This is a genomic window from Streptomyces spiroverticillatus (assembly GCA_014650415.1).
Taxonomy (GTDB): Bacteria; Actinomycetota; Actinomycetes; order Streptomycetales; family Streptomycetaceae; genus Streptomyces; species Streptomyces spiroverticillatus.
Genome location: BMUX01000022.1, coordinates 1 through 57,250 on the forward strand (window position 1 = coordinate 1; position 57,250 = coordinate 57,250).

48 protein-coding genes (1 of these 48 cut by a window edge) are annotated in these 57,250 nt (G+C 71.3%); 20 read left to right on the top strand and 28 right to left on the bottom strand.

Annotated elements, in window-relative coordinates:
* Positions 1-579: 579 nt before the first annotated feature.
* Entirely contained in the window at positions 580-1,584 is a 1,005-nt protein-coding gene (locus IE269_RS37000; RefSeq protein WP_189827701.1) for a stage II sporulation protein M, read from the bottom strand.
* 125 nt (positions 1,585-1,709) lie between these two features.
* Between IE269_RS37000 and IE269_RS37005 the strand changes: the two genes are divergently transcribed.
* Positions 1,710-2,684 carry an RDD family protein gene (locus IE269_RS37005; protein ID WP_189827702.1) on the top strand — a complete coding sequence of 325 codons (975 nt, stop codon included), beginning with the start codon at positions 1,710-1,712 and terminating at the stop codon, positions 2,682-2,684.
* Here the strand turns inward: IE269_RS37005 and IE269_RS37010 are convergent.
* The 8 genes from IE269_RS37010 to IE269_RS37045 form a co-directional block, all read right to left on the bottom strand.
* A complete protein-coding gene (locus IE269_RS37010; protein WP_189827703.1) occupies positions 2,681-3,328 on the bottom strand; it encodes a hypothetical protein in 648 nt (215 codons plus the stop codon). The two genes, IE269_RS37005 and IE269_RS37010, sit on opposite strands and share 4 nt — an antisense overlap.
* A 648-nt stretch (positions 3,329-3,976) precedes the next feature.
* Positions 3,977-5,434, bottom strand: a complete 1,458-nt coding sequence (gene ahcY / locus IE269_RS37015; RefSeq protein ID WP_189827704.1) for an adenosylhomocysteinase — start codon at positions 5,432-5,434, stop codon at positions 3,977-3,979.
* 411 nt (positions 5,435-5,845) lie between these two features.
* The gene (locus tag IE269_RS37020; protein WP_189827705.1) at positions 5,846-6,823 is read right to left on the bottom strand and encodes a cation diffusion facilitator family transporter; all 978 of its coding nucleotides are present in this window, start codon (positions 6,821-6,823) and stop codon (positions 5,846-5,848) included.
* A gap of 108 nt (positions 6,824-6,931) precedes the next feature.
* On the bottom strand, positions 6,932-8,161 hold the full coding sequence (manA, locus tag IE269_RS37025; protein ID WP_189827706.1) for a mannose-6-phosphate isomerase, class I: 1,230 nt from the start codon (positions 8,159-8,161) through the stop codon (positions 6,932-6,934).
* A gap of 174 nt (positions 8,162-8,335) precedes the next feature.
* Positions 8,336-9,475 carry an SIS domain-containing protein gene (locus IE269_RS37030; protein ID WP_189827707.1) on the bottom strand — a complete coding sequence of 380 codons (1,140 nt, stop codon included), beginning with the start codon at positions 9,473-9,475 and terminating at the stop codon, positions 8,336-8,338.
* 139 nt (positions 9,476-9,614) lie between these two features.
* Positions 9,615-9,797, bottom strand: a complete 183-nt coding sequence (locus IE269_RS37035) for a Trm112 family protein (RefSeq protein WP_189827708.1) — start codon at positions 9,795-9,797, stop codon at positions 9,615-9,617.
* 303 nt (positions 9,798-10,100) lie between these two features.
* On the bottom strand, positions 10,101-11,465 hold the full coding sequence (locus IE269_RS37040) for a phosphomannomutase/phosphoglucomutase (protein WP_189827709.1): 1,365 nt from the start codon (positions 11,463-11,465) through the stop codon (positions 10,101-10,103).
* Positions 11,466-11,562: 97 nt separating this feature from the next.
* The gene (locus IE269_RS37045; protein WP_189827782.1) at positions 11,563-12,000 is read right to left on the bottom strand and encodes a DUF3499 domain-containing protein; all 438 of its coding nucleotides are present in this window, start codon (positions 11,998-12,000) and stop codon (positions 11,563-11,565) included.
* Between the two features lie 423 nt (positions 12,001-12,423).
* Between IE269_RS37045 and IE269_RS37050 the strand changes: the two genes are divergently transcribed.
* Positions 12,424-12,810, top strand: coding sequence for a metallopeptidase family protein (locus IE269_RS37050; protein WP_438817675.1), 387 nt, complete (start codon positions 12,424-12,426; stop codon positions 12,808-12,810).
* Between the two features lie 108 nt (positions 12,811-12,918).
* On the opposite strand, the gene IE269_RS37055 is transcribed toward IE269_RS37050, so the two are convergent.
* From IE269_RS37055 to IE269_RS37065, 3 genes are all read right to left on the bottom strand, one after another.
* The gene (locus IE269_RS37055; protein WP_189827710.1) at positions 12,919-14,409 is read right to left on the bottom strand and encodes a DUF5719 family protein; all 1,491 of its coding nucleotides are present in this window, start codon (positions 14,407-14,409) and stop codon (positions 12,919-12,921) included.
* Complete coding sequence (locus tag IE269_RS37060; protein ID WP_189827711.1) at positions 14,406-18,170, bottom strand: glycosyltransferase family 2 protein; 3,765 nt, start codon at positions 18,168-18,170, stop codon at positions 14,406-14,408. The genes IE269_RS37055 and IE269_RS37060 overlap by 4 nt, the downstream gene beginning before the upstream one ends.
* A gap of 291 nt (positions 18,171-18,461) precedes the next feature.
* A complete protein-coding gene (locus IE269_RS37065; protein ID WP_030927001.1) occupies positions 18,462-18,725 on the bottom strand; it encodes a WhiB family transcriptional regulator in 264 nt (87 codons plus the stop codon).
* Between the two features lie 787 nt (positions 18,726-19,512).
* Here IE269_RS37065 and IE269_RS37070 point away from each other — a divergent pair.
* From IE269_RS37070 to IE269_RS37085, 4 genes are all read left to right on the top strand, one after another.
* A complete protein-coding gene (locus IE269_RS37070) occupies positions 19,513-20,019 on the top strand; it encodes a cysteine dioxygenase (RefSeq protein ID WP_189827712.1) in 507 nt (168 codons plus the stop codon).
* A gap of 91 nt (positions 20,020-20,110) precedes the next feature.
* A complete protein-coding gene (gene cofD / locus IE269_RS37075) occupies positions 20,111-21,067 on the top strand; it encodes a 2-phospho-L-lactate transferase (protein WP_189827713.1) in 957 nt (318 codons plus the stop codon).
* The gene (locus IE269_RS37080; protein WP_189827714.1) at positions 21,064-22,386 is read left to right on the top strand and encodes a coenzyme F420-0:L-glutamate ligase; all 1,323 of its coding nucleotides are present in this window, start codon (positions 21,064-21,066) and stop codon (positions 22,384-22,386) included. Before cofD ends, IE269_RS37080 begins: the two co-directional genes overlap by 4 nt.
* Before the next feature lie 469 nt (positions 22,387-22,855).
* Positions 22,856-23,566, top strand: a complete 711-nt coding sequence (locus tag IE269_RS37085) for a DNA-3-methyladenine glycosylase family protein (RefSeq protein ID WP_438817674.1) — start codon at positions 22,856-22,858, stop codon at positions 23,564-23,566.
* On the opposite strand, the gene manB is transcribed toward IE269_RS37085, so the two are convergent.
* Together manB and IE269_RS37095 are read right to left on the bottom strand one after the other, a co-directional pair.
* A complete protein-coding gene (gene manB / locus IE269_RS37090) occupies positions 23,567-24,649 on the bottom strand; it encodes a mannose-1-phosphate guanylyltransferase (RefSeq protein ID WP_189827716.1) in 1,083 nt (360 codons plus the stop codon).
* A gap of 119 nt (positions 24,650-24,768) precedes the next feature.
* Positions 24,769-26,025: a peptidoglycan recognition protein family protein gene (locus IE269_RS37095; RefSeq protein ID WP_189827717.1), complete on the bottom strand. Its 1,257-nt coding sequence runs from the start codon at positions 26,023-26,025 to the stop codon at positions 24,769-24,771.
* A 138-nt stretch (positions 26,026-26,163) separates the two neighbouring features.
* On the opposite strand from IE269_RS37095, the gene IE269_RS37100 reads away from it, so the two are divergent.
* The 5 genes from IE269_RS37100 to IE269_RS37120 all read left to right on the top strand — a co-directional run bounded on the left by IE269_RS37100 (position 26,164) and on the right by IE269_RS37120 (position 34,152).
* A complete protein-coding gene (locus IE269_RS37100) occupies positions 26,164-26,919 on the top strand; it encodes a TIGR03089 family protein (RefSeq protein ID WP_189827718.1) in 756 nt (251 codons plus the stop codon).
* Positions 26,920-27,107: 188 nt separating this feature from the next.
* Positions 27,108-28,709: an LCP family protein gene (locus IE269_RS37105; RefSeq protein WP_438817673.1), complete on the top strand. Its 1,602-nt coding sequence runs from the start codon at positions 27,108-27,110 to the stop codon at positions 28,707-28,709.
* Between the two features lie 228 nt (positions 28,710-28,937).
* A complete protein-coding gene (locus IE269_RS37110; protein ID WP_189827720.1) occupies positions 28,938-30,707 on the top strand; it encodes an LCP family protein in 1,770 nt (589 codons plus the stop codon).
* 94 nt (positions 30,708-30,801) lie between these two features.
* Entirely contained in the window at positions 30,802-32,487 is a 1,686-nt protein-coding gene (locus tag IE269_RS37115) for an LCP family protein (protein ID WP_189827721.1), read from the top strand.
* A 204-nt stretch (positions 32,488-32,691) separates the two neighbouring features.
* Entirely contained in the window at positions 32,692-34,152 is a 1,461-nt protein-coding gene (locus IE269_RS37120) for an LCP family protein (RefSeq protein ID WP_229898545.1), read from the top strand.
* Between the two features lie 40 nt (positions 34,153-34,192).
* On the opposite strand, the gene IE269_RS37125 is transcribed toward IE269_RS37120, so the two are convergent.
* Positions 34,193-34,741 carry an acyl-CoA thioesterase gene (locus IE269_RS37125; RefSeq protein ID WP_189827722.1) on the bottom strand — a complete coding sequence of 183 codons (549 nt, stop codon included), beginning with the start codon at positions 34,739-34,741 and terminating at the stop codon, positions 34,193-34,195.
* 107 nt (positions 34,742-34,848) lie between these two features.
* Here IE269_RS37125 and IE269_RS37130 point away from each other — a divergent pair, with 107 nt between their 5' ends.
* Together IE269_RS37130 and IE269_RS37135 are read left to right on the top strand one after the other, a co-directional pair.
* Entirely contained in the window at positions 34,849-36,144 is a 1,296-nt protein-coding gene (locus IE269_RS37130) for an LCP family protein (RefSeq protein ID WP_189827723.1), read from the top strand.
* Between the two features lie 215 nt (positions 36,145-36,359).
* The gene (locus IE269_RS37135) at positions 36,360-37,460 is read left to right on the top strand and encodes a dipeptidase (RefSeq protein ID WP_189827724.1); all 1,101 of its coding nucleotides are present in this window, start codon (positions 36,360-36,362) and stop codon (positions 37,458-37,460) included.
* A 3-nt stretch (positions 37,461-37,463) separates the two neighbouring features.
* Here the strand turns inward: IE269_RS37135 and IE269_RS37140 are convergent, their stop codons facing one another.
* The gene (locus IE269_RS37140) at positions 37,464-38,801 is read right to left on the bottom strand and encodes a UDP-glucose dehydrogenase family protein (protein ID WP_189827725.1); all 1,338 of its coding nucleotides are present in this window, start codon (positions 38,799-38,801) and stop codon (positions 37,464-37,466) included.
* 187 nt (positions 38,802-38,988) lie between these two features.
* On the opposite strand from IE269_RS37140, the gene IE269_RS37145 reads away from it, so the two are divergent.
* From IE269_RS37145 to IE269_RS37160, 4 genes are all read left to right on the top strand, one after another.
* On the top strand, positions 38,989-40,149 hold the full coding sequence (locus tag IE269_RS37145) for an acyl-CoA dehydrogenase family protein (protein WP_189827726.1): 1,161 nt from the start codon (positions 38,989-38,991) through the stop codon (positions 40,147-40,149).
* Positions 40,150-40,359: 210 nt separating this feature from the next.
* Positions 40,360-40,890: a hypothetical protein gene (locus tag IE269_RS37150; protein ID WP_189827727.1), complete on the top strand. Its 531-nt coding sequence runs from the start codon at positions 40,360-40,362 to the stop codon at positions 40,888-40,890.
* Complete coding sequence (locus tag IE269_RS37155; RefSeq protein WP_189827728.1) at positions 40,856-41,044, top strand: hypothetical protein; 189 nt, start codon at positions 40,856-40,858, stop codon at positions 41,042-41,044. The genes IE269_RS37150 and IE269_RS37155 overlap by 35 nt, the downstream gene beginning before the upstream one ends.
* A gap of 201 nt (positions 41,045-41,245) precedes the next feature.
* On the top strand, positions 41,246-41,893 hold the full coding sequence (locus IE269_RS37160) for a site-specific integrase (protein WP_189827729.1): 648 nt from the start codon (positions 41,246-41,248) through the stop codon (positions 41,891-41,893).
* A 16-nt stretch (positions 41,894-41,909) separates the two neighbouring features.
* Here the strand turns inward: IE269_RS37160 and IE269_RS37165 are convergent, their stop codons facing one another.
* The 3 genes from IE269_RS37165 to IE269_RS37175 are packed head-to-tail and all read right to left on the bottom strand — an operon-like array spanning position 41,910 to position 44,808.
* A complete protein-coding gene (locus IE269_RS37165; RefSeq protein ID WP_189827730.1) occupies positions 41,910-43,094 on the bottom strand; it encodes a dipeptidase in 1,185 nt (394 codons plus the stop codon).
* A 45-nt stretch (positions 43,095-43,139) separates the two neighbouring features.
* Positions 43,140-43,640 (bottom strand): 5-(carboxyamino)imidazole ribonucleotide mutase, encoded by a 501-nt coding sequence (purE, locus tag IE269_RS37170; RefSeq protein WP_189827785.1) that lies wholly within the window; start codon positions 43,638-43,640, stop codon positions 43,140-43,142.
* A 28-nt stretch (positions 43,641-43,668) separates the two neighbouring features.
* The gene (locus IE269_RS37175) at positions 43,669-44,808 is read right to left on the bottom strand and encodes a 5-(carboxyamino)imidazole ribonucleotide synthase (protein WP_189827731.1); all 1,140 of its coding nucleotides are present in this window, start codon (positions 44,806-44,808) and stop codon (positions 43,669-43,671) included.
* 186 nt (positions 44,809-44,994) lie between these two features.
* Between IE269_RS37175 and IE269_RS37180 the strand changes: the two genes are divergently transcribed.
* Positions 44,995-45,546 carry a GtrA family protein gene (locus tag IE269_RS37180; RefSeq protein WP_189827732.1) on the top strand — a complete coding sequence of 184 codons (552 nt, stop codon included), beginning with the start codon at positions 44,995-44,997 and terminating at the stop codon, positions 45,544-45,546.
* Here IE269_RS37180 and IE269_RS37185 read toward each other — a convergent pair.
* Both IE269_RS37185 and IE269_RS37190 read right to left on the bottom strand, forming a co-directional pair.
* Positions 45,539-46,807 (bottom strand): ATP-binding protein, encoded by a 1,269-nt coding sequence (locus tag IE269_RS37185; protein WP_189827733.1) that lies wholly within the window; start codon positions 46,805-46,807, stop codon positions 45,539-45,541. The two genes, IE269_RS37180 and IE269_RS37185, sit on opposite strands and share 8 nt — an antisense overlap.
* Positions 46,808-46,860: 53 nt before the next feature.
* Positions 46,861-47,538: a response regulator transcription factor gene (locus tag IE269_RS37190; RefSeq protein WP_189827734.1), complete on the bottom strand. Its 678-nt coding sequence runs from the start codon at positions 47,536-47,538 to the stop codon at positions 46,861-46,863.
* Positions 47,539-47,970: 432 nt separating this feature from the next.
* Here IE269_RS37190 and IE269_RS37195 point away from each other — a divergent pair, with 432 nt between their 5' ends.
* Positions 47,971-49,494: a peptide MFS transporter gene (locus IE269_RS37195; protein ID WP_189827735.1), complete on the top strand. Its 1,524-nt coding sequence runs from the start codon at positions 47,971-47,973 to the stop codon at positions 49,492-49,494.
* Positions 49,495-49,580: 86 nt separating this feature from the next.
* Here IE269_RS37195 and IE269_RS37200 read toward each other — a convergent pair whose 3' ends face one another.
* The 6 genes from IE269_RS37200 to IE269_RS37225 form a co-directional block, all read right to left on the bottom strand.
* Positions 49,581-50,963, bottom strand: a complete 1,383-nt coding sequence (locus IE269_RS37200; RefSeq protein ID WP_189827736.1) for a hypothetical protein — start codon at positions 50,961-50,963, stop codon at positions 49,581-49,583.
* Positions 50,964-50,977: 14 nt separating this feature from the next.
* Positions 50,978-52,132, bottom strand: coding sequence for a hypothetical protein (locus IE269_RS37205; RefSeq protein ID WP_189827737.1), 1,155 nt, complete (start codon positions 52,130-52,132; stop codon positions 50,978-50,980).
* Positions 52,129-53,019 (bottom strand): COG1470 family protein, encoded by an 891-nt coding sequence (locus tag IE269_RS37210; RefSeq protein ID WP_189827738.1) that lies wholly within the window; start codon positions 53,017-53,019, stop codon positions 52,129-52,131. Before IE269_RS37210 ends, IE269_RS37205 begins: the two co-directional genes overlap by 4 nt.
* Positions 53,020-53,021: 2 nt before the next feature.
* A complete protein-coding gene (locus IE269_RS37215) occupies positions 53,022-53,729 on the bottom strand; it encodes an LPXTG cell wall anchor domain-containing protein (protein ID WP_189827739.1) in 708 nt (235 codons plus the stop codon).
* A 187-nt stretch (positions 53,730-53,916) separates the two neighbouring features.
* The gene (locus IE269_RS37220; RefSeq protein WP_189827786.1) at positions 53,917-54,492 is read right to left on the bottom strand and encodes an ATP-binding protein; all 576 of its coding nucleotides are present in this window, start codon (positions 54,490-54,492) and stop codon (positions 53,917-53,919) included.
* A 485-nt stretch (positions 54,493-54,977) separates the two neighbouring features.
* Positions 54,978-55,358, bottom strand: a complete 381-nt coding sequence (locus IE269_RS37225) for an STAS domain-containing protein (RefSeq protein WP_189827740.1) — start codon at positions 55,356-55,358, stop codon at positions 54,978-54,980.
* A gap of 365 nt (positions 55,359-55,723) precedes the next feature.
* Here IE269_RS37225 and IE269_RS37230 point away from each other — a divergent pair, with 365 nt between their 5' ends.
* The gene (locus IE269_RS37230; protein ID WP_189827741.1) at positions 55,724-56,653 is read left to right on the top strand and encodes an RNA polymerase sigma factor SigF; all 930 of its coding nucleotides are present in this window, start codon (positions 55,724-55,726) and stop codon (positions 56,651-56,653) included.
* A gap of 100 nt (positions 56,654-56,753) precedes the next feature.
* Here IE269_RS37230 and hutI read toward each other — a convergent pair whose 3' ends face one another.
* Positions 56,754-57,250, bottom strand: partial view of an imidazolonepropionase gene (hutI, locus tag IE269_RS37235; protein ID WP_189827742.1) — the 3' portion only. Its footprint extends 673 nt past the window's final position; only the last 497 of its 1,170 coding nucleotides appear in the window; its start codon lies off the right edge, out of view; its stop codon occupies positions 56,754-56,756.

A 57,250-nucleotide genomic window follows, 5' to 3' on the forward strand; every position in this document is an offset into this window, starting at 1 on the left:
CAGGATCAAACTCTCCGTGAATGTTTACCCGTAATCGGGTCCACACATCGGAAGAGCGGAACAGCCACCATCGGAATAAGACGATGTGTTCCTGCGTCCTCGCTAGTGTTTGCCTGCCCGCACCCCGAAGGGCCGTGCAGGTCTTTTCAAAGGAACCTCAACTTGCCGAAGCAAGTCGGGGTATCAACATATTTGGCGTTGACTTTTGGCACGCTGTTGAGTTCTCAAGGAACGGACGCTTCCTTTGTACTCACCCTCGCGGGCTTTCCTCCGGACGTTTTNCCGATTTCCTCGGTGCTTTCCAGGTTCTTCGCTTTCGCGTTTTCCCTTTCCGGCGATTCCGACTCTATCAGAAGCGTTTTGGCCGAGCTAATCGGCTTCGTGATTCTGAAAGGGAATCGGGAGGCCCTCACTCGGAATCGATATTCCAGATTCCAGGAGAGCGAGAGAGACACTAACTGACCGCCATCGAGTTTGTCCAACTCAAGGCAACCGTTCGAATCTACCTCCCCCTTCGAACCATGTCAATGGTTTTTGGGGCGTTGAGAAGACTAGCAGGTCAGACGGGGTGCCTGCACATCACGCGGCCGTCGGGAGCTCGGCGCTGCGGTCGGCGAGTTCGACGTCGCCCTGTTCGCCGGACCGTACGGCGCGGCCTCCGCACACGTACACGTACACAAGGAAGGCCAGCTCTGCGGCGACGCCGATGGTGATGCGGGCCCAGGTGGGGAGGCCGGAGGGGGTGACGAAGCCTTCGATGAGGCCCGAGATGAAGAGGACCAGGGCCAGGCCGATCGCCATGCCCACGGCGGCACGGCCCTCTTGGGCGAGGGCGGCGCGGCGAGTGCGGGGGCCTGGGTCGATGAGGGTCCAGCCGAGACGCAGGCCGGTGCCGGCGGCGACGAAGACGGCGGTGAGTTCGAGGAGGCCGTGCGGGATGACCAGGCCAAGGAAAGTGTCGAGGCGGCCGACGGAGGACATCAGGCCGATGCCCACGCCGAGGTTGAGCATGTTGAGGAAGAGGATCCAGAGAACCGGGACGCAGAGGAAGGCGCCCAGGACGAGGCACATGGCTGCGGCTTGGGCGTTGTTCGTCCAGACCTGGGCGGCAAAGGAGGCGGCGGGGTGGCTTGAGTAGTACGTCTCGTACTGACCGCCTGGGCGTGTCATCTCGCGGAGGTCGGACGGGGCTCCGATCGAGGCCTGGACCTCGGGGTGGGCGGCGATCCACCAGCCGATGATCGCGGCTACGGCTATGGAGAGCAGTGCCGTCGGGATCCACCAGCGGCGAGAGAGGTAGACGGCGGCCGGGAAACCGTGGGTCAGGAAGCGGACCGCGTCTCGCCAGGAAGCGCGACGGGTGCCGGTGACGGTGGAGCGGGCGCGGGCCACGAGTTGGGTGAGGCGGGCGACCAGGACGGGGTCCGGTGTCGTCGACTGGAGGAGGGAGAGGTGGGTGGCCGTGCGCTGGTAGAGGGTGACGAGCTCGTCGATCTCATCGCCGGTGAGACGGCGGCGGCCCAGGAGGCGGTCGAGGCGGTCCCACTCGGCGTGGTGGGCGGTCACGAAGACGTCGAGGTCCATGATCGGCTGCTGCTCCAGGCACTGGGTCCGGGTCCGACGAGAAGGCACAGCACTGCGCGCGCTGGGTGTCAGCTTGGCAGACTGAGGATTTCAGGGGCGGGAAGGGCTGCGAGAGGTGAGCACCGGTGAGTGAGTTCGTGACGGGCGATGCGGTCGTACTGGGGGTGCGGCCCGCGCGTCTGCCGAGTCGGGCGTTGGCGCTGCTGATCGACATGCTGGTGGTGTGGGCGGCGTATCTCGGGATTTCCTTCGGGCTGGTGCTGGCCACTGCTTCGCTGGACGAGGCGGCCATGGCGGCGGTCATGGTCGGAACGTTTCTGTTGGTGCTCGTGGGGGCGCCGATCGCGGTGGAGACGCTGACGCGGGGGAAGTCGCTCGGGAAGCTGATCTGCGGGCTGCGGGTGGTCAGGGACGACGGTGGTCCGATTCGCTTCCGGCACGCGTTGGTGCGGGGGGCTGTCGGGGTCGTGGAGATCCTCATGACGTTCGGGGTGGTGGCGTGTGTCGCGTCGCTGGTTTCCGAGCGGGGGAGGCGGATCGGGGACGTGTTCGCGGGGACGCTCGTGGTGCGGGAGCGGGTGTCGGCGGGGCGGACGGATTCGGTGCCGCCTCCGCCGCCGTGGTTGGTGGGGCGGTTCGCGGGCTTGGATCTGTCGCGGGTGCCGGACGGGCTGTGGCTTGCGGTACGGCAGTACCTGACGCGTATGCGGCAGTTGGACCCGCAGGTCGGGGCTGCGATGGCGGGGCGACTGGCCGGGGATCTGGCGGGGTACACGGGCGTCGCTGTGCCTCAGGAGGTGCCGCCGGCGGCCTATCTGGCGGCGGTGGTGCACGAGAGGCAGATGCGGGATGCGCAGCGGGCGATGAGGGCTGCGGCGGGGGTTCAGGTAGAGGGGCCTGGGCCAGGTGTTCCTGGTGGAGTGGTGGGTGGTGGGAGGCCTGGTCCTGGTCCTGGTCCTGGTCCTGGTCCTGCTCCTGCTCCTGCTCCTGCTCCTGCTCCTGCTCCTGCTCCTGCTCCTGCTCCTGCTCCTGCTCCTGCTCCTGCTGAAGGATCTTCGGGGGGCAGGGCTGCCGGGACGGGGTTCGCGCCGCCTGCTTAGAAGGTGGTGGGGTTCGAGGCCTTGGGTTCGGTGGGGAAGGCCGAGGGCGGGGTTTCGAGGTGTTCCAGCTCGATGCCGGGGGCGGAGAGGACGACGTCGCCCGCGATGTGGATCTGGTGCTGTTCACCGGTGTCCAGGGCGTTGACCTGGTATTCGTCCACCATCAGGGGGCCGTTGTCAGTGGCGTGTGCTTCGCTTTTCACCAAGGACCAGGACTGGTCGAGCGTACGTGGTGCCAGGACCGGGTCTGTGAAGGCGACGAGGCGGAGGCGAGTGGCGGGGGAAGCGGGGGTGAGGCGCAGGAGTCGGGTGAGGGCGACGAGGAATGCCGGGGAAGTGCCGGTGAAGGCGTGGGCGCGGACATTGCCTTCGGTGGCGTGAACTCCGGTCGGGTCGGTACGGACCCAGGTGACGCCGTCCAGGGCGGCTCCTCGGACCTGCCAGCTCGCGGTGTGGAGTTCGAGGCGGATGGGCCGGCCGAGGTCGTCGAGGGCGAGGTCGACGGAGCCGGCGTGGTCGCCGGAAGGGGTGATGGTCTGGGAGACGTAGCGCCAGCCGGAGGGGCCGGGCGTGCAGTGGAAGTGTTCTTCGCCGAGAGGGGTGTGGTCGTGGGGATCGTGGAGCGAATAACGGCCGCGGGGCATGGGGTGCTTCGAGTCCTTCGGGTCGGTTGAGGGCCTGGCCCTGCGGGGCGTGAGGGGCGAGCCCGTGAAAGGCTCGCGGGTCGTCGGGCAGTGGGTCGTACGGGCCGCCGGTCGTACGGAACACCGTCGGCGGGACGCGTGGCTCGGGACGGGGTCTCGGGCCACGGGCCTCGTGTCTCGCACGGGGTGCCGTCCCGTCGGATCGTACGGGGAGAGGGCCGTGCGAGCTGTGGCGGCGGGGTTCCGGCGAGGCTTGAGCGAGGGGCGTCGTGGCGGGCCGGGGCTCCTGGGTGCCGCGGCCACCCCAGGCTTCTGGCACTTGGACGGCGGGCGCCATGTCCTGGGGTCCAAGTATCGACACCCGGGTGCCCTCCCGGCTCCCGGCTCCCGGCTCCCGGCTCCCGGCTCCCGGCTCCCGGCTCCCGGCTCCCGAGCATGGGGCTTCGGGGGGGCGGTCTGAGGCCCGGATGTCGGGTGGGGCAGTTGGGGGTGATCGGGGCTTCCGGGGGCGAGGCGCCGGCGGGGGCGTGGGGGTGTGGGGATTGGTGCGAGGAAGGGGGGACGGGGCAGGCCCCCGGCACTGGGTGGCGGGGGCCTGCGGGACAGCTGGGCTGTCGGCTGCTGGGGAGCGGCGTGGTGCCGGTCGGATCAGTAGCGGTAGTGGTCCGGCTTGTACGGGCCCTCGACCTGGACGCCGATGTAGTCGGCCTGCTCGGGGCGGAGGGTCGTGAGCTTGACGCCGAGGGCGTCGAGGTGGAGGCGGGCGACCTTCTCGTCGAGGTGCTTGGGGAGCACGTAGACGTCGGTCGGGTACTCCTCCGGCTTGGTGAAGAGCTCGATCTGGGCCAGGGTCTGGTCCGCGAAGGAGTTGGACATCACGAAGGAGGGGTGGCCGGTGGCGTTGCCCAGGTTCAGGAGGCGGCCCTCGGAGAGGACGATCAGGACCTTGCCGTCGGGGAAGGTCCAGGTGTGGACCTGGGGCTTGACCTCGTCCTTGACGATGCCGGGGATCTTGGCCAGGCCGGCCATGTCGATCTCGTTGTCGAAGTGGCCGATGTTTCCGACGATGGCCTGGTGCTTCATCTTGGCCATGTCGGCGGCCATGATGATGTCCTTGTTGCCGGTCGTGGTGACGAAGATGTCGGCGATACCGACGACGTCGTCGAGGGTGGCGACCTGGTAGCCGTCCATCGCGGCCTGGAGGGCGCAGATGGGGTCGATCTCGGTGACGATGACGCGGGCGCCTTGGCCGCGGAGGGACTCGGCGCAGCCCTTGCCGACGTCGCCGTAGCCGAAGACGACCGCGACCTTGCCGCCGATGAGGACGTCGGTGGCGCGGTTGATGCCGTCGATGAGGGAGTGGCGGCAGCCGTACTTGTTGTCGAACTTCGACTTGGTGACGGCGTCGTTCACGTTGATGGCCGGGAAGAGGAGAGTCTGGTCCCGGTGCATCTCGTACAGGCGGTGGACGCCGGTGGTGGTCTCCTCGGTCACGCCGCGGATCTCGGAGGCGAGCTGGGTCCACTTCTGGGGGCTCTCGCCGAGGGTGCGGTTGAGGAGGGTGAGGATGTGGGCGTACTCCTCGGAGTCCGCGGTGGACGGGTCCGGGGCGGAGCCCGCCTTCTCGAACTCGACGCCCTTGTGGACGAGGAGAGTGGCGTCGCCACCGTCGTCCAGGATCATGTTCGGGCCGCCGGTGGGGGTGTTGGGCCAGGTCAGGGCCTGCTCCGTGCACCACCAGTACTCCTCCAGGGTCTCGCCCTTCCAGGCGAAGACCGGGACGCCCTGCGGGTCCTCGGGGGTGCCGTTCGGGCCGACCGCGATGGCGGCGGCGGCGTGGTCCTGGGTGGAGAAGATGTTGCAGGAGGCCCAGCGGACGTCGGCGCCGAGGGCGACGAGGGTCTCGATGAGGACCGCGGTCTGGACGGTCATGTGGAGGGAGCCGGTGATCCGGGCGCCCGCGAGGGGCTGGGCGGCGGCGTACTCCTTGCGGATCGACATCAGGCCGGGCATCTCGTGCTCGGCGAGAGTGATCTCCTTGCGGCCGAAGGCGGCGAGGGAGAGGTCGGCGACCTTGAAGTCCTGGCCGGTGGCGACAGTCGTCATGAAGTGCTGCTCCTCGTGAGGTGGTTCGAGGTGGTTTGCGGCTGATCTGCGGCGGCGGGCACACGAATGCCCGAGCACTCGCAGCGCAGTCCGTCGGAGGCCCTCTCTCCCTCGGCCGGTCCTGCGGACCGCCCGACCGCCATCAGCAGCGACGTCTGGCTAGGGTTACGAACTTACACCGATCGGCCCAGCGGACCCCAGCCCGCCCCTGGTGTCCGGCTGGAGGGAAGTCACATTGCGGGGTTGGGCATTTCGGGATGTTCGGTGCCCTGTTGTGGGTCCGGTGCTGGTCGTGGGGGTGCCGTGGGGTCGGTGGGGTGCGGGTGGCGGGGCCGAAATCGTACGGTCGGAGAAAGACCGAAGGCCCGCGCCGGGTGCGGCGGGGCCTTCGGGGGGTGAACCGGGGTGCGGTCAGAGGGTCTTGTCGGGGGTGGGGCCGCCCGGCGTGTGGGCCGGGTTCTCCCCCGCGGCGGCCGCGGACTCGCTGTAGATGTCGGGTTCGAGGTAGATGACGCGGGCGATCGGGACGGCGGCGCGGATGCGTTCCTCGGCGGCGTTGATCGCGTTGGCGACCTCGGTGGCGGTGTCGTCGTGCTGGACGGCGATCTTGGCGGCGACGAGGAGTTCCTCGGGGCCGAGGTGGAGCGTACGCATGTGGATGACGCGGGTGACGGTGTCGCCGTCGACGATCGCGGCCTTGATCTTCTCGACCTCGTCGGTGCCGGCGGCCTCGCCGAGCAGGAGGGACTTGGTCTCGGCGGCGAGGATGATCGCGATGGCGATCAGCAGGATGCCGATGCAGAGGGTGCCGATGCCGTCCCAGACGCCGTTGCCGGTGAGGAGGGCCAGGCCGACGCCGCCGAGGGCGAGGACGAGACCGACAAGCGCGCCGAAGTCCTCCAGGAGGACGACGGGGAGTTCGGGGGCCTTGGCGCGGCGGATGAAGTTCTTCCAGGACTGGCTGCCGCGCGTGTGGTTGGACTCCTTGATGGCGGTGCGGAAGGAGAAGCCCTCGGCGATGATCGCGAAGACGAGGACGCCGACCGGCCAGTACCAGGCCTCGATCTTGTGCGGGTCGTGGATCTTCTCGTAGCCCTCGTAGATGGCGAACATGCCACCGACGGTGAACAGGACGATGGAGACGAGGAAGGCGTAGATGTAGCGCTCGCGGCCGTAGCCGAAGGGGTGTTCGGGGGTGGCCTCGCGCTTGGCCTTCTTGCCGCCGAGCAGGAGGAGGCCCTGGTTTCCGGAGTCGGCGACCGAGTGGACGCTCTCGGCGAGCATCGAGGACGAGCCGCTGAAGAGGAACGCCACGAACTTCGCTACGGCGATCGCGAGGTTGGCGGCGAGTGCCGCCACGATTGCCTTGGTGCCGCCTGACGCGCTCATGGGTGCAGGGTTCCTTCCTGGATGTCCTGGATGCTGCGGCCCGAGCGCCGCGGTGGGTGTGGCGGCACATTGTTGCAGCTTGCCGTGGCGTCCGGGGCTGCTGGTTCGTCAGATGACGACGGTGGCGCGGAATACCGTGCCCGGTCCGGACAGTTCGGTCTTTTCGCCTGCTGGTACGTAGACGGACTCGCCGGGGGTCAGGGGCAGGTCGCCCGCGCGTGGGGTGCCCGCGGTGCACAGGAGGATCTGGGGGGCGCCGTCGGGGAGGTGGGCCGGGGCGGCGTCCTGCGCGAGGACGTAGCGGGAGAGCCGGAACTCGTCGATCGGGGTGTCGTACAGCTCTTCGCCGTCGGGGGCGGCTTCGGGGCGCAGGACTCCGGGGTCGGTGGCCTCGAAGCGGACGACGCGCAGGAGTTCGGGGACGTCGACGTGTTTGGGGGTGAGGCCGCAGCGCAGGACGTTGTCGGAGTTGGCCATGATCTCCACGCCGAGGCCGTCGAGGTAGGCGTGCGGGACGCCGGCGCCGAGGAAGAGGGCTTCGCCGGGCTGGAGTCGTACGTGGTTGAGGAGGATCGCGGCGAGGACGCCCGGGTCGCCGGGGAAGTGGTGGGCGAGGTCGGCACAGGCGGCGTACGCGGCTGCTTCGGTGGGGTCGGTGGCGGGGTCGGCGGCCAGGCGGGCGGCGGCGTGGGCGGTCGCGGTGACGGTGGCGGCCAGTTCGGCGCGGTCGGCGGTGAGGATGGCCGTGAGGACTTCGCGGAGGGCGGCTTCCTCCGGGTGGGCGCGCAGCAGGTCGGCGTACGGCTTGAGGGAGCCGACGCCGAGGGCGTCGAAGAAATCGGCCGATTCGGTGGGAACTCGGAAGCCGCACAGTCCGTTGAACTCGGTGAGGGCGCAGATGAGTTCGGGTTTGTGGTTGGCGTCCTTGTAGTTGCGGTCCGAGGCGCCGATCGGGACCCGGCGGCGCTCCTCGTCGGCGTATCCCTCCTGCGCCTGGGCGAGGTCCGGATGGACCTGGAGCGAGAGCGGTGCTCCGGCGGCGAGCACCTTGAAGAGGAACGGCAGCCGCGGGCCGAACTTCTTCACCGCCGCCGTGCCGAGCTCGGTCTCGGGGTCGGCGGTGATGACGTCGGAGAGAGCCTGGGGCTCCGGGGTGCCGGCGTCCACGCTGCCCTCCGTGCCGGGGGCGGGGCGGGTGATGCGGGAGGGTGCGCCGGGGTGGGCGCCCATCCACAGTTCGGCCTGCGGTTCGCCGGTGGGCTCGGTGCCGAGGAGTTCCGGGATGGCGGTCACGGAACCCCAGGCGTAGGGGCGCACGGTGTTGGCGAGGCGATCCATGGTGGCTCTTTCCGGTCCGGGGCCGTGGGTCGGACTCGATCCTCGGGGGCGGGCGGGAAGTCCCGGCGACGAGTCCGTGGAGCAGAAGAGAAGAGAGGGGTTTCTGGCGGTACGGATGCGGGGCGACGGCGGGCTTCGGCGGTGGGGGGTGTCGGGGTCGGTCGGAGGGAGGGGTCAGTCGGAGGGAGGTGTGGAGGCGGCGAGGGCGAGGTAGGCGGTCGCGAAGTCGGTGACGGCGAGGAGTTCGGCGAGGCTTTCGAGTTCGCCGCCCTCTTCGGGTTCGAGTTCGCTGAGGGGTGTGTCGTGGCCCAGGGCGAGTTCGCGGGCGGCGGGGGCGGCGGAGAGGCCTCCGGTGGGCCGGTCGCGGAGGAGGACCGCGCGGGCGCGCAGGGCCTGCGGTTCGTCCACCCGGTCGCGGAAGAAGTCGTCCGGGTCGGCGCCTGCCGCGTACGCGCCGGTGAGGAGCATGCCGTGGGCGGGCAGGGCCTCGGGCAGTTCGGCGGCGAGCGCGGGGCGGCCCGCCAGCTCGGCGAGGACGGCGGCGAAGCGACGTCCGGCCGGGCCTGCGAGGGTGCCTTCGGTCCATACGAGCGGGAGCGCGTCGGCGAGTTCGGAGGCGAGGGTCTTGGCCGGGTTGCTGTAGGTCACGATCGCGGGGCCGCAGCGTTCGGCGGTGCGGTCGAGGCGGTCGGCGACGGCTTGGAGGGTGTTCGGCGGGGCGGAGAGCAGGCCGACGCGGTCCAGGAGGACCAGGAGCGGGGTGAGGAGGGCCCAGAGGGGGCCGGGGCCGGCGGTCGTTCCCTCGTCGTACTCCTCGTACGGAGCGGTGGCCATGGGTACGAGGAGGCCGGTCGCGCCGTTGACGGACTCGCTCAGCGGGGAGCGCTGGGGGGCGACGGCGACGACGGTGCAGCCGCGGCGGTAGGCCTGTTCGGCGAGGAGGGCGAGGCCGGGTTCGGCGCCGTCCGTGGTGACGACGAGGAGCAGGTCGACGGGTCCGGCCCAGCCGGGCAGGGTCCAGCGCAGGGCGCCCGCGGCGGGGGCGACGCCGGTGGGGCGCAGGTGCGTCACCGGGCAGGTGGCGCCCGCGAGGGCGGTCAGCAGGTCTGCCACACCGGTGGCGGCGACGCCGGGGCCCGCGATCAGTACGGCGCGGGGGCGGCCGTCGGGCTTGAGGTCGGCGAGGCCGGCCTCGGTGGCGTGCCGGGCGGCGGTGCGGACCCGGGCTCCGGCTTCGGCGGCTCCGCGCAGGAGGCCGCGGTGGTCGGCGCGGGCCAGTGCTTCCGGGCTGTCGAGGAGCGACTCGTCGAGCATGGGGTGGGGCCTCCGATCGCCTTGCGCGGGTGAGGGCTGCGGAGGGGGCTCGGGGTGCGGGTCCCCGCTCCGGGTGTGCTCCGGGTCCGGGTGGCCCGGCCGGGGCCCTCGGCGGCGGCCGGGTTCGGAACGTACCGGATCAGGCGGGGCGGCGGGCCTCGTCGACCAGGAGGACCGGGATGCCGTCGCGGACGGGGTAGGCGAGGCCGCAGTCCTTGCCGGTGCAGATCAGTTCCGGGGTGTCGGCTGCCGACTCGTCGCCGAGGGGGGAGTGGCAGGCCGGGCAGGCGAGGATCTCCAGGAGGCCGGCTTCGAGTGGCATGGGGTGGTCCCTTCGGGGGGTGCGTGTGGGTGGGGTCAGCTTATCGCTGGGGGGTGGGGGGACGAGGCGGGTCGGTACGGGGGCGGGCCGGGGCCCTGCGGTGACGCGCGTCCGGTGCGGGGGCTGGGCGGGGGCGCTCCGGGGTGGGCCCGGAGCGGAGACGGGCCGCCCCCTTGCCCGCCCGTTCCCCCCCCCCCCCCCCCCCCGGGGGCGGCCCCGCCGCCCAAGGGGACGGCGGCGGAAAGGGGCGCCGCCCAAGAGGGCTGAGGAGAAAGGGGGCAGCCGTGCGTCCGGTGGCTGGGGTCAGGCGCGGATCAGGGTGAGGACGTCGTCGCGGAGTTTGAGCATGGTGGCCTCGTCGCGGGCTTCGACGTTGAGACGGAGCAGGGGTTCCGTGTTGGAGGCGCGGAGGTTGAACCACCAGTCGGGGCTGGAGACGGTGAGCCCGTCGAGGTGGTCGAGGGTGGTGTCCGGGAGGTCGGCGTAGGCGGCCTGCACGGCGGCGGTGCTGGCGGCCTGGTCGGCGACGGTGGAGTTGATCTCGCCGGAGCCGACGTAGCGGTCGTAGGAGGCGAGGAGGGAGGAGAGGGTGCCGGGCTGGCCGCCGAGGGCGGCGAGGACGTGGAGGGCGGCGAGCATGCCGGTGTCCGCGTTCCAGAAGTCCTTGAAGTAGTAGTGCGCCGAGTGCTCGCCGCCGAAGATGGCGCCACTGATGGCCATTTCGGCCTTGATGAAGGAGTGGCCGACCCGGGTGCGCACGGGGGTGCCGCCGTGTTCGCGGACGACCTCGGGGACGGACCACGAGGTGATCAGGTTGTGGATGATCGTGCCGTGGCCGCCGTTGCGGGCGAGTTCGCGGGCCGCGACCAGGGCGGTGACGGCGGACGGGGAGACTCCCGCGCCGTTCTCGTCCACGACGAAGCAGCGGTCGGCGTCGCCGTCGAAGGCGAGGCCGAGGTCGGCGCCCTCGGCAACCACGCGGGCCTGGAGGTCGACGATGTTCTTCGGGTCGAGCGGGTTGGCCTCGTGGTTGGGGAAGGTGCCGTCGAGCTCGAAGAACATCGGGACGAGGGTGATCGGCAGCGCGGCGAACACGGAGGGCACCGTGTGCCCGCCCATGCCGTTGCCCGCGTCGACGACGACCTTCAGGGGGCGCATCGCGGAGAGGTCGACGAGGGACAGCAGGTGCGCCGCGTAGTCCTTCAACGTGTCGCGGGCGACGAGGGTTCCCGGGGTGGCCACCGGTGCCGGGGCTCCGGTTTCCGACCACTCCTCGACCAGGGCGCGGATCTCCGCGAGGCCGGTGTCCTGGCCGACCGGGGCGGCGCCCGCGCGGCACATCTTGATGCCGTTGTACTGCGCCGGGTTGTGCGAGGCGGTGAACATCGCGCCGGGGACGTCCAGGGTGCCCGAGGCGTAGTAGAGCTGGTCCGTCGAGCAGAGGCCGATCTCGGTGACGTCCGCGCCGCGGGCGGCGGCGCCGAGGGCGAAGGCGCGTGCGAGGCCGGGCGACGAGGGGCGCATGTCGTGGCCGACGGCGATCGCTGTGGCAGCTGTGACCTGCACGAAGGCGGCTCCGAAGAGTTCCGCGAGGTGCTCGTCCCACTGGTCGGGCACCACCCCACGTACGTCGTACGCCTTCACGATCTGCGACAGATCAGCAGCCACGTGCCACCCCTTGGGAAAGTCCTGTTCGGTCGCCCCAAACTACCCGTACGGGGGTTCTTTGGACCGTACGGTGACGAGCCGCAGGGGGTGCCGACGCCTACTCGGGCGAGCGCAGGACCCGCAGGTGGCCGCGGCGGGCGGCGGAGGGGGAGGCCGGGTTCGCCGTGCGCGCGCTGTTGGCGTCGGGGTCGGCGGGGCGCTCGTGCGGGCGGGCGGCTTCGCGGACGGCGTTGGCGAGGGCTTCGAGGTCGTCGCCGCTGGGGCGGGCCGGTGCGGAGCCGTCGGAAAGGCGCACGACGTCCCAGCCGCGGGGTGCGGTCAGGCGGTCGGAGTGTTCGGCGCACAGGTCGTAGCAGTGCGGCTCGGCGTAGGTGGCGAGCGGACCGAGGACGGCGGTCGAGTCCGCGTAGACGTACGTCAGTGTCGCGACGGCAGGGCGACCGCACGCAGTGCGCGAACAGCGACGTACAGGGCTCACGACGTTGGACGGTACCGCACTCTTGAACGGGCCGCGACGACTCTCCCCCGACGTCACCCCACCGTGTCGTTCCCGGGCTGGTGGCCAGGGCGTCTGCGCGAGCACCGTTCTGACCTGCGGGGAGACCAGTGCGGGCAGGGGCTGCCGGGCTGTGTCCCGTATGCCGAAGGCGGCGAAATACGTCGACTTCGACGGGACAACCAGTCGCAAGAGGTTACGAAAACGAGCCCGTGTTTGGCCGAAATGATCATTCTGTGACAGTCGCGGCACCCGGACGGGAGCCGGGCACGACGTGGACGCAGCCCTGACGGGACCTGGGCGGCGGCTGGATCGCCGTGCTCCGCGGAGGGCTACGCTGCGTCAGTGATGGACAGTTCCGGACCGCCCCGCTCCCCCGACCCGCACGCACCCGAGTCGCAGGCCGCCGAGCCGCGTCCCACGGGCCCCAGGCCGCGCAGGCGGGATCGCCACGGGCGCGGCATGCGCGGCCCCGTAGCGCCGCCGCAGGTGCCGCTCTCGGCCAGCAGGGCGGAGGTCTTCGGCGATCTCGTGCAGGACTCCGTGGAACGGCTGGAGCGGCGCTGGCCGCAGCTGGCCGAGGTCGACTTCCTGGTGCTCGACGTGCCGCGCACGGCGGCGGCCGACGGTCCCGAGGAGTGGTCGGACGAGCCGGTGCCGCTGGGCGGGGTGGTGCCCGCCGAGGAGGGCCGTCCGGCGTGCGTGGTGGTCTACCGGCGTCCGGTGGAGATCCGTACCAAGAGCCGCGACGAGCGGGCGCTGCTGGTGCACGAGGTGGTCGTGGAGCAGGTCGCGGAGCTGCTGGGGCTGGCCCCCGAGTCGGTCGACCCGCGCTACGGGCAGGACTAGGGCGAGCACCCAAGACGAGAGCGAGCACTGTGGCAACACGAGGTCCCTGTCACCAGCACCGGTGACAGGGACCTCGTGTGCAAGGGGTGTGCGGAACGTCAGTCGGCGTCAGTCGTCCAGCGCCGGGTCCAGCACCGAGAGGTCGTTCTTCGCGCGCGGCACCACGACCGTGCCCTTGTCGTCCGGCATCGACTGGACGGTGAACATCGGGACGCGGTCCTCCTCGATCGTCAGGACGCGGGCCGCGTGCACCGGGCCGCCGGACACCGATTCCACGGTAAGCGCGTAGGAGCCCTTCAGGCCGGCCGGTACGGGGGCCGCCACCGACAGGGTCGCGCCCGCCTTGACCTTGAACGTCTTGGAGACCGGCTCCCCGCCCTGGCTGCCGGCCGAGGCCGTGACCTTGACCTCGCCGGCGGCGCCGGGCGCGGTGAGCGAGAGCACCGAGCCCTGTGCCCTGTTGTCGGCGACGGTGGAGCGGGCGCCGACGGAGGCGGTCGCGGGGACGTAGGCGACCTCCTGCTTGTCCTTCACGCCCCGTACGACGCGCATCGCGGCCACCACGGGGGCGCTCTTGTTGCCCTCCGTGGGGCTGAGCACTAGGGCGCCCGCCTCTCCCCTGGCGACGTCGCCCAGGTCGAGTGAGGCCGTCATCCGGGACTTGACGTGCAGGGTCTCGGCACCGGCCGGGGTGAGGGAGCCGTTGGCGCCCGCCAGCTTCACCTTGAGGTCGGCGTCGCCCTCGCCGGTGGCGAAGACCACCAGGCGCACCGATTTGGCGTCGGCGGGGATGCCGGGGAGCACGACGTTTCCCGCCGGGTCGGCGGAGGCGGTGAGCCAGTCGCCGCCGACCTTGTCCTCCAGTGCCTGCACCGCGGCGCCGACGCGGCCGGCGCGGGTGGTGACGTGCACCGTGGCGTCGTTGATCTTGGCGGAGGACAGGGTGGACAGCAGGACGGGGACGGTGGCGTGCGGCGGGACGGTGATGCCCTCCCCCGCGTCGGACTCGATGGCGCCCTGGGGGCCGTACAGCTCGACGTCGGCGACGGCGGCGGAGTCGTCGGGGTTGGTGAGGTGGACGTAGTCCTGGCGGGTCTCGGCGGTGCTCACGCCGGGGAACCAGAACTCGGTGTCGGGTGCCGAGCAGCTCACGCCGAGCAGGCCGCGGCCCGTGCCGAGCTTGGTGGTCTGCTGGGCGGCCCAGCCGGGCGCGAGAGCGCCGTCCGCGGTGCCGACCAGGGCCGGGGCGTCCGCGCCGCTCGCGGTGGCCGTGACGGGCTTTCCGGGCTCCTTGAGGATGACGGTGGGCTTCTTGGCGGGCTTGCCCGCGACCGTCACCGGCACGAGTTCCGCCTTGCCGGACTTGGCGTCCGCCGTCGCGCCCTTGGGGGTGAAGGACGTGTACGTGGTCTCCGCGAGGTCGGAGGTGCTGGGGGCGGGGCACAGCAGGCTGGAGCGTTCGACGGGCAGCCGGGCGGCCGCCGTGCCGGTGCTCTTCGCGCCGTCCTGCCCGCCGGAGGGGGCGGCGACGGCGGCGAAGCCGGTGACTGCGGCGAGGGCGACGACGGCGCCGATCAGGGAGAGGGTGCTGCGGTTCATCGGTTGTTGCTCCCGTCGGGGCGCTGCCGGTCGTGGTGCGGGTCGTCGCCCTGGTCGTCCGCGTAGGGGTCGTACGGCTGGGGGCTGTACGCGGGCGGCTGCTGGAAGGAGGACGGTCCGCCGAAGTAGGCGCTGTCGCCGGTGCCGGTGTTCCCGTCACCGGTGCCGGTGCTCGCGTAGGGCTCGTAGGACTGCTCCTGCTGGGGGCCGCCCTGCGGCTGTTGCTGGTAGCCGTACGAGTCGTAGTCGTACCCCTGGGTGGTGTAGCCCTGTTGCTGCGGCTGCTGGTAGGGGTCCTGGGCGGTGTACTGGCCCTGCTGCTGCCCGTACTCGGCGTCGGCGCCGACGTACGCCTGGGCGTCCCATTCGCCGTACGCGCCCTGCTGGGGCACCGCGGCGTACGAGCCGTCCTCCTGCTCCGGGTACGGGGAGGCGTACGGGTCGGCGACGGGCGCCGGGGCCGGTGCCTGTTCGGCCTCCGCCTCGGCGGCGGCGCGCAGCCTGCGTGCCCTGCGGCCCTCGCCCTCGACGGGGGCGGCGGGGAAGTCCGGTGCGGCCACCGCCTCGGCGTCGGGCAGGTCGTCGTCGATCTCGCGGCGGCGGCCCGGCAGGGCGAGCACCACGAGGACGACGGCGAGCGCGCCCTGTGCCCACAGCCAGACGGTGTGGGTGAGCGGGGATGCGTACGTCAGGTCCAGGCGGCCGCCCTCGGCGGGCAGTTCGAAGCCCTGCGCCCAGCCGTCGACGGTCTTCTTGGTGAGTTCCTTGCCGTCGAGGGTGGCCTTCCAGCCGGGTGCGGCGGTGTCGGCGAGGCGCAGGACGCGGCCCGTTTCGCCGCCCTTGACGGTGGTGTGCGCCTCGATGCGCTGGGAGGCGACGGGGACGGGCTCCACGCCCTCCTTGGGGGAGACGATCGTGAGGCGGGCGACCTGGCGCTCGACGCGCCACAGGGCGCTGCCGTCGAGCTGGCTGAGCCGGCTGAGGCCGGGGGTGGAGTCCAGGACGCGGCTCATCTGCCGGGAGGCGGCGCCGTCGCGCACCAGGACGTAGCGCACGGCGTAGCCGCCGAGCTGGCCCGCCTGGTCGGCGCCGGAGCCGGCGACCAGGTTGGAGACGATCTTGTCGAGGCCGGGGGTGGTGCCTGCGGCCCGGGTGAGTTCGGCGTCGCCGAGCCGTCCGCCGGAGCCGCGCACCAGGGAGTACGTGACCTGGTCGGCGGAGCCGCCGCCGAGCACCAGGGTGCGCGGCTGGTCGCGGGTGGTGGACTCTTCGGCGACGAACGCGGGCACCTGCACCGGGTCGCGGCGGCCGAGGGGTCCGTCGGCGCCGAGGACCATCCAGCCGACGGCGGCCAGGACCGGGCCCAGGGCGGCCGCTGCGGCGATCAGGACGGCGACGGGCTGGCGCCAGCCGAAGTTCTGCGAGGCGACGCGTTCGCGGGCGCCGTCGGCGCCGAGCACGGACGCGGCGATCAGCGCGAGGCCGTAGACGAGGGTGGCCGGTCCCGCCCAGCCGTCGCGGTTGGTGACGACGGCGAGGACGAGGGCGAGGACGGCGACCACCCAGGCGCTGCGGACGGCGAACTGGCGCTCGCCGCGCAGCAGGGCGGCCAGGGCGGCCAGCACGATGCCGACGAGCAGCAGTCCGCCCGCGGTCTTGGGGCCGCCGGGGCTGATGCCCAGGAGGTCCAGCGGGGTCGCGGAGCCGGCCCCGAAGGGCAGTCCGGCCTCGCGCAGCAGGGCTGCGGGGTCGGTGAGCAGTGACAGCGACCAGGGTGCGAGCACCAGCAGCGGTGTGCCGACGGCCGCCACGAAACGCAGCGCGTAGGCGGTGATGTCGTCGCGCCGCAGCACCAGGACGCCGATGCCCAGCAGTACGGCCAGCGGCCACACGATCGGGGTGAAGGCGGTGGCGACGGTGAGCAGGAGTGCGTACGACCACACCGAGCGCCAGCTGGAACGCGCACCGGCGCTGGTGCGCGCGCCGCTCGCGGAGACGGCGCACCGGGCGATCAGCGGCAGCAGGACGGCGAGGATCGCGGTGCCGATGCGGCCGCCGGCGAGCGCACCGGTGACGGCGGGCAGGAAGGCGTACGCGACGGCTGCCCAGGCGCGCAGCAGCCGGGACTCCACCAGGGGCCGGGAGGCGAAGTAGGCGGTGAGTCCGGCCAGCGGCACCGAGCACACCAGGATCAGCGTCAGGGCGGCGTGCGTGGAGCCCAGGAGCAGGGTCGCGAGGGTGGCCAGGAGCGCCAGGTAGGGCGGGGCGGACTGGGTGCCGCCGGTGCCGGTGGGGTGCCATGAGTGGGCGTAGCGGGACCAGAGTTCGGAGGCGCCCTCGGGGGTGGGCAGCAGGGCGCCGCCGGCGAGGGAGCCGCTGCCGAACAGGCCGCGGCAGGCGACGAGGGCGACGATCAGCAGCAGGGCGAAGAGGGCCGGTCCCGGTTTGCGGGCGACCTTCTTGACCCGGGCGAACTGCTCGACCTCCAGGAAGTCGGCGTCGTCGCCGCCGGGTCCGGACTCGACGGCGCCGTGCCGGGAGCCGCCGGACTCGGCCTCGTTTGCACCGCCGAAGGAGCCGGCGACCTGTTCGACGGTGGCGCGCAGGGTGGCGCCGGGCGGCGGGAAGAGGGGGCGCAGCTCGGATGCTTCGACGTCGCCCTTGCCGCGGGCCTTGCGGGCGGCGAGGACGCGTCCGGGGCGCAGCAGGACGCTCATGAGGCCGGTGACCTCGTCGACGGCCTGTCCGGGCACCTTGCCGACGAGGTAGGCGAGGGTGCGCAGGAGGGTGCCGACGACGAGCCGCAGCAGGACGTAGGGGAGGACCGCGCCGCGGGCGTTGGCGAGCATCGTGTAGACCGCGCCGGCCTTGTCGACGCGGTGCGGGTTGGCGACGCCCCGGCCGACGCAGTCGACGGTGCGGCGTTCGCGGGCGGCGGCCTCGGCGTGCCGGACGACGGCGTCGGGGGCGACCAGGACGCTGTGTCCGGCGGCGTGCGCGCGCCAGCACAGGTCGACGTCGTCGCGCATCAGCGGCAGGTAGCGGTCGAAGCCGCCGAGCTGTTCCCAGACGTCGCGGCGGATCAGCATGCCGGCGCTGGAGACGGAGAGGACGGAGCGCACCTGGTCGTGCTGGCCCTGGTCCTGTTCGCGGCGGTCCAGGCCGGTCCAGCGGCGGCCGGAGTTGGCGATGGAGACGCCGACCTCCAGCAGCTGCTTCTTGTCGTACCAGCCGCGGAGCTTGGGGCCGACGATGGCGGCGGTGTGGTCGGAGTCGGCGACGCGCAGCAGCTCGGCGAGAGCGTCGGGGGCGGGGGCGCAGTCGTCGTGGAGGAGCCACAGCCACTGCACGGGTTCGCCGTGCGGCAGGTCCGGCAGGTCGTAGGCGTCGTCGCGCCACTGCCGGCTGACGGGGTCCCAGCCGCTGGGCTTCTTCAGGTACGGGAGTTCCTCGGGGGTGAGGACGGGTGCGGTGCGCACCGCCTCCTCCACGGCCGTGCCGAAGCCGGTGCGGCGGGCGAGGTGCAGGACGCGTTCGTCGCCGAAGGCCTCGGCGACGAGCCGGGCGGAGTCGTCGGCGCTGCCGGTGTCGGCGGCGACGGCGTCCTGCACCGGTCGTTCCTGGCCGAGGACGCCCTGCAGGACGTCGGGCAGCCAGCGCGCACCGTCGTGGGAGACGAGTACGGCGGTGACGACGTGGCGGGGGAACTCGGGCGGGGTGGCGGCGGCCGCGTACGGGGCCGTTGGTTGACTGACGGACATCGACGTACGGGCCCTCCGGCCGGGGTCCGGGGGTCGCCCCCCGGAAGGCTGGTTAAAGCTGACTGCGGTGCGCACGAGGGCCTGTGGGGCACCCGGTGCGATCGCCGGACAGCGGCCCACACTAACGGCTGCACATGCAGACGGTCCGCCGCCTGCGGGGAAGGGGCAGGCGGCGGACCGTTCGTTGTGTACTGCCTTGTGCTGTTTTGCTGGGGCGGTGCGGCCGGGGCACCGCGGGCGGTGCGGCGTTGCGTTCCGGGGTCGTTCCGGGGGCCGCCCCGCATATACCGCTCAGACCGCGGCCTTCTTCAGTCTCCGGCGTTCACGCTCGGACAATCCGCCCCAGATTCCGAAGCGTTCGTCATTCGACAGGGCATATTCAAGGCATTCCGAGCGGACTTCACAGGCGAGGCAGACCTTCTTTGCCTCACGGGTGGAACCACCCTTCTCGGGAAAGAAGGACTCGGGGTCGGTCTGGGCGCACAATGCGCGCTCCTGCCAGCCGAGTTCCTCGTCCGCGTCCTCGACCAGCAGTTGCTGGAACAGCTCGGTCATGTGCGCCCCTCGTCTGTCTTTTGCTTCCCCGTGATGTTGCCGTTACCGAATCCGGCCGAACGACACGAGTGAAATTACAAGTGTGTAGCTCCGTGGCAGTCAAGCCGGGATCTGCTATTGGGCCCGTTATTCACTCTGCGGAACCAAGGCTATGCGGAAAGTGTTCAAATCGCCAAAAACCGTGACACAAGACCTCGCCTCGACAACGGGTACCCCCGACAGGGAGGAAGACGCGGAAGAGATGGATCTTGTTGCGGTTTGCTCCGTGAAGCGACTCGGATCACAGTCGGATCACGAGACGGCAACGGCACGCAGGCGAAAACTTCGCGGAGAAGCCAGTGACGCAGTGCGCGGACCCCGTCGACCGACCGCAGTCGAACCACAGTCGGTTGCAGCGCGGTCTCTCCACGTCAGCGGCTGCACAAACCTTTCTCCGTTCGGGCTCACCGCATGAGGTGAAAGATTGCCGCCAAACCGGTCACCGAGTTGACAGCCGGCGAGGCTGCCGGTCACCTTTGTTTCCATGCCAGCGAACGCAGTGCTCCCCGTGACCCACACTCGTGTGGTCCGCAGTGCTGCCCCTGCTCGCTGTCACTGTTGCTGTCACAGCTGTTGAAGCCACCCGCGCTCCAGCTCTGAAGCCCTGCCGCCGAGGCATTTCGCGCTCCGGCTCCGGCCTGCCGCACACCCCACCCCGTGTGCGCCGCGTCCCGCTCGCACCCCACGCATCCGGTGCGGCACCCGTTCTGCGACACCCCAGCACTGACTGCCGAGGAACCCCCGCACCATGAACAGCGACAGCGACCTCCAGATCGCCGGCGATCTCCTTGAGGTTTTGCACCTCCTGGCCCCCGCCCGCGAGCACCCTGCCACCGTGGCCGAGTTCGCGGGCCTGGCCCGCTCCATCGCCGCCGACCGCTCCCAGTGGGCGCACCTGGTGCGGTACGACGCCACCACCCGCTGGTACCACCGGCTGCGCACCGGGCCCGGTTACGAGGTGTGGCTCCTGAGCTGGGTGCCCGGTCAGGGCAGCGGGGCACACGACCACGGGGCCTCCTCGGGCGTCCTCACCGTCCTGGAGGGCGAGCTCACCGAGCGCGGCGACAGGGGCACGCGGACGCTGGGCACGGGCGCGCAGTACGTGTCCGTACCCGGCCACGTCCACGAGGTCGTCAACGACTCCCTGGAACCGGCGGTCAGCCTGCACGTCTATTTCCCCGGGCTCACCGAGATGCCGATGTACGGAGCGGCTTCCGGGAAGACTTCCGCGCGGGACGCCGTGCAGCTTCCGTAACCGGCCTTCCGTATCCGGCCTTCCGTGACCGGCCGACGGGATGCCGTAACCGCCCGACGGGATGTCAGTACCGCCTGACAGACTGCTGTCCATGCGCATTGTGGTTCTTGCAGGCGGTATCGGCGGTGCTCGTTTTCTTCGCGGCCTCAAAGAGGCGGCGCCGGAGGCGGACATCACCGTCATCGGCAATACCGGTGACGACATTCATCTGTTCGGGCTGAAGGTCTGCCCCGACCTCGACACGGTGATGTACACGCTCGGCGGCGGCATCAACGAGGAACAGGGCTGGGGGCGGGCGGAGGAGACCTTCCACGTGAAGGCCGAACTCGCCGCGTACGGCGTGGGCCCCGAATGGTTCGGGCTCGGCGACCGCGACTTCGCGACGCACATCGTGCGCACCCAGATGCTGGGCGCCGGCTATCCGCTCAGCGCGGTCACCGAAGCACTGTGCGAGAGGTGGCAGCCGGGCGTACGGCTGATCCCGATGTCCGACGACCGCGTGGAGACGCACGTGGCGATCGAGGCGGACGGCGAGCGCAAGGCGGTGCACTTCCAGGAGTACTGGGTGAAGCTGCGCGCCTCCGTGGACGCGCAGGCCATCGTGCCGGTCGGCGCCGAGCAGGCCAAGCCCGCGCCCGGTGTGCTGGAGGCCATCGCCTCCGCCGACGTGATCCTCTTCCCGCCGTCCAACCCGGTGGTCAGCGTCGGCACGATCCTCGCCGTCCCCGGCATCCGCGAGGCCATCGCGGAGGCGGGCGTTCCGGTGGTCGGCCTCTCCCCCATCGTCGGCGACGCCCCGGTGCGCGGCATGGCCGACAAGGTGCTCGCGGCGGTCGGCGTGGAGTCGACGGCGGCTGCGGTGGCGCAGCACTACGGGTCGGGGCTGCTCGACGGCTGGCTCGTCGACACCGTCGACGCGCACACCGTGCAGGCCGTCGAGGACGCGGGCATCCGCTGCCGTGCCGTACCGCTGATGATGACCGACCTCGCCGCGACCGCCGCGATGGCGAGCGCCGCGCTGGAGCTGGCCGAGGAGGTACGGGCATGAGCGACGCCGGTACGGGCACGGGCGCGCCGGAGTACCGCGTGTGGGCGGTGCCGGGCCTGCCGGAGGTCCGCGAGGGCGACGACCTCGCGAAGCTGATCGTGGGCGCGGAGCCGCAGCTGGCCGACGGCGACGTCCTGCTGGTCACGTCGAAGATCGTCAGCAAGGCGGAGGGGCGGATCCTGGCCGCCGACTCGCGCGAGGACGCCATCGAGGCGGAGACGGTACGGGTGGTGGCGCGGCGCGGGACGCTGCGGATCGTGGAGAACCGGCAGGGGCTGATCATGGCCGCGGCCGGTGTCGACGCCTCGAACACCCCGGCCGGGACGGTGCTGCTGCTGCCCGAGGACCCCGACGCCTCGGCGCGGGCGATCCGCGACGGTGTGCGGGACGCGCTGGGCGTCGAGGTCGGCGTCGTCGTCACCGACACCTTCGGGCGACCCTGGCGCAGCGGGTTGACGGACGTGGCGATCGGGGCGGCCGGGGTGCGGGTGCTCGACGACCTGCGGGGCGGGACCGATGCGTACGGCAATCCGCTGAGCGCGACGATCGTGGCGACGGCCGACGAACTGGCGGCGGCGGGCGACCTGGTGAAGGGCAAGGCGGACGGGCTGCCGGTGGCGGTCGTGCGGGGGCTGGCGCATGTGGTCTCCGCCTCCGTGGAAGAGGGTGCGCGGGCGCTCGTACGGGGCGCGGCGGACGACATGTTCCGGCTGGGGACCTCGGAGGCGGTCCGGGAGGCGGTGACGCAGCGGCGCACGGTGCGGGAGTTCACCGACGATCCGGTGGATCCCGGGGCGGTGCGGCGGGCGGTCGCGGCGGCGGTGACGGCGCCGGCGCCGCACCACACGACGCCGTGGCGGTTCGTGCTGCTGGAGTCGGAGGCGGCGCGGGTGCGGCTGCTCGACGCGATGAAGGACGCGTGGATCGCGGATCTGCGGGCGGACGGGAAGTCCGAGGAGTCCATCGCGAAGCGGGTGCGGCGGGGGGAGGTCCTGCGGAGGGCCCCGTACCTGGTGGTGCCGTGTCTGGTGATGGACGGGGCCCATGACTACGGGCACGCCCGGCGGGATGCTGCGGAGCGGGAGATGTTCGTGGTGGCCATGGGGGCCGGGGTGCAGAACTTCCTGGTGGCGTTGGCCGGGGAGCGGCTGGGGTCGGCGTGGGTGTCCTCGACGATGTTCTGCCGGGAGGTGGTGCGGGACGTGCTGGGGCTGCCGGAGGGGTGGGATCCGATGGGGGCGGTCGCGGTGGGGCGGGCGGCGGGTGAGCCGGCGGCTCGGGCTCCGCGGGGGGTGGAGGGCTTCATCACCGTGCGGTGACCTTTTCCGGTACGGGGCGGGGATGGTGCCCGGAGGGCATCCATCCAGGGGCGCGGGGAACTGCGCGACCAGCCACGACGCACCCGCACGGGACCGGCGTCCCGGTGGCCGGTGTCGGGGGTGCGGGCAGGGGCCGGAACCGGGGCGGGCCCGGAGCGAGAGGGGCCGCCCCCTTGCCCGCCCGTTCCGCCCCCGGGGGGCGGCCCCGCCGCCCAAGGGGGCTGGGGGAAAGGGGGCGGGAATTTCCGCAGGCAAGAGGGACCCGTGATGCACCCCGTAGGGTCGATGTGTGGCAGGGAGATTTCAGCGGAGGGTCGTACTCGGGCCGTTGCGGCGGGGTGGGGCGGATCCCATGTACCGGGTGGCCCGGGACGGGGCCGTGTGGCGGGTGAGCCGGACGCCCGAGGGGCCCGGGACCTTGCGGGTGACCGAGGGCGGGGCACGCGCGTGGGGGCCCGGTGGGGAGTGGATGCTGCGGCAGTTGCCCGTGCTGCTCGGGGAGAGTGACGAGCCGGAGGCGTTCGTCGCACATCACCGGGTCGTGGCGCAGGCCCGGCACCGCCACCCCGAGCTGCGGCTGTGCCGGACCGGGCTGGTGCTGGAGTCGCTGATTCCGTCCGTGCTGGAGCAGAAGGTGACCACCACCGAGGCCTACCGGTCCTGGCGGCACCTGGTGCGGAAGTTCGGGGAGGCCGCTCCCGTACCGAGCGAGCCGGACTTCGAGGTGCCGGAGGGCCTTTACGTCATGCCGGACCCCCGCGGCTGGGCCCGTATCCCCTCCTGGGAGTGGCACCTGGCCAACGTCGACGCCAAGCGCGCCGACACCGTGGTCCGGGCGGCCCGCGTCGCGCCGCGCCTGGAGGAGGCCGCGTCGATGACGTACGAGCAGGCGAAGCGGAGGCTGGAGGCGGTGCCGGGGATCGGCCCGTGGACCTCCGCCGAGACCCTTCAGCGGAGCAACGGGGCACCGGACGCCCTGACCGTCGGGGACCTGCACCTGCCGGGGATCGTCGGCTACGCCCTGACCGGCCGGCGGGGTGCCACCGATGCCGACATGCTGGAGCTGCTCGCTCCCTACGCGGGCCAGCGGCACAGGGCCGCCCGGTACATCCTGCTCACCGGGCTGACCCCGCCCCGGCACGGCCCGCGCCGCGCCCCGGGCCGCATCTCGCACCTCTAGCTATTGGTCCGAGGAGAAGCGGACCGAGGCCGCCGGGAGCACCGCGTCGCACCAGATCCGTACGCCCTCGCGGAGTTCGTTGTCCGCGCCGACCTGCGCGCCGTCGCCGATGACCGCGCCCACCAGGTGCGTACGGGAACCGATGCGTGCGCCCGCGCCGACCAGGGAGTCCTGCACGACGGCGCCGGGCTCGATCACCGCGCCCGCCAGGACCGTCGAGCCCTCGACGCGCGCCCCTTCGCCGACGACCGCGTCCGCGCCGATGACCGTGCCCCCGGTGAGCTTGGCGTCGGCGGCGACGACCGCGCCCGGCATGACCAGGCGGTCGCCGCAGCGGCCCGGGACGGCCGGGGAGGGCGCGCGGCCCTGCACGAGGTCGGCGGAGCCGCGGACGAAGGCCTGGGGGGTGCCGAGGTCCAGCCAGTAGGTGGAGTCGACCATGCCCTGGAGGTGCGCCCCGTCGGCCAGCAGGTCGGGGAAGGTCTCGCGTTCGACGGAGACCGGGCGGCCGGTGGGGATGGTGTCGATGACCGAGCGGCGGAAGACGTAGGCGCCCGCGTTGATCTGGTCGGTGACGATCTCCTCCGGCGTCTGCGGCTTCTCCAGGAAGGCGGTGACGCGGCCGGTCGCGTCGGTGGGGACCAGGCCGAAGGCTCTGGGGTCCTCGACGCGGGTGAGGTGCAGGGAGACGTCCGCGCCGGAGGCGGAGTGGGTGTCGACCAGGGCTTCGATGTCGAGGCCGGTGAGGATGTCGCCGTTGAAGATGAGGACCGGCTCGTCGGGGCCCGAGTGCAGCCGGGAGGCGACGTTGCGGATGGCGCCGCCGGTGCCCAGCGGCTCGTCCTCGGTGACGTACTCCAGGTGCAGACCGAGCGCGCTGCCGTCGCCGAAGTGGGGTTCGAAGACCTCGGCGAGGTAGGAGGTGGCGAGCACGATGTGTTCGACTCCGGCGGCCCTGGCGCGGGCCAGCTGGTGGGTCAGGAAGGGCACCCCGGCCGCGGGGACCATGGGCTTGGGGGTGTTCACCGTGAGGGGTCGCAGCCGGGTTCCCTTGCCTCCGACCAGGAGGATCGCTTCAGTCACCTTGTCGTCTCTGCTTCCTGCTGGGGGCCGGGCCGGATGTGGCTGGCCAGTGTATGCAGACTGTTCGATACGTCCCGGTCAGCGCCCCGCGTGAAGCTGGCGTCGGTGTCGCGGTAGGGTCACCGCCCCTGGAAGCGGGCCGCGGTCCAGCGCGCGGTGCCGAGCTTCTGGTAGAGGCGGCCGCCGGGGCATTCGGTGGCGAAGCCGTCCCGGTGGCCCGAGATGACGTTCAGCCGGACCTTCTTCCCCTTCTGGTAGAGGTTGCCTCCCGCTGAGGTGAGGTAGGTGGTGCCCTTGGGGTTGGCGCCGTGCAGCCCGAGTTTCCAGGCGGTGAGCTTCGCGACGGCCTTCACCGCGGCGGCGGGCGGAGTGGAACTGCTGTACGTCCCGAGGACGGCGATGCCCATGCTGTCGGAGTTGAAACCGAGAGTGTGCGCCCCGAGGACCGGCTTGGCCACACCTCCGGCACGGCCTTCGTAGACATTGCCGCACTTGTCGACGGCGAAGTTGTAGCCGAAGTCCCGCCAGCCGCTGCTCTTGACGTGGTAGCGGTAGATACTGCGCAGGACGGAGCCCGACTGCGAACAGCTGTACCCATTTCCGGACGCGCTGTGATGGACGAAGGCGGCCCTGATCGTCTTGGTGTAGACGTTGCCCTTCTCCTTCAGCCGCTCGTCGGCGCCCCAGCCCTTGCGCAGGACGATGCGCGGGCGCGGTCCGATGCGCGGGCGCTGCACACCGGCTTCCGCTTCCGTTTCAGCCTGTTCCAGGTGGGCGGAGGCGGCGTCGGCCTCGGTCTCGGCGCGGGTCAGTTCGGGGAGTTCCAGGGCGGCGGAGGGTGCGCGGGAGCTGTCGCGGGGCGGTTCGGCGCCGGGGTCGACGAGGTCGAGGCGCAGTCCCTCGGGCAGCGGTCCGCCGGTGGGGCGGACGCGGGCCTGGACGGCGTCGGACGCGCCGACCCACAGGGGTGCGGTCGCGCCGTGCGTACGGTTCTCCCCCGCGCCCGGGTCGGCCGCGTCGGCGGAGTGCGTATCGAGGTCCTGCCAGCGCGACCAGTCACCGCCGGCCGCTGCTCTCGTACGGACCTGGACCTGCCCCTTCAGTACGGCACGGGGGTCGTCCCAGACCACGCCGACCAGCGAGAACGGGTCCACGTCACGGGGGTTGAGGCCGAGCGTGACCGCGCGCGGGACGGCCCGGTCGGTGCGTCCGGCGAGCGGGGTCAGCGGCAGGGAGACGGTCTTGCCGGGGAGGTCGGCAGACTGCGCGCCCGCCAACTGCCGCCGGTCGGCGGGGGCGTCGTCGGGGAGCACGAGCGGGAGCGCGAGGAGGGCCGCGCAGGTGACGCCGATGGAGGAAGCAAGGAGTGCACGCATGCAGCAGATAGTGGTCATACCGTCATAAATCTGTCCATCGGTGAAGTGACGGTCCGTGACGTTCCGTCCGCCGGACGGGTGGCCGGGCGCGGGCCGCCCCCGCCGCCCCGGCCGCGCCCGGCGACGTACGCTCGCCTGATGAACTCCACCGATCGCACCCCTGCCGACCTGCTGCGTTCCGCGCTCGCCACGGACCCGGGCCGTCCCCTCGTCACCTTCTACGACGACGCGACGGGCGAGCGCGTCGAACTGTCCGTGGCGACCTTCGCCAATTGGGTGGCCAAGACCGCCAACCTCCTCCAGGGCGACCTGTCCGCCGGGCCCGGCGACCGGCTCTCGCTGCACCTGCCCGCGCACTGGCAGAGTGCCGTGTGGCTGCTGGCCTGCGCCTCGGTGGGCGTCGAGGCGGACGTCGCGGGCGACCCGGCGGCGGCGGACGTCGTGGTCAGCGGCCCGGACGCGCTGGAGGCCGCGCGCGCGTGCAAGGGCGAGCGGGTGGCGCTGGCGCTGCGCCCGCTGGGCGGACGCTTCCCCGCCGCCCCGGAGGGCTTCGCGGACTACGCGGTCGAAGTCCCCTCCCAGGGCGACCGGTTCGTCCCCTTCGCACCCGTCGACCCGGACGAGACGGCCCTGTCCGTCGGGGGTACGTCGCTGAGTGCGGCCGAGGTGGTCGAGCGGGCCCGCGCGGACGCCCAGGCGCTGGGGCTCGGGCCGGGGTCGCGCGTGCTGTCGGGTCTGGCGTACGACACGTGGGAGGGGCTGTCCTCCGGTCTGTACGCGCCGCTGGCGTCCGGCGGCTCGGTCGTCCTGGTCCGCAACATCGGCGAACTGTCGGCGGAGTCGCTCGCGAAGCGCGTCGAGAGCGAGCGCGTCACGCACACGCGCGGGGCGTAGCGGGCGTACGTCCTCCGGTACGGGTTCGGGGGGCGGCCCATTCGGTGGACCGGGGCCCCGCTTCGCGGGCGCGCGACGGGGCACAGGACATGATCGATGGGACGCACAACCAAGCGCCGGGTTCAGCCGTCTACTCCTGCGATCGGCGGCCCAGCGTGCCGCCGACCCGTACGAGGATGGACGACGACGTGACCGACACCGCTGGCACGCCCCCCGAACCGGACCGGCCGGCGAAGGCCCCGGAACCCGGCCCCGGAGCAGGGCCACGCCCGGCGGACGGCACCACGCAGGCACCGGCACCGGACGCGGCGGACGCACCCGTACCGGACAGCACGCAAGCACCGGCACCGGACGCAGGACAGACACCCGCACCGGACGCGACGCAAGCACCAGCACCGGACGCAGCCGAAGCACCGGCACCGGACGCAGAACAGGCACCCGCGCCCGATGCCGCCGAAGCGCAGACACCCGCTGCCGCCGGTCCTGGTGCGGGCTCCGGGCCTGACGCCGTCGCCGCCCGGGAGGACGCCGTGCTGGCAGAAGCCCCCGCCGGGGTCGCGGTGGCGGCGGAGGCCGAGGGCGGTACCCCCGGTGCCCCGGCCCGCAAGAAGCGGCACTGGGTGCGGTGGCTCGCGGGCGGGGCGGCGGTCGTGGTGCTCGTCGCGGCCGGCACCGGCTGGTACTTCTACAAGAAGCTCGACGGCAACATCACCACCGACACCGGTGCCGCCGCCGAGCTCCGCGCCTGGGACAAGGAACGCCCCACCCAGGCCCCGGTGGCGCTCGACGCGCAGAACATCCTGCTGATCGGCTCCGACACCCGCGCGGGCGGCAATGAGAAGTACGGGCGGGACGAGGGCACCCAGCGCTCGGACACCACGATCCTGCTGCACCTGGCCGCCGACCGGAAGAGCGCCACCGGCGTCTCGCTGCCGCGCGACCTGATGGTGGACATCCCGAGCTGCACGAAGGCGGACGGCACCCGCACCCGGAAGATGTTCGCGCAGTTCAACTGGGCTTTCGAGATGGGCGGTACGGCCTGCACGATCCGTACCGTCGAGAAGCTGACCGGCATCCGCATCGACCACCACATGGTGGTGGACTTCGAGGGCTTCAAGCACATGGTGGACGCGGTCGACGGCGTCGACGTCTGTCTGAAGGAGCCGATCGACGACAAGGACGCGCACCTGAAGCTGGACGCCGGTCCGCAGACCCTAAACGGCGAGCAGGCGCTCGGTTATGTGCGCGCCCGCAAGTCCATCGGCGGCGGCAGCGACACCGAACGGATGGACCGCCAGCAGCAGTTCCTCGGCTCGCTCGTCAACAAGATGCAGAGCAACGGAGTCCTGCTGAACCCGACGAAGCTGTATCCGGTGCTGGACGCCGCGACGAAGGCGCTGACCACCGACCCGGGGCTGGACTCGCTGCGCGATCTGTACGACCTGGCGTCCAGCATGCGGGACGTGCCCTCGGAGCGGGTGCAGTTCCTGACCGTACCCAGACAGCCGTACCGCTACGACCGCAACCGGGACGAACTGATCGAGTCCAAGGCCGAGAAGCTCTTCAAGCAGTTGCGTGAGGACGCACCCGTCTCGGTGGCGCCCGCCAAGTCGCTGGAGAAGCAGGGGGGATCGGACGACGATCCCGTGACCACGCCCACGAGCGGGGGGCCGGTCGAACCCGGGAGCGACAACGACGGCGACGGAAAGCCCGACGACCCGGGCACGCCCAGCCCCACACCGACGCCGACCTTCGCCGGAACCAACGCCGCCAGAGGCATGTGCGAGTAAAGCGATTGCCAAGTCCCGGGCATCACCCGTTGCGCTTTGGGTGTATTGCCCGGTTGTAAGGGGCGTGGAATTTGTCACTGCCGTCGCTGGGCGCTGATCTGTCCAGATAGTGTGACGCGATCCAGTGCGACGAGCCGCTGCTCGGATCACGCACGCACGACTGGACCGAATGATGAGCCGCCTGGGGGGAGGCGCCTCGCGTGGGACCGACGGAGGACTCAGGCAACCGTGGACGCGCACAGCCGTGGGGCGGACGAGATCGACCCCGCCGACCAGTGGGTTCTCAACCCGCACACCGGCAACTACGAACTGCGACTGGACAATTCCGCAGGGTCCGCACAGGCAGGGTCCGCACCGGCAGGGTCCGCCCGCAATGCCGGGCAGCCGCAGGGCAGTCCGCGCGGCCAGGCCCCTCGCGGCCGCGGCGGCGAGGGTGCCCCGCGCCGTGACGTGCCCGCCCAGCGGAGCCGCGGTGGCGGTTCCCGCGGCAACACCCCGCGCGGCGACAACACGGCGCCGCAGGCGGGGCGTCGCAAGCGCAAGCAGCCGAAGAAGGGCAACAAGCGGGCGCTGAAGATCACCGGTGGTGTGGTCGGTTTTGTCCTGGTGGCGGGCTCGGCCGGTGCGTGGGCGCTGTACAACCACTTCAACGGCAACCTGAAGTCCGTGGAGGTCTCCGGCGGTTCGGGCGGCTTCAAGAAGGACCAGGCCATCAACATCCTGGTCATCGGCACCGACAAGCGCACCGGCGACGGGAATTCGGGCTACGGCGACAAGAACAGCCCCGGTCACGCCGACACCACGATCCTCTTCCACGTCTCCAAGGACCGGACGAACGCGACGGCGCTGTCCATCCCCCGCGACCTGAAGACGCGCATCCCGGACTGCCCGACCAAGCTGGACGACGGCTCCGAGAAGGTCGTCCCGGGCAGCACCTTCGAGCGGTTCAACACCAGCCTCGGCCAGTCCGACCGCGACCCCGGCTGCACGATGCGCACGGTCAAGGAGATCACCGGGCTGACCGTCGACCACTTCATGATGGTCGACTTCAACGCGGTGAAGTCGCTGACCACGGCGGTCGGCGGAGTGGACGTCTGTGTCGCCAAGGACGTCAACGACAAGAAGTCGCACCTCAAGCTCAGCAAGGGCAAGCACACGATCCAGGGCGAGCAGGCGCTGGCCTTCGTGCGCACCCGGGGCGCGTTCGGCACCGGTTCGGACCTCAGCCGCATCCAGACGCAGCAGCAGTTCCTGGGCGCGATGCTGCGGAAGATGAAGTCCAGCGAGACGCTCACCGACCTCGGCAAGCTGTACGACCTGGCGGACGCGGCGACCAAGGCGCTCACCGTCGACTCGGGCATCAACGGCCTCGGCAAGCTGAAGTCCCTGGCCACCGAGGTCGCCCAGGTCGACCCGAAGAACATCACCTTCACCACGCTGCCGGTGATCGACAACCCGGCCGAACCGCCGAACCAGCGGGCCACCGTGGTCGTCGACAAGCCGAAGGCCGAGGCCCTCTTCTCGATACTCCAGTCGGACACTTCCCTCACCGAGGTGAAGAAGAAGGAGAAGGCCGAGAAGAAGGACCAGCAGGCGGCCCTGCTCAAGGGCGAGAAGGCCGCCGCCGAGGACGTCCGCGTCGACATCTTCAACGGCAGCGGAACGGGCGGCGCCGCCCAGGAGACGCTGACCTGGCTCCAGGTGGAGAAGGGCATGAAGCTCGCCACCAACGGCGGCAACTCGCCGGACCCGGACACCGCGAAGACCGTGCTGACGTACGGCGAGAACCAGGCCGACCAGGCGCGCGCGCTCGCCGCGGTCATGGGCCTGCCCGGTTCGGCGCTCAAGCCGACCGGCGCACAGGCAGGGGCCCGCGAGCCGATGAAGCTGACGCTGGGCAAGGACTTCAGCGGGGCGGGCAAGCCGCTCGGCGGCCCGGCGAAGGCGCCCGAGGGCATCCAGCAGGCCAACGCCGGCAAGTCGGTGTGCGCCCAGTAGGACCGGCATGCCCGGCACTCGTGCCGGCGTACGCCCAAGGAACTCGCGCCGCCGGGTGCGAAACGGAAACTGAAGAGAAGTGGGTGGGGGCCCGGTGGGCAACAGCAGCGTGCATGGGGAGGGGACCCGGGCCCGCAACCTCGGCTGGGACGACAGTCTCTACGAGGGCGCGGACTCGGCAGCCCGGTCGTCCGAGGCGGCCGGCGGCGGCCACGGCGGCCGTCGTCGCGGCGGTTCGCGCCGCCGCAGACCCGAGGGCGGCCCCGGCAGGGGCAAACGGATCCTGCGCTGGGGGGCGATAGCCCTGGCCGTGCTGATCCTCGGCACGGCCGGCGCCGGGTACCTCTACTACCAGCACCTCAACAGCAACCTGCGCAGCAGCGCCCGCAGCAGCGGCAACGGCCCGGACAAGCCCAAGGCGAACGCCGCCGGGCAGACCCCGCTGAACATCCTGCTGATCGGCTCCGACGACCGTTCCAACCCGGAGAACGTGAAGCTCGGCGGCGGCAAGGACCTCACCAAGAACCCGCCGCTGGCCGACGTGCAGAAACTGCTGCATGTCTCCGCCGACCGCAAGCACGCCTCCGTGGTGAGCATCCCGCGCGACACCCGGGTGGACATCCCCGAGTGCAAGGACCCGAAGACCCAGAAGGTCTCCCCTCCGACGAATGGCATCATCAACAAGACGCTGGCGCTCGGCGGTCCGAGCTGTGTGCTGGACACCTGGCAGAAGCTCACCAACATCTACATCGACCACTGGCTGATGATCGACTTCGCCGGGGTGGTGGAGATGTCGGACGCCGTCGGCGGTGTCGAGGTCTGTCTCAACCAGGGCGTGTGGGACAGGCCGACGGCCATGGAGAAGGGCGGCTCGGGCCTCAAGCTGTCCAAGGGCCCGCACAAGATCCAGGGCGAACAGGCCCTCCAGTGGCTGCGCACCCGGCACGCGTTCGGGAGCGACAAGGGCCGCGCGAAGGCGCAGCACATGTACATGAACTCGATGATGCGCCAGCTCCAGGGCGAGGACGCCTTCACCAACGCCGGCCGGATCACCTCGCTCGCCGAGACCGCGACGAAGGCCCTCCAGGTCTCCGACGAGATCGGTTCGCCCAAGAAGCTCTTCGACCTGGCGATGGAGCTCAAGGACGTCCCCTCGGACAGCATCACCATGACCTCGCTGCCCACGATCGCGGACCCGAAGAACCCCAACGCCCACTACGTCGTCTCCGAGAAGGACGCCGACAAGGTCCTCAGGCTCCTCCAGGACGACATTCCGTTCGACAAGAACGGCGCCGCCAAGTCCGACGGCAAGAACGGCAAGAAGCCCGCCGAAAAGCCCGCGAAAAAGCCGTCCGCCGCCCCCGGCGAGCTGGCCGTCTCCGTGCAGAACGGCACCGGCAACGACACCCAGGGCCCCACCCCGGGCCGGGCGAAGGCCGTCGCACAGACCCTCGCCGACAAGGGCTACTCCCGTTCGGAGGCGAGCCGGGATCCCGTACGGTCCGAGCGGACGACGGTGAAGTTCCCGAGCGCCGAGCTGGAGGGTGACGCGCAGGCCGTCGCCAAGGCGCTGGGGCTGCCGGCCTCGGCGGTCAGCAAGTCCACGGACGTCTCGGGCGTGACCCTGGTGGTCGGCGCCGACTGGCGCACCGGCTCCTCCTACCCGAAGGCCGAGGTGCCGAAGGCGGGCGACGTCCCGGAGTCCGCGGAGGCGGTCAAGGGCGACGACAAGGGCTGCATGGACGTGTACGGCCCGTACAAGTGGAACGGCAAGGACTGATCCGTCGTACGTACGCGGAAGGCGGCCCGGCACCTCGTGTGCCGGGCCGTCGCGTTGGCGGGCCGTCGCGTCCACGGGCCGTCCCGTTACCGCGAACGGGGGACAGCCTCGCGCGGCGGCCGGTGAGGTCCGCCGGGCTGGAGATCGTATCGGCATACGGTGCGAGGCGATCCCCGTCCTGTGCCCTCAGCGGAGGTGTCCCCCGTGCCCGTGCCGCCCCGTCAGCCTGCCCGACGCCGCCCGCAGCACCCCCGCGACAAGCGCCGCAAGCAGGACGAGCGGCCGCACTGGGGACTGCGCGCGGCGACCACCCTGTCCGTGCTGGTGCTCGCCGCCGGCGGGATCGGGCACGCGATGGTGACCAGCATGAACACCGGGATCGACCGGGTCGACCCGTTCAAGGACATGAAGAACCGGCCCGAGGCGGAGCCGGGGCGCGGCATGAACATCCTCCTGGTCGGCACCGACGGCCGCGACAAAATCACCAAGGAGGAGAAGGAGAAGTACCGGCTCGGCGGCGCCCCCTGCCACTGCACCGACACGATCATGCTGGTGCACGTCTCCGAGGACCGGGACCGGGCGAGCGTCGTCAGCCTGCCGCGCGACAGCTACGCGGAGATGCCCGAGCACACGGACGAGACCACCGGCGACCACCACCGCTCCCACCCGGTCAAGATCAACGCGGCGTACGCGGAGGGCGGGCCGAGCCTGACCACGCGGACCGTCGAGCACATGACCGGCGTGAAGATCGACCACTACCTGGAGGTCGACTTCACCAGCTTCATGAAGACGGTGGACGTGCTCGGCGGCGTCGACATCTGCACCACGACCGCCCTGAAGGACAGCTACACGGGCCTGGACCTGACCCCGGGCACCCACCGGCTCGGCGGCGGCGAGGCCCTCCAGTACGTGCGCTCCCGGCACATCGACGGGGCCTCGGACCTGGGCCGGATGCAGCGCCAGCAGCGCTTCCTGGCCGCCTTCATCGCCAAGGCCACCGACGGCGGGGCGCTGCTCAACCCGGTGAAGTTCCGCGAGGTCGCCTCGACGCTGCTGGGCTCGGTGCGGGCCGACCAGGGCTTCGGGACGAAGGAGATGCTGGCGCTCGGGCAGGCGATGCGGGGCTTCACCCCGGCGTCCTCGGAGTTCACGTCGGTGCCGATCGGGGAGATGAGCTTCCCGGTGAAGGGCATCGGCTCGACCCTGAAATGGGACGACGCCAAGGCCAAGAAGCTCTTCCAGACGCTCCGGGAGGACCGGCCGCTGGGCATCCCGCGCCCCAAGAAGGACCGGGCGACCCCGGTGGACGTCTCCCCCGAGCAGATCCGGGTGCAGGTCGACAACGGGACGCGCACGGCGGGCCTGGGCCGACGGGTCGACGCCGCGCTGAAGGCCACCGGCTTCCGCACCACGGGCGCGCCCGGCAACGGGGTGCGCCGGGACCTGGCCCGCACCCTGGTGACGTACGACCCCCGCTGGGACCGCAGCGCCCAGTCCCTGGCGGCGGCCCTGCCGGGCTGCGAGCTGAGGCCGGTGCCGGGGCAGGGCGGGCTGATGCGGGTCACGGCGGGGGCGGACTACCGGGGGGTGACTCCGGTGCATGCGCAGGACGAGTACCAGGGCGAGTTCGGGGTGGTCACCGGGGACCAGGTGGTGTGCCCGTAGCGGCCGTGGGGCTGCGGGGCCTGCGTGAGGGCCCTGCGGCCTAGTCGTTGAGCCCCTCCGCCGCCCGCCGGTCCCGCAGCTCCTTGATCGCGCGGCGGCGGGCGAGGCGGTGGGTGCGCCGGATCTGCGCCTCCTGGTAGCGCCGCTTGTCGCGCTCCGTCTCGGGGACCACCGGCGGCACGGGGCGCGTCTTGCCGTCCGCGTCGACGGCGGCGAAGACCAGGTAGGCGGAGCCGACCTGCTGGGCGGGGGTGGACTCGTTCCACCGCTCGGCCAGGACCCGTACGCCTATCTCCATGGAGGAGCGGCCGGTCCAGTTGCACTGGGCCTTCACATGCACGAGGTCGCCGACCTGCACCGGCTCCAGGAAGACCATCTCGTCCATCGAGGCCGTGACGGCGGGCCCGCCGGAGTGGCGGCCGGCGACCGCGCCCGCCGCGTCGTCCACCAGCTTCATGATCACGCCGCCGTGCACCGTGCCCAGCAGATTCGTTTCCGCAGCGGTCATGATGTGGCTGAGGGTGGTGCGGGACGCGGAGGTGGGCTTGCCCGGAATGGGATCTTCCGGGGTCTGGGCCTGATCTGTCATGCCCTCTACTTTATGCGCGGGCTCATTGACACAGCTCTGCAACAGCCCTGCCCCGATTCCCCACCCGCCCTGTGAGCCTGCCGCCCCCTGCCCGCACACTTGTGGGCATGAGCGACTGGCCCAGTGCACGAAACGACGACCGCGACAACGGGTACGGCCGTGGCAGCGCGAGCGCGCAGCCCGAGGGCCCCCGGGTGATGCGGCATGTGCAGCGCGGCCAGGTCCCGCCCCCGGCGGGCCGCCGCCCCGCGCCGCCCGCCCCTGCCGTACCGCCGCAGCAGGCGCAGGGGTACGACGACTACGCGTATGGGCAGCAGGGGGGCCGGCGCGACGACGGCTACAACACCGGCCAGGTCTACGGCGGAGGCGGCGGCCGGGGCGGCAACGGCGGCGGCCCCGGTGCCACCCGTGGCCCGCGCCCCGCGCCGAACTGGGGCCGCCGGATCAAGATCGGCGCGATCACCGTGGTCTCCGTCGTCGCGATCACCTCGGTCGCCACCTACTTCTGGGCCGACTCCAAGGTCCGCCGCGAGGTCGACCTCTCCAAGGTCATCGACCGGCCGAAGGAGGGCGACTGCACGACGTACCTGGTGGTGGGCTCCGACAGCCGCGAGGGCATGACCGCCGAGGACAAGAAGCGCCTGCACACGGGCTCCGCCGAGGGCAAGCGCACCGACTCCATGATGATTCTGGCGTCGTGCAGCAGCGGCAACACGATGATCTCGCTGCCGCGCGACTCGGACGTGGAGATCCCGTCCTTCGTGGGCTCGGAGTCCGGCAAGCGCTTCGAGAACCAGCACAAGCGCACCAAGCTGAACGCCGCGTACGCCACCGACGGCCCCGAGCTCCTGGTCCGTACCGTCGAGCACAACACCGGCCTGCGCATCGACCACTACGCGGAGATCGGCTTCGCCGGCTTCGCGAACATCGTGGACGCGATGGGCGGCGTCGAGCTGGACATCCCCAAGGCCTTCAAGGACAAGAAGTCCGGCGCCGACTTCCAGGCGGGCAAGCAGACCCTCAACGGCGAGCAGTCCCTCGCCTACGTCCGCACCCGGTACGCCTTCGCCGAGGCGGACCTGGCGCGCACCAAGAACCAGCAGAAGTTCCTGGCCGCCCTCGCGAGCCAGGCGGCCTCGCCGGGCACGCTCCTGAACCCCTTCGCCCTCTACCCCACGCTCGGCGCGGGCCTGGACACGCTGATCGTGGACAAGGACATGGGCCTGTTCGACCTGGCCGGGATGTTCTTCGCGATGAAGGGCGTCAGCGGCGGCGAGGGCAAGTCCATGAACATGCCCAGCAGCGGCTTCCGCAACGGGAACGTCGTCTGGGACAAGGAGAAGATGCGCCAGCTGGTCAAGCAGATCCAGAACGACGAGAAGGTCACGGTCACCTCGAACTGACCGCACGCCGCTCCGGTACGGGGTGGAGGCGTCCCCGCGCGGGACGCCTCCACCCCGTTCGCGTACCCCCGAACGCCACACCCGCCGCGAACCCCCGGCGCTCCCGTGCCACGGTGGCCGTACCTGCCCGATCCGCCGTACCCACGGCCTGCGGCACCCGCCGTGTCCCGCCGTACCCGCCGTCGCCACTGCCGTCGCAGAACCGGAGCCCCGTCATGGCCCTGCTACAGGACGACCCGCAGCACACCACCCCCGCCGTGGGCACTCCCGACCTCGTGACGGACGCCCCCTCCGCAGAGCCTGCTCCCTCCGAGGAGACCCTGGCCCGGGCCCGGGAGCTGCTTGCCGCGCATCCCGTCGCCGACGGGCACAACGGGCTCGCCCGGGCCATACGGTCCGCCCCCTGGTCCGACATAGAGCTCGGCGAGTCCACCCTGGACACCGACATCCCCCGGCTGCGCGCGGGCGGCGTCGGCGCACAGTTCTGGTCCCTGCACCCGGGGCCCTCCGACACCGGGTGCGCGGTCAGCGGCGTACTGGAGCACATCGATTACGTACGGGCCATGGTCGGGGCGTATCCGGAGGCCCTGCGGCTGGCGCTCAGCTCGGGCGAGGTCGGCGACGCCCGCTGCTGCGGGCGGATCGCCTCGCTGCTCGGGCCCGCCGAGGCCCCCGCGATCGGCTCCTCGCTCGGCACCCTGCGCGCCCTGCACGCGCTGGGGGTACGGGCGCTCACCCTGACCGGCACCGACTGGGCGCCGCCCACCGGGCTGACCCGCTTCGGCCAGGAGGTCGTACGGGAGATGAACCGCGTCGGCATGGTCGTCGACCTCAGCGGCACCACCCCCGAGACGATGCGCGCCGCCCTGACGGTCTCCCGCGCCCCCGTCGTCCTGACCCGCTCGGGCGCGCACGCCCTCACCCCGCACCCGGCCAACGTGCCGGACGACGTCCTCTCCGCGCTGCGGGAGAACGGCGGCCTGTGCATGGTCCCCTTCGACGCCGCCCGCACCGGTTCCTCGGTGCGCGACGTCGCCGACCACCTCGACCACGTCCGCTCCCTCGCGGGCCCGGGATGCGTCGGGCTTTCCGGTACGTACGACACGGGCGCGGCCCGTCCGGGGGCGCTGCGGGACGCCGGTTCCTACCCGTACCTGATCGCGGAACTCCTGGACCGGGGCTGGCCCGAGGCCGACCTCGCCCGGCTCACCTGGGAGAACCTCCAGCAGGTGCTGCGGGACGCGGAGTTCACCGCCAAGGCGGCCCAGGAGCGGCGCGGCCCCTCGACGGCGCGCATCGAGGAGCTGGACGCGTAAGACTCAGGCCTTCGGGCGGCCCATCGCGCGGAAGGTCCAGCCCGCCTCGCGCCAGGTGGCGGAGTCCAGGGCGTTGCGGCCGTCCAGGATGAGGCGCTGGGCGACGACCCCGCCCAGCTCGGCCGGGTCCAGGTCTCGGAACTCGCGCCACTCGGTGAGGTGCAGCACGATGTCCGCGCCGCGCACCGCGTCCAGGGCGGAGTCGGCGTAGCCGAGGGTCGGGAAGACGCGGCGGGCGTTGGCCATGCCCTTGGGGTCGTAGACGGTGACCTGGCCGCCCTGGAGGTGGATCTGACCTGCGACGTTGAGGGCGGGCGAGTCCCGTACGTCGTCGGAGTCCGGCTTGAAGGTCGCACCGAGGACGGCGACGCGCTTGCCGAGGAAGCCGGCATCGCCCAGGGCCTCGCGGGCCAGCTCGACCATGTGGCCGCGGCGGCGCATGTTGATGGAGTCCACCTCGCGCAGGAAGGTCAGCGCCTGGTCGGCGCCCAGCTCGCCCGCGCGGGCCATGAACGCCCGGATGTCCTTGGGCAGGCACCCGCCGCCGAAGCCGATTCCGGCGCGCAGGTACTTGGCGCCGATCCGCTCGTCGTACCCGATCGCCTCGGCCAGCTTCACCACGTCGCCGTCGGCGGCCTCGCACACCTCGGCCATCGCGTTGATGAACGAGAGCTTCGTCGCGAGGAAGGAGTTCGCGGCGGTCTTCACCAGCTCCGCCGTCGGGAAGTCCGTCACCACGAAGGGCGCCCCCTCGGCGATCGGCGTCGCGTACACCTCGCGCAGGATCTTCTCGGCGCGCTCGCTCTCGACACCGGCGACGAGACGGTCCGGGTGCAGGGTGTCCTGGACCGCGAAGCCCTCCCTCAGGAACTCCGGGTTCCAGGCCAGCTCGACGCCCTCGGGGGCCTGGTCGGCCAGCAACTGCTTGAGGCGGGCCGCCGAGCCGACCGGCACGGTCGACTTGCCCACCACGAGCGCGTCGCTCTTCAGGTGCGGGGCGAGGGAGGCGAACGCGCTGTTCACGTAGCTCATGTCGCAGGCGTACTCGCCGTGCTTCTGCGGGGTGTTCGTGCACACGAAGTGCACGTCGCCGAACGCCCCGACCTCTTCGTAGTCCATGGTGAACCGCAGCCGCCCGGTCGATCCCGGCAGCCCCTCCACGTGCTTGTGGAGCAGTTCCTCGAGCCCCGGCTCGTACATCGGGACGCGCCCGGCGCTCAGCATCTCGATCTTCTCGGGCACGACGTCGAGCCCGAGCACCTCGAACCCGAGCTCCGCCATCGCCGCGGCGTGCGTGGCGCCGAGGTAGCCGGTGCCGATCACGGTGATCCTGAGGGCCATGTGGTGCTCCTAGCGGTACGGGCGGGACAACGCGCCCGAGCATATCGGGGTGTCCGTAAGGGGAGGTTCTGCCCGGGGCACGGGCCCGTGTGCGGCCTGTCGGCAAACTCACGTATCCCTGATCGGCCCCACGCCCTAAAATCAGGGTTACTTAACGGTAGTTAGCATCCTTGGGGAGTGAGAAACCTTGGCAGGATCGCCCGATTTCGACCTGTACCGGACGTCCGAAGAGCACGACATGCTCCGCGAGACGGTGCGTGCGCTCGCCGAGGCGAAGATCGCCCCGTACGCGGCCGAGGTGGACGAGCAGGCCCGCTTCCCCCGCGAGGCCCTGGACGCGCTGGTCGCGGCCGACCTCCAGGCGGTGCACGTGCCGGAGGCCTTCGGCGGCGCGGGCGCGGACGCGCTCGCCACGGTCATCGTGATCGAGGAGGTGGCGCGCGTCTGTGCCTCCTCCTCCCTCATCCCGGCCGTCAACAAGCTCGGCTCGCTCCCGGTGATCCTCTCCGGCTCCGAGGACCTGAAGAAGAAGTACCTCGCTCCCCTGGCCAAGGGCGAAGCGATGTTCTCGTACTGCCTGTCCGAGCCCGACGCGGGCTCCGACGCGGCGGGCATGAAGACCCGCGCGGTGCGTGACGGCGACTACTGGGTCCTCAACGGCGTGAAGCGCTGGATCACCAACGCCGGCGAGTCCGAGTACTACACGGTCATGGCCGTCACGGACCCCGAGAAGCGCTCCAAGGGCATCTCCGCCTTCGTCGTCGAGAAGTCCGACGAGGGCGTCTCCTTCGGCGCCCCGGAGAAGAAGCTCGGCATCAAGGGCTCCCCCACGCGCGAGGTCTACCTCGACAACGTGCGCATCCCCGCCGACCGCATGATCGGCGCCGAGGGCACCGGCTTCGCCACCGCGATGAAGACCCTCGACCACACCCGCATCACGATCGCCGCCCAGGCGCTCGGCATCGCCCAGGGCGCGCTGGACTACGCCAAGGGCTACGTCCAGGAGCGCAAGCAGTTCGGCAAGCCGATCGGTGACTTCCAGGGCGTGCAGTTCATGCTCGCGGACATGGCCATGAAGCTGGAGGCCGCCCGCCAGCTGACGTACGCCGCTGCGGCGAAGTCGGAGCGAGTGGACGCGGACCTCACCTTCTTCGGCGCCGCCGCCAAGTGCTACGCGTCGGACGCGGCCATGGAGATCACGCTGGACGCGATCCAGCTGCTGGGCGGGTACGGCTACACGCGGGACTACCCGGTGGAGCGGATGATGCGGGACGCGAAAATCACTCAGCTGTACGAGGGCACGAACCAGATCCAGCGCATCGTGATGGCGCGGAACCTGCCCAAGTAGCAGGAGGCACGAGGCAAGGGGGCGCCCGTCCGGGGCGCCCCCTTCCTCTTTCGCAGGAGAAAACACGAAACACGGATGCAGCCAGGTCTCGTGTTCTATCGTCGTTTCGTGGCCGGGGACCGCCCGGCACGTGGCGGCTGCTGTGTGTCGCGCTACTTTCGACGGATGACGGATGCGCATGGAGACGGCGGACTCCCCCCGGGGTGGCGCGTGGACGGAGACGACCTCGTCCACGAAGCCGAACTGCACGGCTGGCGGCTCACCGTGGTGAGCGAGCTCGGTGCCCCGTGGGACGGGCCGTCCAGCCTGCGCATCGACCCTCCGTCGGATCCGGACGCCGCGCGCGAGACGGACGGCATCACAGCGGAACTCATGCGGTCCATCTCCATGGCGGAGATCCGCAGGACGACGAAGGAACTCCGGGCCCGCCTCGGTCGATCGGCCGACGGCACAGAAGCGGGTGCCGTGCCCGACAGGGTCGAGACCGAACACGACTACGCCGTGCTGGCCCGCGCGTACGTACGCCTGGTGGAGCAGGGATATCGCAGCCCCGTCACGCGGCTCGCAACCGCCTGGGGCACGAGCCGGAACACCGTCAGCGGACGCATTCGCCGGGCCCGCGCCATGGGATTCCTCGACGGGCCGCCAGGAAGACCCGCGGACCGGCTGACCGCCAAGGCCAGACGGTGCCTGGAGGGCGCAGAGCATGAGCAGTCCCGGGAGCAGCCCGGCCGGAAGTGAGTCCCTCGTCTGTGTCTTCGAGAGGTGGGCCACCACCAGGGGCGTCGAGAACAGCAGCGTCAAGCAGTACCGCAGCATCCTGGCCCGGAGCGTGGAGCCCTTCTTCGGCTCACGCTCCCTCGGGTCCGTGACCGAGCCGGAGATCGACGAGTGAGTCGCCTGGCTGATCGCCGATCGCGGCTACAAGCCGTCCACCGCCCAGTTCCGTTTCAACCTGCTGAAAGCGGTGTTCGCCTGGGCGATGGAGCAAGGGTGTGCCGAGGCGAATCCGTGTCGAGGGGTCCGGCTTCCCGACAGCCGTGCCCGGGTTCACCGGGCCCAGCGCGCCGAGGTCCACGTTCCTGGTGCTGAAGTCGTGCACGCCGTCATCGGCGCGGCACCCGCGCGCTATCGCGGGATGTTCTGGCTGATGGCCGGGTGCGGGCTGCGCCTCGGGGAGGCCATGGGTTTCAGCAGCGACCGAATCAGCCGCGAACGCCGGGTGGTCACGGTCGACCGTCAGGTGGCGTGCGACGGGGACACGGGGACGGGCAAGTACGGCCGGATGCGGCTGCGCCACATCAAGTGGCGTGAGGAGGGCGACGGGGGGCGTGAGGTGCCGCTCCCGGACGTGGTGGCTCTGGCGCTGCGGCGGCAGGTGAAGGAGTTCGGCACCTGGGGTCCCGACGCCCTGATGTTCAGCAACGTCACCGGGACGGGCCTGCTGTACCCGCAGTACTGGTACGAGAAGATCTGGAAGCCGGCGCTGACTGCGGCCGACGTCGACCACTTCAAGCCGCACAGCCTCCGGCACTTCTATGCGGCCTCGCTGTTCGCCGAGAACGTGCCGCTGACGGAGGTGTCTGCCTGGCTGGGCCACTCCTCGGTGAGCTTCACCGAGAGGTACTACAGCGACCTGCTGCCGGACGCCCCGGACCGGGCCAGGCTCGCCATCGACGGGGTCCTGGGACTGACGGGCCCGAAGGCGCCGAAGGGCCCCGTTCGCCTGCGCGGAGTGGCCTGACCCGCCCCGGGAGGGATCAGCCGTCCAACTGGTCGAGCGTGGCGTTCGAGGGGCCCCTGCGGGACTGGAGGTCCCTGGCGGTCGACTCTGCGTCGCGGAGAACCCGGACCGCGTTCTGCCAGGTGAGTTTGGCGAGGTCGGGGGTGGACCAGCCGCGGGTGATCAGTTCGGCGATGAGGTTCGGGTAGCCGGTGACGTCTTCCAGGCCCGAGGGGGTGAACGCCGTGCCGTCGTAGTCGCCGCCGATTCCGATGTGGTCGATGCCCGCGACCTCGCGCATGTGGTCGAGGTGGTCGGCGACCGTTGCGGCGGTGGCCATCGGGCGGGGGTGGGCCGCTTCGAAGGCGCGTTGGACCTTCATGCCCTCGGCGGTGGTGTCGAGGTGGTGGAGGCCGTGGGCGCGCATGTTCTCGTCCGCGCGGGCGGTCCAGGCGACCGCTTCGGGGAGGATGAATTTGGGGACGAAGGTGGCCATCGCGACGCCCCCGTTGGCGGGGAGGGCGGCCAGGACGTCGTCGGGGATGTTGCGGGGGTGGTCGCAGACCGCGCGGGCGGAGGAGTGGGAGAAGATCACCGGTGCTTCGGTGGTTTCGAGGGCCGCGCGCATCGTGGTGGCGGCGACGTGCGAGAGGTCGACGAGCATGCCGATGCGGTTCATCTCGCGGACGACCTCGCGGCCGAAGGCGGTCAGGCCGCCGCAGGCGGGGGCGTCGGTGGCGCTGTCCGCCCAGGGGATGTTGTCGTTGTGGGTGAGGGTCATGTAGCGCACGCCGAGCGTGTGGAATGCGCGGAGCGTGGCGAGGGAGTTGTTGATGGAGTGGCCGCCCTCGGCGCCCATCAGGGAGGCGATGCGGCCCTCGCGGCGGGCCGCCTCCATGTCTTCGGCGGTGAGGGCGCGGACCAGGTGGTCGGGGTAGCGGGCGATCAGCTGGTCGACGACGTCGATCTGTTCGAGGGTGGCGCTGACCGCCGAGTCGCCGGTGAGGTCGGTGCGGACGTAGACCGACCAGAACTGGGCGCCCACCCGGCCCGTCCGCAGCCGGGCCAGGTCCGTGTGCAGGTGGGCGGACTGGTCGGCGGCGATGTCGAGGCGGTCCAGGTCGTAGCGGACCTGCTCGCGCAGTGCCCAGGGGAGGTCGTTGTGGCCGTCGACCACGGGGAAGTCGGCGAGGAGGGTGTGGGCCTTGTCCAGATTGCTCATGGGCTCTTTCCTACTCCCTGCCCGCCGCTTCCCCGAAGCCGGGAGCTACTTCCCGAAGCCGAAGGAGTCCGGGGTGCCCATCGCCTTCGTGCGCAGCCGCTTGCCCTTCTCGGTGGCCTGCGCGTTGAGGTCCTGCTGGAACTCCTGCATGCGGGTCAGCAGGGCCGGGTCGAAGGCCGCGAGCATGCGGGCCGCGAGGAGGCCCGCGTTGCGGGCGCCCGCGACGGAGACGGTGGCGACGGGGACCCCGGCCGGCATCTGCACGATGGAGAGCAGGGAGTCCATGCCGTCGAGGTATTTGAGGGGTACGGGGACGCCGATGACGGGGAGCGGGGTGACCGAGGCGAGCATGCCCGGCAGGTGGGCCGCGCCGCCCGCGCCCGCGATGATCGCCTTGAGGCCGCGGCCGGCCGCTTCCTCTCCGTACGAGATCATCTCGTGCGGCATCCGGTGCGCGGAGACGACGTCGACCTCGTAGGGGATCTCGAACTCGGCCAGCGCGGTGGCCGCGGCCTCCATGACGGGCCAGTCCGAGTCGGAGCCCATGACGATGCCGACCAGCGGAGCCTGTGCGTTACTCAACGATCGTTCCTCGCAGGTAGCCGGCGGCGTGACGGGCGCGCTCCAGCACGTCGTCCAGGTCGTCGCCGTAGGTGTTGACGTGGCCGACCTTGCGGCCGGGGCGCACGTCCTTGCCGTACATGTGGATCTTGGCCTGCGGGTCGCGGGCCATGACGTGCAGGTACGGCTTGTACATGTCGGGGTAGTCCCCGCCGAGGACGTTGCACATGACCGTCCAGGTGGCGCGCGGGCGCGGGTCGCCGAGCGGGAGGTCGAGGACGGCGCGGACGTGGTTGGCGAACTGCGAGGTGATCGCGCCGTCCTGGGTCCAGTGGCCGGAGTTGTGCGGGCGCATCGCGAGTTCGTTGACCAGGATGCGGCCGTCGGCGGTCTCGAAGAGTTCGACGGCGAGGTGGCCGACGACGTTCAGTTCGACGGCGATGCGGATGGCGAGCTGCTGGGCCTCGCCCGACAACTCCTCCGACAGGTCGGGCGCCGGGGCGATGACCGTGTCGCAGACGCCGTCGACCTGCTGGGACTCGACCACGGGGTACGCGACGGCCTGGCCGTGCGGGGAGCGCACGATGTTGGCGGCCAGCTCGCGGACGAAGTCGACTTTTTCTTCGGCGAGGACCGGGACGCCCGCCTGGAAGGGCTCGTGGGCGTCGGCCTCGGAGCGGACGAACCAGACGCCCTTGCCGTCGTAGCCGCCGCGCACGGTCTTGAGGATGACCGGGTAGCCGTCGCCCTCCTCCGCGAAGGCCGTCACGTCCGCCGGGTCGGCGACGATGCGGTGCCGGGGGCAGGGGGCGCCGATCTCGGTCAGTTTCGCGCGCATCACCCCCTTGTCGTGGGCGTGGATCAGCGCGTCGGGGCCGGGGCGGACGGGGATGCCGTCGGCCTCCAGGGCCCGCAGGTGTTCGGTCGGTACGTGTTCGTGATCGAAGGTGATCACGTCGCAGCCGCGCGCGAAGGCACGGAGCGTTTCCAGGTCGCGATAGTCGCCGACGACGACGTCGCTCACCACCTGGGCCGCCGAGTCCTGGGGGGTGTCGCTGAGGAGCTTGAACTTGATGCCGAGGGGGATGCCCGCCTCGTGGGTCATGCGGGCGAGCTGACCGCCGCCGACCATACCGACTACCGGGAACGTCACCCGTCCAGAGTATCCGTAGGCACGTACCACCCCGGACGCCCCCTCCTTCGTACGAACGCACAAGGGAGCCACGGGAGGGGGTGGCCGAACCGTGACCGGACGGCGCACGTCCCCGGGGCGTGCCCGGGGAGTGATGGTTAGCATGGCTGGGTTGACGACATCAACCGAACGGGGTCGACACAGATCATGAGCGAGCCTGGCGGTACCGCGCTGCGCACACGTCTCGAACAGCTTGCGCGCGAGGTCGTCAAGTTCGGGGCGGTCGGCGGCCTCGGGCTGCTCGTCAACATGGCGGCCTTCAACGTGCTGCGGCACACCACCGATCTCCAGGTGGTGCGGGCCTCGCTGGTCGCGACGGTGATCTCGGTCCTCTTCAACTACGTCGGTTTCCGGTACTTCACCTACCGCGACCGCGACAAGAGCGGCCGGGCCAAGGAGCTGACGCTCTTCCTGGTCTTCAGCGTGGCCGGCGCGATCATCGAGAACGGGCTGCTCTACCTGGCGACGTACGGCTTCGGCTGGAACACCCCGTTGCAGAGCAACTTCTTCAAGGTGTTCGGGATCGGGGTGGCGACGCTGTTCCGCTTCTGGTCGTACCGGACGTGGGTGTTCCGGACGGTGCCCGCCGAGGAGGCGGTCGAGCCCACGCCGGGCCCTGCGCCTGCCCCCGCGCCCGCCGCCGCTCCCGCTCCCGTCGTGACGCCGCAGCCCAAGCCCGCCGCCTCCCGGCTCACCTGATCGTCTTCTCCTCGGCGTTCCTGCTGTCCGGCACCACCGTGCTGAGGAAGAGCGCGAAGACGGCGGGCTTCTGCTGGAGGAGTTCCAGGCGGCCCCCGTCGGCCTCCGCGAGGTCGCGGGCGACGGCGAGGCCGATGCCGGTGGAGTTGCGGCCGCTGATGGTCCGCTCGAAGATGCGGGCGCCGAGGTCCACGGGTACGCCGGGGCCTTCGTCGGTGACCTCGATGACGGCCTGGTTGCCGGTGACGCGGGAGCGCAGGGCGACGGTGCCGCCGCCGTGCATGAGGGAGTTCTCGATGAGTGCGGCGAGGACCTGGGCGACCGCGCCCGGGGTGCCGACCGCCCGCAGGTCCTTCTTCCCCGACCGTACGATCGCGCGTCCGGCGCTGCGGTAGGCGGGCCGCCACTCCTCGATCTGCTGCTTGACGACCTCGTCCAGGTCGAAGGCGACGGCGGAGCCGGTGCGCGGGTCGCGGGAGTTGGTGAGCAGGCGCTCCACGACGTCGGTGAGGCGCTCGACCTGGGTGAGGGCGATGGTCGCCTCCTCCTTCACCGTGTCCAGCTCGTCGGTGAGGGTGATCTCCTCCAGCCGCATGGAGAGCGCGGTGAGCGGGGTGCGGAGCTGGTGGGAGGCGTCGGCGGCCAGGCGGCGCTCGGCGGTGAGCATCCGGGCGATGCGTTCGGCGGAGGAGTCCAGGACGTCGGCGACCCGGTCCAGCTCGGGGACCCCGTACCGCTTGTGGCGGGGGCGGGGGTCGCCGGAGCCGAGGCGTTCGGCGGTCTCGGCGAGGTCGGTGAGCGGGGAGGCCAGGCGGTTGGCCTGACGTACCGCCAGGAGAACGGCGGCGACGACGGCCAGCAGGGCGACCGCGCCGATGATCAGCAGGGTGCGGCCGACCTCGCGGGTGACGGTGGACCGGGACTCCATGACGGTGACGGTCTCGCCGCGTTCCCCGGAGGCGCGGCCCTCGATGACGCCGTCGGTGGGGCGGGTGCCGATCTCGATGGCCGCCTGTCCGGGGATGTCGATACGGGCGTACCGGTGGCCGCCGATCTGCTTGACGAGGACCTCGCGGCTCACGGTGCCCTCGCCGACGAGCCGGCCCTCGACGACGCTCACCAGCCGCAGGGCCTCGGAGTCGACGGACTCCTGGGCGCTGTTGCTGATGGTGCGGGTCTCGACGATGACGAGGGAGACCCCGAAGACGGCGATGACGACGAGCACCACGGCGAGCGTGGAATTGATCAGACGGCGACGCATGGACACAAGGATGCCTGGTCGCCGCCGGGATCAGCGCGTTCCGAAAGCTCCGGTCAGCTCTTCTCGAAGCGGAAGCCCACGCCTCGTACCGTCGCGATGTAGCGGGGGTTGGCCGCGTCGTCGCCGAGCTTCTTGCGGAGCCAGGAGATGTGCATGTCGAGGGTCTTGGTGGAGGACCACCAGGTGGTGTCCCAGACCTCGCGCATCAGCTGGTCGCGGGTGACGACCCGGCCCGCGTCGCGCACGAGGACGCGCAGCAGGTCGAATTCCTTCGCGGTGAGCTGGAGTTCCTCGTCGCCCATCCAGGCGCGGTGCGACTCGACGTCGATCCGTACGCCGTGGGTGGCGGGGGCCGGGGCGGGCTCGGAGGAGCCGCGCCGCAGCAGGGCCCGGACCCGGGCGAGGAGTTCGGCGAGGCGGAAGGGCTTGGTGACGTAGTCGTCGGCGCCGGCGTCGAGCCCGACGACGGTGTCGACTTCGTCGGCGCGGGCGGTGAGCACCAGGATCGGCACGGTGTGGCCGTCGGCGCGCAGCCGGCGGGCGACCTCCAGGCCGTCCATTCCGGGGAGTCCCAGGTCGAGCACGACGAGGTCGATGCCTCCCTGGAGTCCGGCGTCCAGGGCGGTCGGTCCGTCCTCGCGGACCTCGACCTCGTAACCCTCCCGACGCAGTGCGCGGGCCAGTGGCTCCGAAATGGATGCGTCGTCCTCGGCGAGCAGTACACGGGTCATGGGGGCATGTTAGTCGGCGTGGCCAGTGCCCCGGCAGTGATCGTCAAGAAACGGAGGACGCCTGCGGGTATAGGACCCGTTCCTGGGAAGGACCTTCAAATGTGGGAAGTCAGTTCCATTGGGGCCTGTGATCCATGTCTCAAGTCCTTCCATATCCGGCAGTGTCGTGTCGTAAGGTGGCGACCACGTTTGTTGCACTAATCGGGGGCCTTTGGCGGCAATGACTGCCACGGGCCCTTTTGTGCGCTCGATCGGGCTCCCCGATCCTGATGGCAAGTGAATGACCTAGGGCCGGGCTCCGCACGCGAAGAAGCGATGCGGGGCGTGGATCCCGGAGCGGCAACCCTTCCGTTCCGGTGCCGGCTGCCCCCCACCGGGCGCGTACCCGATAACTGCATCGTGGACGCGTCCCGAGCAAGCAAGGATCGACCCATGGCGTCCAGCCTGACGAAGGAAACCCCCGGCGCAGCCGGGGACAAGGCCTTCTTCGGCCACCCCCGCGGCCTGGCCATTCTCTTCATGACCGAGATGTGGGAGCGGTTCTCCTACTACGGCATGCGGGCTCTGCTCGTGATGTACCTGGTTTCCGGCGGCGCGGATGCCGCGACCGGCAGCCAGGGCGGCGGGCTCGCGATGACCGCGGCCACGGCCACGGCCATCTACTCCGTCTACGTGGCCATGGTGTACCTCATGGCCATGCCCGGCGGCTGGTTCGGCGACCGCGTCTGGGGCGCCCGCAAGACGGTCCAGATCGCGAGCTTCGTGATCGTCGCGGGTCACCTCTCCCTGGCACTGCCGGGGCAGGTCATGTTCTTCGTCGGCCTGTGCCTGATCGCGTTCGGTTCGGGTCTGCTGAAGGCCAACATCTCCACGATGGTCGGCCACCTCTACACCGACCCGAAGGACCCCCGCCGCGACGGTGGCTTCACGATCTTCTACATGGGCATCAACCTCGGTGCCGTGGTCGCTCCCATCGCGATCGGCTGGATCGGCGAGGCGGTCAACTGGCACCTCGGCTTCGGTCTGGCCGCGGTGGGCATGGCGATCGGCGCGATCACCTTCATGCTCGGCACCCGCGGCTTCAGCGAGCGGGACAACCGGGTCGCGAACCCGCTGTCCCCGGCCGAGAAGAAGGCCGTCATCACCAAGACGCTCGTGTGCGCCGCCGTGATCGCCGCCTTCTACCTGCTGGTCGGTTTCACCGACGTCTTCACGCTGACGAAGAACTGGGTGCTGGTCCCGATCATCCTGGCCGGTCTGCTGATCCCGATCGGCGTACTGGTCAAGATCAAGCGGGACAAGGACCTGTCCGGCGAAGAGCAGACCAAGATGACCGCGTTCATCTACTTCTTCGCCGCCGCCGCCGTCTTCTGGATGATCTTCGACCAGGGTGCGTCGACGCTGTCGCTGTTCGGTGACTCCAAGACCGAGCGCAACATCTTCGGCTGGGACATGCCGAACACGTTCTTCCAGGCCCTGAACCCGGGCTTCATCATGCTGCTCGCCCCGGTCGCCGCCGCCATCTGGCTGGCGCTGGCCAAGCGCAACCGCGAGCCCAGCACGATCGTGAAGTTCTCCATCGCCCTGGTGGTGGCGGGTGCCTCGTTCTTCGTGTTCCTCATCCCGATGAACCTGGCCACGGACGGCACGAAGGTCACCATGTGGTGGCTGGTGCTCATCTTCCTGATGCACACCGTCGCCGAGCTGTGCCTGTCCCCGGTGGGTCTGTCGCTGACCACGAAGATGGCTCCCGCGAAGTACGCCTCGCAGATGATGGGTGTCTTCTTCCTCGCCGTCACCGCCGGTGACAGTGTGACGGGCATGCTGTCCGTCGCCGGGGTCGACCTCAACAGCCCGGGCGTCGTGGTCTTCGAGGCCGCCGCGGCCGTCGTGGCGGGCATCCTGATCTGGATGTCGCGCAACAAGGTCCGCGCGCTGATGGGCGAGGTCCGCTGACCTCGTAGCGTCCGCTCGTACGGAGGGCCGCCGCACCGGATTCGGTGCGGCGGCCCTCCGCCGTTTCCGCGGTCGCGTCCGGGTGGTTACCGGGTGCCTCTCAGCCGCCGCCACGGGGTGAAGGTGAAGACCGCGCCTCCGAGGAGGATGACGGTTCCGGCGACCAGGGCGAGGGCGCGCAGGGCGCCGTCCGCCGAGGAGCCGGTCTCGGCGAGGTCGCCGCCGGCGGCGCCGCTCGACGACGTACTTCCTCCGGAGCCCGAGCCGGAGCCCGATCCGGAACCCGATCCGCTCGCGCCGCCCGGCTGGGCCGCCGTGTCGAGTTCCAGGGAGACCGGGGCCGTGCCCTTGACCGTGCAGGGGATGCCGATCTTCTGGCCGCCCAGGGAGACGTCGATGGTCAGGGTGGAGGGGGCGAGGGTGGCCTTGCCGCTCGCGCCGGGTTTGTAGGTGCCGGTCATGTCGGGGAGGTCGACGGGCTTGCCCTGCTCCAGGGGGTCCTTGTTGCCGGTGCCCGTGACGCCCACGCTGCCCTTGTCGGCGCCGCCGAGAGTGAGCTGCAGGGAGGGTTTGAGGGCGCCGGCCGGGAGGGCGGCGGGGCTGTTCATGACGCCCTTGGCGGTGACGACGGTGAGGTCGTAGCTGCCGCCGTTCTTCTTGGCGTTGACGGTGATTTTGGTCTTGATGCTCGCCGGGCCCGGGGACTTGCAGGCGTACTCGACCGCGGCCTCCTTGCCGGGGAAGTCGGTCTTGCCGTCGCCGCCGCCACCGGTGGTGGACCCGCCTCCGGTGTCACTGCCGCCGGAGTCGGAGCCGCCGGTCGTGGTGGTGCCGCCGGTGGACGTGGTGCCGCCGGTCGTCGTGGTCCCGCCGGTGGAGGACGTACCGCCGTTGGACGACGTGCCGCCGCCCGACGTCGTGCCCCCGGAGCCCCCGCCGTCCGTCACCTTGATCGTCGCCGAGGCCTTGGGCTCCTCCTTCGGCGTGCACTTGGTGTCGGTGGACATCGGCTTGCTGACGTTGATGGTGTACGCGCCCGGGGTGAGCGTGACGTCGCCCGCCTTGGTCAGCTTCAGCTTGCCCTTCATCTCGGGCAGGACCATCGGGCTGTTCTTGGGGATCGGCGGGTTCTGCCGGGGCCCCTCCATCTTCAGCTCGCCCGAGCCCGCTCCCGCTCCCCCGACCTTGATCGTGCCGGTCGGCTTCACGGTGTCCTTGTCGAGGTTGAGGACGTCGGGGTTCTTGGAGGCCGCCTCGACGGTCTTCCAGACGACCTCCACCTCGTCGCCGACCTTCGCCGTCGCGGGCGCGGTCACGTTCACCTTCGTGGTGCCCTGGACGGCGGGCAGGCCCGAGATGGGCGGGGGAATGCACTCGGTCTTGTACGACACTTCGGCGGCCGTCGCGGGCGGTGCGGCCAGCAGCAGTCCCGCACCGGTGAGCATCAGCGCGACACCGGTCGCGCCCATCCTCCATTGCGTCTTCACGAATTGCCTTTCGGAGTAGGGGAGTTGGCGGTGCTCTCGTGCGGTGCGGAAACCTGTGCGTGCTCGTACGCCGCGCCGGGCGGCTGCTTGTGCGGGAAGGTCGGCGGCGGCGGTGCGGGCGGCGGCGTCGGCGCGCTGTCCGGGGTGAACCAGGGCAGCGGCAGCACGGCCGTCGGCTCGCCGTCCTGCTCGGCGGCGTCCTCGGCGGACCCGGCACCCCCGGGACGTACCGAAAAGCCCGCGCCTGACTCCTTCTGCCGTACGGTCCGGTGCCTGGCCGGTGTCCTCGGCCGCACCCGGTCCACCACCGCGAGACCGATCCGGAACAGCCCCGCCGGGACCACCACCGCCAGCAGCACCCAGAACAGGACCACGCCCCACGGCCGGTCCACCCCCCAGGGCTGGGCGGCCATCACGGTCTTGCCGTACTTCACCGAGACCAGGTAGTCCCCGTACGCCCCCGCCGGGAGCTGCACGTCGAGCGCGACCTCCGCCTCCTTGCCGGGGGCGAGGGTGCCGCGCCACTGGCGTTCCTCCCACAGGGGAGAGAAGACCCCGTGCGAGGTGCCGACCTGGAAGACAGGGTCGACGACGGGCGCGGACCCGAGGTTGCCCAGCTTCAGCACGACCCGTCGGGTCTGCGGCGCGCCGAACCAGGTCAGCAGCGACCCCGACCCGTCGAGCGTCACGTCGGAGCGCATCACCGCGAGCCGCCCGGCGTCCGGCGCGGGCTTCGGCAGCGGCGCGACGGGGTGCCCGGCGACGGTGAACTCGGCGTAGGCGGCGGCCTGTTGGCCCTGCACGGTGGCGACGTACACCACGCACGGGCACGGCTTGGGCGGCTCGGCGACCTCCAGCTTGCGGGTGAAGCGGCCGTCGGCGTCGGTGGTGACGGCCCGACCGTCGGCGTTGGCACAGGAGTTGGTGCCGCCCGGCACGCCGGTGGCCGGGGACGCCTCGCCGCAGATCAGCAGCATCAGCAGCGCCTTGGGCCGCCAGCCGTCGCCCTTGACGGTGATCTCGCCGCCCTTCCCGGCCTCGCTCTTCGAGAGCGCGACCCCCGGTTTCCCGTCGGCTGACGCGCCCCCGACTCCCAGCAGGATCACCGCGGTTGCCACCACCGCCACCAGCACGCTCCGGCCCGTCCTCATCCGCTCTCCTCCTCCAGCGACTCCAGCGACTCCAGCGACCCCTGCGACCCCAGCGACTCCTGTGCCGCCCGCTTCCTGTGCCGTACGATCCCCAGCCCGCCCGCCGCGAGGAGTGCCGCCGCTCCCCCGCCGAGCCCCAGCGCCGGGCCCCACTCCACGAAGGTCGCCGTCGCGGTGGCCTCCTCGCGGACGCCGGGGCCCGCCGTGACGGTGAGGCGGGCGCGGGCCCGGTCGAGGGCGGGGGTGTCGGTCCAGATCTCGGCGAGTTCGGCGCGGCGGCCGGGCGGCAGTTCCTTCATCTCGCGGGGCTCCCGGCGCAGCAGTTCGCCGCCGAGGGTGCCGTCGGCGCGGACGGCGACGCGCGGGGTGAGGGTGGTGTTGCCCCGGTTGACCAGGGCGTACCGGATGAGCCCGTCCTCGATGCGGACGTCCTCGACGGAGAGCGCCGCCAGCGTGGGCCCGCTGACCCGCAGCCGGACCTCGGTGCGCTGCTCGCGGCCGTCGGCGGCCGAGGCGACGAGCGTGCCGGGGTGGTCGCCGGGCTGGGCGGTGGCCGGGACGGTCACCGTGAACGGCACGTCCGCCCGGGTGCGCGCGGGCACCCGCACGGTGCGGGAGGCGAGCGCGATCCAGGCCCCTTCGGCGTCCTCGGCGCGCAGGGTGACGGTGCGGGGGGTGCGGTCCGGGTTGAGGATCGACAGCTTGTCCTCGAAGACCGTGCCGGGCGCGCCCTGGAGGTAGAAGTACGGGCGGCCTCCTTCGGCGGGACGCGTGCCGCCCGCGGCGGGTCCCGCCGTCCACGCGTCGGCGGCGTGGACGGCGGGGGCGGGCCCGGCGACGTAAAGGAGGGCCAGCAGGGCTCCCGCGGCGAGGAGGTGGCGGCGCACGGTCAGTGCGTGGAGCGCTGCTGGTTGCGGCGGGTGAGCCAGAGGGCGCCCGCGGCTCCGGCGAGCAGGACGGTGCCGCCGAGGGTGCCGAGCGCGACGGCGGAGTCGAGCGGGCCGGTCTTGGGCAGTTCGCCGCTGCCGGAGGGGGAGCTCTGGGAGGCGCTGTCGTCCGAACCGCCCGACCCCCCTCCGGAGCCCTTCACGTCCAGCTCCAGTGAGGGTTTGGGGCTGTTGGAGGGCGTGCAGGTGGTCGTCGTGCCGAGGGCCTTGATGGTGAGGACGCCCGCGGTGAAGGTGACCTTGCCGCTCTTCTTCGGGGTGTAAGTGCCGGACAGGTCGCTGATCTTGATGGGGGTGTTGGCCGGTATGGCGGAGGAGTTGGCGGGTCCGGCCACGGAGACCTGGCCGCCGTCGGCGCCGCCGACCTTGATGACCGCGTTCGGCTTCATCGCCCCCTTGCCCAGCTCCACCGGGCTGGAGGAGACGCCCTTCTGGAAGGACATGGTGAGGGTGTAGCCGCTGCCGCTCTTGACCGCCTTGATGTCGATCGGGGAGACCGCCCCCTTGTTCCCGATCGGCGTCTTGCACTGGTAGTTGACGTCCACGACGTCGGCCTGTGCGGCGGGGGCGGCAAGGAGCACCGCCGCAGTCGCGAGCGCGAGCACGCCCGGCCTCGCGGTCACCGTCCGAATCTGCTTCTGGTACGACACCTCGTGATCCCCTCGTACGCCGGAGCGCCGCCGGGCACCGGGCCGGGTACGGTCGGCCAAGTTACTGACGGCGCATCAGATTGGTCGCTCAAGGTACGCCGGTGACCAGTCAAGGGGAAGACAAAGAGCACGCCGTATCGACGTGCTCTCCAACAACAGGGGATTCGGCGCTCTTGCCGGGCAACTCCTAGGCGGGTGCCGCCAGTTCGGCCCAGACCGTCTTGCCGGGGACGCCGTCGGGCGCGCGGGAGACGCCCCAGTCCAGGCAGAGCCGCTGCACGATGAACATGCCGTGGCCGCCCGGGCGGCCCGCACGGTGCGGGGTGCGCGGGGCGGGCTCGCCGCCGCTGCGGTCGGTGACCTCCAGGCGCAGCCGCTTGCCGTCGCTGGCCACGCGCAGGGACTCGGGGCCCTCGGCGTGCAGGCAGGCGTTGGTGACGAGTTCGGAGACGACGAGCAGGACGTCCTCGGCGGCGGCACGCCGGTCGGCGGTGGACGCCGGGAGCCAGCCCCAGTCGTACAGCGCCTGCCGGGTGAAGTCGCGGGCGAGCGGGACGATGCCGCTGGCCCCGTTCAGCTCGAGGTAGCGGAGCCGGCCGGAGGCCTCGGCGGCGGCGAGGGTGTCGGCGGGCCTGTCGGCGCCCGACTTGTCGGCGCCCGGTTCCGTACCGGCGGAGACAACGTCGGCCGCCCGGGCGGCGGGACCGCCCGCCGCACCGGCTCCGGGCACGCCGAACGAGCCGCCCGCCGCGCCGGAGGCCATGGGGTGCTCGCCCCGCACGGGGGCGTCGGCAACCTGCGTACCGGCGTCGGCCACGGGGGCGAACGCTGCCGTCGCACCGCTCGCGACCGCGTCGACGGCCCCGGCGGCACCCTCGGCGGGGGCCGGTGCGGGGTCGCCCGGGGCGGGCGCGGACGACAGGGGTGCGGGCGGCGCGGGTGCGCCCGTCACCGAGGCTGCCACCGTCCCGGCAGGAACCTCGGTCGCGCCCTCCGCAGCCGCGGGAGCAGCGCCGGAGGCATCGGAGGCGATGCCGTCCGGCTCGGGGCCGAGGTCGCCCGGCGGATGCTGCCGGGTGGTGCTCATCAGCGCTTCACCTCACCGATTCGCCAATTCGTTGTTTGCAGGGTCCGTGCTTGCAGGGTCTGTGATTCCTCCTGCCCGAGCGAACCGTGAGAACACCCACGATTCGCCACGGGCCGCGCCACACGCTTCCCGCGGGGCGCGTGCGGAGGGTCCGGGTCCGGTCAGGTTCCCGGGGTTGTGGCGAGGGCGTCCGCAAGCGTGTCGTGCACGGTGAAGACGGCCTCCGCCCCGGTGATCTCGAAGACGCGCGCCACCACGGGCTGCATGCCCGCCAGGTGCACCTCGCCGCCCGCGGCCTCGGCCTTCAGCCGGGCCCCGAGCAGGACGTTCAGCCCCGTCGAGTCACAGAATTCGAGCAGCGAGCAGTCGATCACGAGGCGTGTCCGCCCGTCGTCGAGCGCCTGCTCCAGAGGCTCCCGAAGCAGCTCGGCCGTGTGGTGATCCAGCTCACCCGCCGGAGTCACGATCTCGTTCCGGCCCTCGGTCCGCACTTCGACCTGAAGCCGGCCCCGGTTCGCGCTGCCGACCGTCCCGCGGTCCATGCCCGTCCCTTTTCGCCGTCGTGGTTCTGCTTGGTTCTGCTTCTACGCGTCCTGCTCGCCGGTCGCGGCCTTTACACGCCGCGCCGGTGTGTTCCGTCCCTCACTCAAGCGCACCTTAAGGCCGCATCAAGGCTGTGCGGTATGCCCACGACAGCAGCAGAACACTACGCCTTCTTCACACGCACGGGTAGTCGAACAACGTCCTGAACTGGGCTTATTCGGACATAAGGCACTTGCAACCGCCCGTCGCGAGCGGGTAGGGCTAGTAGGGACACATCCGACCACCGTCCGCCCACCACCGGCTTTGGAGGCGCCGCTTCACCGCAGGAACACGTATCGGCATCGGCAGCCATATGCCGAGAACGATGGAGGAGACCATGTCACCCCGGCTCGACGAGACGCGTACCCACCTCAACCAGGACGACGCCGCGTCGACACCCCCGCCAGCCGCCCCGGCGCCCGCCCCGGCAAGCACAGAGCGGCCCGACAGCCTTTCCGACCTTCCCGAGATCCCCCCGTACGACGAGGTGGGGCCGCTGGACGCCAGGGCCCTGTCGAAGACGCTCTTCGAGCGTCTCGAATCCCTCGAAGAGGGAACCCACGAGCACGCCTACGTCCGCAACACCCTGGTCGAGCTGAACCTGGCCCTGGTCAAGTTCGCCGCCTCCCGGTTCCGCACCCGCAGCGAACCGATGGAGGACATCATCCAGGTCGGCACGATCGGTCTGATCAAGGCCATCGACCGCTTCGAGCTCAGCCGCGGCGTGGAATTCCCCACCTTCGCGATGCCGACGATCATCGGCGAGATCAAGCGCTTCTTCCGCGACACCTCCTGGTCGGTGCGGGTCCCCCGCCGCCTGCAGGAGCTGCGCCTGGACCTCGCCAAGGCGGGCGACGAGCTGGCCCAGCAGCTGGACCGCTCCCCCACCGTGGCAGAGCTGGCCGAGCGCCTGGACATCACCAAGGAAGAGGTCGTCGAGGGCATGGCCGCGAGCAACGCCTACACGGCGAGCTCGCTGGACGCCCAGCCCGAGGAGGACGACTCCGAGGGCGCGCTGGCCGACCGGATCGGCTACGAGGACCACGGTCTGGAGGGAATCGAGTACATCGAGTCCCTGAAGCCGCTGATCGCCTCCCTGCCGACCCGCGACCGCCAGATCCTCTCCCTGCGCTTCGTCGCCAACATGACGCAGTCCGAGATCGGCGACGAGCTGGGCATCTCCCAGATGCACGTCTCGCGCCTGCTCTCGCGCACGCTGGTCAAGCTGCGCAAGGGCCTGACCGTCGTCGAGTAACACCTGCTGTTCCCTTGAACGTTGGGCTGCCCCAGGCCGTATCCGGGGCAGTCCAACGTTCTTTTGTGCAGGGTGTTGCGATGAGCGCCTACCCAGGACCTCACACGGCAAGCGCACCGTTTCGCCAGACGGCAAGGACGAGCGGCACTCCGGGCCGGTACGCGAGGTGTACGTGGCTGGGGGCGTCCAGCAGCGCGAGATCGGCCCGCGCTCCGACGGTGATCCGCCCGATGTCGGTCCGGCGCAGGGCCCGCGCACCGCCCGCCGTCGCCGCCCACAGGGCCTCGTCCGGGGTCATCCCCATGTCCCGCACCGCGAGCGCGATGCAGAACGGCATGGACGACGTGAACGACGACCCCGGATTGCAGTCCGTCGACAACGCCACGGTCGCCCCCGCGTCGAGCAGCCGCCGGGCGTCGGGCCACTGGGCCCGGGTCGAGAACTCGGCCCCCGGCAGCAGGGTCGCGACGGTGTCCCCGCTCGCCAGCGCGTCCACGTCCGCGTCCGTGAGGTGCGTGCAGTGGTCGGCGCTGGCCGCCCCCAGCTCCACGCCCAGCTGCACACCGGGCCCGTACGACAGCTGATTGGCGTGGATCC

What these genes read in the sequence shown, in the direction of transcription:
- IE269_RS37180 (WP_189827732.1), top strand. Translation starts at nt 44,995, where the DNA reads ATGAGCGAGCCTGGCGGTACCGCGCTGCGCACACGTCTCGAACAGCTT.
- IE269_RS37080 (WP_189827714.1), top strand. Translation starts at nt 21,064, where the DNA reads ATGAGCGACGCCGGTACGGGCACGGGCGCGCCGGAGTACCGCGTGTGG.
- IE269_RS37125 (WP_189827722.1), bottom strand. Translation starts at nt 34,741, where the DNA reads ATGACAGATCAGGCCCAGACCCCGGAAGATCCCATTCCGGGCAAGCCC.
- IE269_RS37220 (WP_189827786.1), bottom strand. Translation starts at nt 54,492, where the DNA reads ATGGCCTCCGGCGCGGCGGGCGGCTCGTTCGGCGTGCCCGGAGCCGGT.
- ahcY (WP_189827704.1), bottom strand. Translation starts at nt 5,434, where the DNA reads ATGACGACTGTCGCCACCGGCCAGGACTTCAAGGTCGCCGACCTCTCC.
- IE269_RS37100 (WP_189827718.1), top strand. Translation starts at nt 26,164, where the DNA reads ATGAACTCCACCGATCGCACCCCTGCCGACCTGCTGCGTTCCGCGCTC.
- IE269_RS37190 (WP_189827734.1), bottom strand. Translation starts at nt 47,538, where the DNA reads ATGACCCGTGTACTGCTCGCCGAGGACGACGCATCCATTTCGGAGCCA.
- IE269_RS37135 (WP_189827724.1), top strand. Translation starts at nt 36,360, where the DNA reads ATGGCCCTGCTACAGGACGACCCGCAGCACACCACCCCCGCCGTGGGC.
- IE269_RS37030 (WP_189827707.1), bottom strand. Translation starts at nt 9,475, where the DNA reads ATGCTCGACGAGTCGCTCCTCGACAGCCCGGAAGCACTGGCCCGCGCC.
- IE269_RS37060 (WP_189827711.1), bottom strand. Translation starts at nt 18,170, where the DNA reads ATGTCCGTCAGTCAACCAACGGCCCCGTACGCGGCCGCCGCCACCCCG.
- IE269_RS37020 (WP_189827705.1), bottom strand. Translation starts at nt 6,823, where the DNA reads ATGAGCGCGTCAGGCGGCACCAAGGCAATCGTGGCGGCACTCGCCGCC.
- IE269_RS37035 (WP_189827708.1), bottom strand. Translation starts at nt 9,797, where the DNA reads ATGCCACTCGAAGCCGGCCTCCTGGAGATCCTCGCCTGCCCGGCCTGC.
- IE269_RS37200 (WP_189827736.1), bottom strand. Translation starts at nt 50,963, where the DNA reads ATGGGCGCGACCGGTGTCGCGCTGATGCTCACCGGTGCGGGACTGCTG.
- manA (WP_189827706.1), bottom strand. Translation starts at nt 8,161, where the DNA reads ATGGATCGCCTCGCCAACACCGTGCGCCCCTACGCCTGGGGTTCCGTG.
- IE269_RS37225 (WP_189827740.1), bottom strand. Translation starts at nt 55,358, where the DNA reads ATGGACCGCGGGACGGTCGGCAGCGCGAACCGGGGCCGGCTTCAGGTC.
- IE269_RS37095 (WP_189827717.1), bottom strand. Translation starts at nt 26,025, where the DNA reads ATGCGTGCACTCCTTGCTTCCTCCATCGGCGTCACCTGCGCGGCCCTC.
- IE269_RS37055 (WP_189827710.1), bottom strand. Translation starts at nt 14,409, where the DNA reads ATGAACCGCAGCACCCTCTCCCTGATCGGCGCCGTCGTCGCCCTCGCC.
- IE269_RS37070 (WP_189827712.1), top strand. Translation starts at nt 19,513, where the DNA reads ATGAACAGCGACAGCGACCTCCAGATCGCCGGCGATCTCCTTGAGGTT.
- IE269_RS37230 (WP_189827741.1), top strand. Translation starts at nt 55,724, where the DNA reads ATGGAGGAGACCATGTCACCCCGGCTCGACGAGACGCGTACCCACCTC.
- purE (WP_189827785.1), bottom strand. Translation starts at nt 43,640, where the DNA reads ATGGGCTCCGACTCGGACTGGCCCGTCATGGAGGCCGCGGCCACCGCG.
- cofD (WP_189827713.1), top strand. Translation starts at nt 20,111, where the DNA reads ATGCGCATTGTGGTTCTTGCAGGCGGTATCGGCGGTGCTCGTTTTCTT.
- IE269_RS37205 (WP_189827737.1), bottom strand. Translation starts at nt 52,132, where the DNA reads ATGAGGACGGGCCGGAGCGTGCTGGTGGCGGTGGTGGCAACCGCGGTG.
- IE269_RS37165 (WP_189827730.1), bottom strand. Translation starts at nt 43,094, where the DNA reads ATGAGCAATCTGGACAAGGCCCACACCCTCCTCGCCGACTTCCCCGTG.
- IE269_RS37130 (WP_189827723.1), top strand. Translation starts at nt 34,849, where the DNA reads ATGAGCGACTGGCCCAGTGCACGAAACGACGACCGCGACAACGGGTAC.
- IE269_RS37010 (WP_189827703.1), bottom strand. Translation starts at nt 3,328, where the DNA reads ATGCCCCGCGGCCGTTATTCGCTCCACGATCCCCACGACCACACCCCT.
- IE269_RS37065 (WP_030927001.1), bottom strand. Translation starts at nt 18,725, where the DNA reads ATGACCGAGCTGTTCCAGCAACTGCTGGTCGAGGACGCGGACGAGGAA.
- IE269_RS37000 (WP_189827701.1), bottom strand. Translation starts at nt 1,584, where the DNA reads ATGGACCTCGACGTCTTCGTGACCGCCCACCACGCCGAGTGGGACCGC.
- IE269_RS37195 (WP_189827735.1), top strand. Translation starts at nt 47,971, where the DNA reads ATGGCGTCCAGCCTGACGAAGGAAACCCCCGGCGCAGCCGGGGACAAG.
- IE269_RS37185 (WP_189827733.1), bottom strand. Translation starts at nt 46,807, where the DNA reads ATGCGTCGCCGTCTGATCAATTCCACGCTCGCCGTGGTGCTCGTCGTC.
- IE269_RS37050 (WP_438817675.1), top strand. Translation starts at nt 12,424, where the DNA reads ATGCGCGGCCCCGTAGCGCCGCCGCAGGTGCCGCTCTCGGCCAGCAGG.
- IE269_RS37085 (WP_438817674.1), top strand. Translation starts at nt 22,856, where the DNA reads ATGCTGCGGCAGTTGCCCGTGCTGCTCGGGGAGAGTGACGAGCCGGAG.
- IE269_RS37155 (WP_189827728.1), top strand. Translation starts at nt 40,856, where the DNA reads ATGAGCAGTCCCGGGAGCAGCCCGGCCGGAAGTGAGTCCCTCGTCTGT.
- IE269_RS37140 (WP_189827725.1), bottom strand. Translation starts at nt 38,801, where the DNA reads ATGGCCCTCAGGATCACCGTGATCGGCACCGGCTACCTCGGCGCCACG.